The organism is Plastoroseomonas arctica (assembly GCF_018128965.1).
Classification (GTDB): domain Bacteria; phylum Pseudomonadota; class Alphaproteobacteria; order Acetobacterales; family Acetobacteraceae; genus Plastoroseomonas; species Plastoroseomonas arctica.
In genome coordinates, this window is the sequence record NZ_JAAEDH010000010.1 from 57214 (window position 1) to 114132 (window position 56919).

Consider the following 56919-nt stretch of genomic DNA (forward strand, 5'->3'; position numbering starts at 1 on the left):
GGTCGACCATGTTGCCGGCCTCGCGCGCCGCCTGCGTGCCGGTCTGCATCGCGAGCCCGACATCGGCCTGGGCCAGGGCGGGCGCGTCGTTGGTGCCGTCGCCGGCCATGGCGACCAGCCGGCCCTCATTCTGCTGCTTGCGGATGTAGTCGAGCTTATCCTGCGGCTTGGCCTCGGCGATGAAATCATCGACGCCCGCCTCTGCCGCGATTGCCGCGGCGGTCAGGCGATTATCGCCCGTCACCATGACGGTGCGGATGCCCATGCGGCGGAGTTCCACGAAGCGTTCGCGGATGCCCGGCTTGACGATGTCCTTCAGCTCGATCGCGCCCAGGATGCGGCCGTCCCTGGCCACCGCCAGCGGGGTCGCGCCGGTGCGCGCAATGCGGTCGATGCCGGCGGCGAGCTCGGTGGGGACCGGCTGGCCCAGGGAGGCTGCCAGGCTGTCCACGGCGCCCTTGCGGTAGGCGCCGTCGGGCATGTCCATGCCGGAGATTCGGGTCTGCGCGGTGAACGGCACCGGGCGCGCACCGGCGGGCATCACCGGCGCGTCGATGCCGTATTTCTCCTTGGCGAAGGAGAGGATTGAACGCCCCTCCGGCGTGGTGTCGGCGAGGCTCGCGATCACCGCGGCCTCGGCGATCTCCGCCTCGGTGACGCCGGGTGCGGCGATGAAGGCGGCCGCCTGGCGATTGCCGAAGGTGATGGTGCCGGTCTTGTCGAGCAGCAGCACGTCGACGTCGCCCGCGGCTTCGACCGCACGCCCGGACGTGGCCAGCACGTTGAACCGCACCAGCCGGTCCATGCCCGCGATTCCAATGGCCGAGAGCAGCCCGCCGATGGTGGTCGGGATCAGCGTCACCAGCAGGGCCGCCAGCACCACGACCGACGGCGCGGAGCCGCTGTAGCTGGCGAAGCCCACCAGCGTGACGACCGCGATCAGGAAGATGATCGTCATCCCCGCCAACAAGATATCCAGCGCGATCTCGTTGGGCGTCTTCTGGCGCGAAGCGCCCTCGACCATCGCGATCATGCGGTCGAGGAAGGTGCCGCCCGCTTCCGCGGTGATGCGGACCACAATGCGGTCGCTCACAACTAGCGTGCCGCCCGTGACGGCACTGCGGTCGCCGCCGGCCTCGCGGATCACCGGCGCGCTCTCACCCGTGACGGCACTTTCGTTCACCGATGCGATGCCCTGCACCACCTCGCCATCGGAGGGGATGATCTCGCCCGCCTCGACCAGCACGTGGTCGCCGCGCTTGAGCTCGGCCGCCGCGCGCGGTGCCACGATGGCGAGATCATCCGGGTTCGGCACCCAGCGCGCCATGGTATCCCCGCGCGAGGCGCGCAGCGAGGCGGCGCGCGCCTTGCCGCGCCCTTCCGCGACGGCTTCCGCGAAGGTCGCGAAGAGTACGGTCATCCACAGCCAGGCGGCGACACCCAGCTGGAAGCCGTAGGGCTCGCCCGCGCCGGCGGCGCGGATGGCGAGCAGGGTGACCAGGATGGAGACGATCTCGGTGGTGAAGATGACCGGGTTGCGGATCAGCCGCGCCGGGTTGAGCTTCTTCACCGCGTCGAGCGACGCCTGGCGGATGATGGCGCTGTCGAACAGCGCCGGGGCGGAGGTTTGCATCGTTCGGGCCTTCAGAAGGTCGTGCCGGCGATCATGGAGACGTGCTCCGCGATCGGGCCGAGGGCGAGGGAGGGCAGGTATTGCAGCCCGCCCAGGATGAGGATCACGCCGGCCAGCAGCCCGATGAACAGCGGGCCATGGGTTGGCAGGGTGCCCGGCCCTTCGGGCGTACGCGGCTTCGCTGCCAGGCTGCCGGCGATGGCGAGCACCGGAATGACGAAGGCGAAGCGGCCGAGAACCATCGCGATGGCCAGCGTCACGTTCAGCCAGGGCGTGTCCGCGGTGAGGCCACCGAAGGCCGAGCCGTTGTTCCCCGCGGCCGAGGTATAGGCGTAGAGCATCTCGCTCAGCCCATGCGGCCCGGCATCCTGGAGCGAGGCGATCGCCACCGGCAGCACCAGCGAGGTCGCGGTAAGACCCAGGATCACCGCCGGCAACACGAGCACCGCGAGCATCGCGAGCTTCACCTCGCGCGCCTGCACCTTCTTGCCCAGGTATTCCGGCGTGCGCCCGACCATCAACCCGGCGACGAACACCGCCAGCAGCGCGAAGATCAGGATGCCGTAGAGCCCCGACCCGACGCCGCCGGGCAGCACTTCGCCAAGCTGGATCAGGAACAGCGGCACCATGCCACCGAGCGGGGTAAAGCTGTCGATCATGGCGTTCACCGCACCGCAGCTCGCACCCGTCGTCGTGGCGGTGAACAAAGCAGCCAAAGCCTGGCCGAAGCGCAGATCCTTGCCCTCCATATTGCCCTGGAGCGGGGAAACGCCGGCGGCGATATGCAGCGGGTTGCCGCCGGCCTCGGCAGCGTAGATGCCCAGCGTGGCCACCAGGACGAAACCCACCATCACCGCGAGCAGCGCGACACCTTGCCGCCTGTCGCCCACGATGCGGCCGAAGGTGAGGCACAGGCCGAACGGGATCACGACCTGCAAGATGATTTGCAGGCTGGTGGCGAGCGCCGAAGGGCCCTCGAACGGGTGCAGCGAATTGACGCCGAAGAAGCCGCCGCCATTGGTGCCGAAATGCTTGATCGCGAGCTGGAAGGCGACCGGGCCGAACGGGATCACCTGCTCGGCGCCGCCCAGCGTCGTCGCTGTCGCACTCGCCTCCAGCGTCTGCGGCACGCCCATGGCGATGAACAGGAAGCCGGCGATGATGGCGCCCGGCAGCAGCAGCCACAGCGTCACGCGGGAGATGTCCGCCCAGAAATTGCCCAGCTGCTTCACGCCACCGGCGGCGAAGGCGCGGATGACCGCGAAGGCCAGCGCAATGCCCGAGGCGGCGGAGAGGAAGTTCTGCACCGCGAGGCCGGCCATCTGGCTGAAGTGCGACATCGCCGCCTCGCCCGAATAGGCCTGCCAGTTGGTGTTGGTGATGAAGGACACCGCCGTGTTGAACGCCAGGTAGGGCGGGATGCCGTCAAACCCCTGCGGGTTCAGCGGCAGCACGCCCTGCAGGCGCAGCATCGCGTAGAGCAGCACGAAGCCGGCCGCGTGGAAGGCCAGCATAGCCATGAGGTAGGCCTGCCAGCCCTGCCCGCGCGCGGGATCCACGCCGGCCGCGCGCAGGACGGCGTTGTCCACGCCCGCGAGTGCGCCGAGCCGCCCATTCGCCAGGGCCGCGAGCCATTGCCCGACCGGCACCGCCAACAGCAGCGCGCAGCCGAGCACGAGTGCGATCTGCACCCATCCGATGATCGTCATGTCAGAGGCTTTCAGGCCGCAGCAGGGCCCAGAGGAGGTAGCCGAGAAGGCCCGCCGCGACGGCGCCGCCGAGCCAAAGGTCGATGCCCATGGTCACACCTGCCCGCAGGCGCGCACGTAGAGGCCGAGCACGGCGAAGAGGCCGAGCCCGCCGAGCAGCAGAACGATATCCAGCATGTCCCAATTCCCATTGCATCCGGCCGGACAATGCCGCGCGCGGGCGTCGCGGCGCTGTGCGGATCCGGCCTGGCCCGCGTAAGGGATCCGCAAGGGGAGCTAGTCGCGCGCGGGCAATCCGGGGAAACTGACGCCCTCACATCCGAGTGGCACCATGAGCTCGAAAGTCGGCCTGCTGATCCTGGCGGCACTCCTCGTCCTGGTTCCCTGGGCGCTGTGGCGGATCGAGGCGCTGCGTCGCGTCGCACCGCTGGCGGTGATCCAGATCATGGCGGGCATCGCGCTCGGGCCCTCACTGTTCGGGCGGGTCGCGCCGGAGTGGCACGCGGCGGTGTTCACGGCGCCGGTGCTCGCCTCCATCCAGGGCCTTTCGGCGATCGGGGTGCTGCTGTTCGTGTTCGTCTCGGGGATGCATCTGGAGCTGGGGCAGCTGCGCGGACGGGTGCGGGGCTTCGCCGGCATGGCAATCGGCTCTTTCGCGCTGCCCGCAATACTGGGCGCTGCGCTCGCCGCCTGGGTCGCCCTCGTGGTGCCGGATGCGGTGGGGAATCGGGGTGGGCACGCCGGTTTCGTCGTGGCCTTCTCGGTCTGCATCGCGGTGACCGCGCTGCCGGTGCTGGCCGCCATCCTCAAGGAGCTCGGGCTGATCGGCACGCGGCTCGGCCAGACGGGGCTGGCGCTGGCGGCGATGAACGACGCCGCACTTTGGCTGGTGCTCGCGGTGCTGCTGACCCTGGTCGCCGAGGATGGCGCCGGGCTTCTCGAAATCGCGCTCGCTTGCGCGATCTGGGGCGCGGTCCTGGTCTTCATCATCCGCCCGGCGCTCGCGCATGTGGCGCGCGCCGAGGCGCGGCGGCACTGGCTGCTACCGCTCGGCATCGCGGTGATGCTCGGCGCGTCGGCGAGTGCCGAGGCCATCGGCATCGGCTACATCATCGGCGGATTCGCGGCCGGGCTGGTCATCCCGGCCGCCGCGCGCGACGCGCTCATCCGCGAGATCGAGCCACTGACCGTGACGCTGCTGCTGCCCTTCTTCTTCATGTCGTCGGGCCTCAAGGCGATGGTCGACCCGTCATCGGCGAGCTTCCTCGCGGTGACGCTGCTCGCCACCGCCGCGACCATCCTGGGCAAGGTCGTGGGCGTGGCGCTGCCGGCACGCCAGGCCGGCTGGTCGTGGCGCGACGCGGCGGCGCTCGGCACACTGATGCAGACCAAGGGGCTGATGGAGGTCGTGGTGCTCGCGGTGCTCTACGATGCCGGGCTGATGGGCACGCAGGTGTTCTCCGCGCTGGTGGTGATGGCGGTGATCTGCACGCTGGTCACCGCGCCGGTCACCCGTGCGCTGGTGCTGCGCGAGGAGACGCTGCCTTCGGCGGTGGAGCGGCAGGAGGTCTGAGGTCAGGCCCTCGTCGGTCGCGCTCGCCGCGCAGGGGCCGGCGGCTCGGCCCCGTTGCGGTGGTGCGGCGTCTCCGCCGCCTGCGCATCGGCGGTGACGATGACGAGGATCTCCGCCGGGTGCGGCGGCTGCGAGAGCACGACATGGGGCATGTGGCCGCTGAACAGCAGCGCGTCGCCCGGCCCCAGCCGCACCTCACGGTGCGGGAAATTCACCACGACGCGGCCCTTGAGGGCGAAGATCATCTCCTGGCCGCGATGTTCGGCGGGCTTGTAGCCGGGCGGCGCCTCGAATGGCGGGTGGTCCACGAATGCCTCGAACAGCCCGTGCGAGCGCGCCAGCGCGATGGCCTCGTAGCGATGGCCCGATGACTGCCCACGGCGATTGAACGGAGTCCGCTCCCCGCGCCGCACCAGCGTGATGTCGGGCGCCGCGTCATCCGCGCCGAACAGCGTGCCGATGCCGCAGCCGAACGCATCGGCGATCTTGAGGGCGGAGGCGATGGAGGGCACCGAGACGCCGCGCTCGACCTTCGAGAGGTAGGATTTCGTGAGGCCCGATCGGGTGGCGAGCGCCTCAAGCGTGATGCCGTTGGCCTCGCGCAGGCGCTTCATGCGCCAGAAGGCATGCGGGTGGCCCGGGGCCTGAGGCGCGGCTTGCATGGCGCGATAGATGGCGGCTTGCACGATCATTGGCAAGCGGCCCGCGGCCGCGGGCGCCCGTTTTCCTTGACACAAGCCGTATCGATAGGACACCGTGTGTCATCCAGGGATCGCATTGGAGACGCGCGGCATGATGCGTGACATGTCCATCTCGAGGCGGGCCTGCATTGGCCTCGCCACCCTGATCCCGGGGCTCGCCGCGCCACCGGTACGCGCCCAGGACTTCCCGGCGCGCGCCGTCCGCATCATCACGCCGCTCTCGGCAGGCAGCCAGGCCGACCTTCTCGCCCGCATGGTGGCGCAGAAGCTGGCGGAGACATGGGGCAGGCCCGTGGTGGTCGAGAACCACGCCGGCGGCGCCGGGCAGGTCGCCGGGCAGCTTCTGCTCCGCTCGCCGGCCGATGGGCACACGCTGATGCTGCATTCGGACGGGCACGTCGTCAGCGCTGCGGTCTATGGCGAGCAGCTGGCCTACGACACGCTGCGAGACTTCGCCCGCGTGTCCCAGGTCGCGAGCAGCCCGAGCGTGCTGGTCGTCGGGCCTGGCCTCGGCATACGCTCGGTGGCGGCCCTCGTGGCGCTCGGCCGCTCGCGCGCCGGCGGGCTCAGCTTCGGCTCGGCCGGTGTCGGTGGCGGGCTCCACTTCACCGGCGAGATGTTCAAGCAGAGCACCGGCATCGAGGCGACGCACATCCCGTTCCGCGGCACGCCCGAGGCGTTGACCGAGACCATGGCCGGGCGGATCGATTTCACCTTCTCGTCCCTGCAGCCCGCCCTGCCGCTGATGGCGGCCGGGAACCTGCTGGCACTCGCGGTCAGCTCGCCGCAACGCTCGCCGGTGCTGCCGCAGCTGCCGACCGTCGCGGAGAGCGGCTACCCCGGCTTCGGCTATGATCTTTGGTGGGGCCTGTTTGCGCCGTCGCCGACGCCGGCGCCGATCCAGGACGGGATCAGCCGCGACGTGGCCCGGGTGCTCGCGCAGCCGGAGCTCCGCCAACGCCTGCTCGACCAGGGCATCGTGCCGGTGGGCAGCACGCCCGCCGCGTTCGATGCCTTCGTTCGCGCCGAAGTGCCGCGGCTGCGCGATGTGGCGCGCGTGGCGGGGATCCGACCGGGCTGATCGACGGACGCGCAGCAGACGCGACAATTCAGGCGGCCGGGCGCGATCGTCCCGCGACCGGAGGCGCGCATAAAGCCTCCATCAGCGAGCCCACACCGCTCGCGCCATCCAAAGGACGCCGACCATGCGCACCATCACCCTCGCGGCCCTCGCCCTGACCCTGCTGGTTGCCGCGGTGCCGGCGCAGGCGGGCATCCGCACCGACAATGGCAGCCTGCAGAACCCCAACGCGATCACGGTGATCCAGGGTCAGGTCAGCCAGGTGGCCGCGGCGACCCCCGCCGGCTGAGCGCCGCGGTCTCGGGTCAGCGGATCCCGAGCAGCTTGTGCGTCTGCAGGCTGAGTTGCCACCTTGGCCGCCGCAGGCACGTTTCGAGCGCCGCCTGGAGGTTTTCGCCGGCCGCCGGACCGTCCATGGGCTGGAGCGAAAAGCGCTTGAAGCGGAGTTGCTCGAGCGCCTCCAGCTCCATGCCTGCCTGCGGCACGACAAGCTTCAATTCATCGCCGTGGAGCAGCCGAAGCGGCGCCCCCGCCTTCGGGCTCACACAGACCCAGTCGATCCCGTCGGGTGCCGGCGCGATCGTGCCGTTCGTCTCAACCGCGATCTCGAAGCCGCGTTCATGGAACGCGGCGACGAGGGCATCGTCCAGTTGCAGCAGCGGTTCGCCGCCCGTGCAGACCACGAAGGGCGTTCCTCCGCCTGGCCAATGAGCCGCGACGGCATCGGCGAGCGTGCGCGCATCGGGGTAGCGGCCACCCATCGTCCCATCGGTGCCCACGAAGTCGGTGTCGCAGAAGCTGCAGACCGCCCCCGCCCTGTCCTCTTCGCGGCCGGACCAGAGGTTGCAGCCTGCGAAGCGGCAGAAGACAGCGGGCCTGCCCGCCTGCGCGCCTTCCCCCTGCAACGTGTAGAAGATCTCCTTGACCGCATAGCTCATCGCAGCGCGTCGCCGTGGAGGTTCGCGGCGGCGGGAGCCAGCGCGTCGAGATCGCTGATGCTCATGTCGGCACGCGTCCACCACGGATTCTCCAGCAGCGGTCTGGGCAGCGCGGCCGCGGGGTCTCCGTCGAAGGTCACCCTGTTGGTTGGCGTCTCGTCCACGCTGATCGACGCACAGACCAGAAGCCCGCCATCGGCCGCGAGGAACGCGTTGAGCTTCGCCATCATGCACGCGGCCAGAACCTCCGTCGTAGGATCGCCCGGCGTCACGAGAATGCGCGCAAGGCGATGCGGCTCCCGCGCGGCGAACCAATCGAGCAGCGGGTCGTCGGCGGAGAGGTGGAGCGAGTGATCGACATGCTCATCGATCCAACGGTGCCACGTGCCCTTCGCGCGCTCGAACAACACGACCATGTTTGCGGCGCCGTCCAGATGCGTTGGGGAGACGGCGCGCAGCGTCACGGTGACGATTTCGTTGTGCCCGTGCGGGATCGCGCATTGTTCGGACAGGCCCGCGATCAGCCGGTGTGCCATCGCGTATCGACGACTGAAGACGAGGCTGAACATCTGCCGCTTTCCTGGTCTGGGACTGGCGTTCATCGGCCGCGACGTGTCCCGGGCTTGCCGTCGGCGAGGTGCCGAAGCCGCCTTCGATAGGCCCGCGCCGCGCCGAATGCCAGGAACAGAAGATTGCGGGGACGAGGCAGCAATGGGAACCGCGAACAATCCGGCTGGCATCGGAATGCTCAAAAGGTGCCGTTCGGTGCCTCGTCAAAGCACCTGGAATTCGGGTCATTTCCAAAGGCGAGTACGCGCCGAGGTTCTATAAGACCGTGCACGTCACTCACAACGAGGTAGCCGCCGACGCAATACTGAAATCACATTGATCCGCCTTACCTACCCTCGCGTGTTCAAACGCGTCTTCGACCCGCGTTCGCTGTGACCAAAAGGCAGCACACGAGCGTGAGACGGCAGCGATGCGGGGAACCTCGATTGAGCGCCATCAGCGAGCTACCTGCATCAAGCGTTGGCCCCTCCATTTTCAAGCATGGCGGGTCGGGAGGGCCAACGGCCTATCGTTCACCGCAGCACTGCAAGACCATCCGCCGCCCGAACGCCATGGCCGTCGGGCAGCACAAAGAGGGGATTGATCTCAGCCTCAAGCAGCCGCTCGCCCGCAGCACCTGCCATGGCGGCGAAGGACATGATCGCATCGACCAGCGCCGGGACATCGGCCGCCGGAGCACCGCGGTAGCCGCGCAGCAGCCGCGCTGCCTTCAACTCCCCCACCATCGCTTCGGCATCGGTACGGGCGATCGGCAGCAAGCGCAGCGTCGTGTCCTGGAACAGCTCCGCCGCGACGCCGCCCGAGCCCAGCAGGATCACGGGGCCGAGTTGCGGATCGCGGTGAAACCCCAGGATCATCTCCACCCCGCCACGGATGCGCTCCTGCACCAGGAACCCTTCGGGAGCGGGCGCCCCGGAAGCCTTCAGCCGCTCCAGCATCGTGGCGCAGGCCTGAGGGACCTGCTCGGCCGACAAGCCCACCTTCACGCCGCCAAGGTCGCTTTTGTGCGCGATGTCGCGGGAGAGGATCTTCAGCACCACCTCTCCGCCGAGCTGACGCGCCGCTGCTTCGGCAGCATTCGCATCCCCCGCCACATGCTCGCGTGTCACCGGCACGCCGAAGCGCGCGAAGAGCGCCTTGCTCTCGGCTTCGTTCAGGTTCCCCGATGGCAGCCCCGCCAGCACCGCGGGATCGAATTCCACCGGCGCCGCGACCTCGGGCAGAACGGCGCGGCGGAGCGCGCGCAGCACCGACGCACAGCTCTCCGGTGTCGCGAAGGCCGGGATCGACTTGCCGTTCAGGAGCCGCACGATGTGCGGCGCGTGTGGGCTGACATAGGCCAGCACCGGCTTGTCGCTGAGCGCCTGGCATTCCTCGATGGCGCCCGCGACGATGTCGGGCGTGGCGAGCGCGGAGGAGCCGATCACCACCACCACGGCATCGTAGCCCGGGCTGTCCAGCAGCGCGGCGATGGACCCGCGGAACAGGTCCGTGCGCAGCCCGGCCAGCGTCACGTCCACCGGGTTCCGCCCGATGGCCGACGGGTCCTCGTTCAGCAGCGTTGCCAGCCGGTCCGTCGTCACCGCGTCGGGTGCGGGCACCTCGATCCCGGCGAGCCCGCAATTATCGGCCAGCAGCGTCCCGGCCCCGCCCGTCGAGGTGAGGATCGCGACCCTGTTCCCGTGCATGCGCCGCCCGGCGACCAGTGCGGCGGGGATGTCGAGCAGGTCGTTGAAGGTCTCGGCGCGGATCACGCCGAACTGGCGGAACAGCGCGTCATAGACGCGGTCCGCGCCGGCCAGCGCGCCGGTGTGGGAGGTCGCGGCGCGCGCGCCGGATTCCGAACGCCCGACCTTGTAGACCACGATGGGCTTGCCCAGTTCCGCCGCACGGCGCGCGGCGCGCTTGAACGCCTCCGGCCGCCGCAGACCCTCCATGTAGACCGCGATCACGTCCGTCGCTTCGTCCTCGACCAGCTCCGCGATCAGGTCGCTACTGTCGAGATCGGCCTCATTGCCCGTCGAGACGAGTTTGGCGAAGCCGATGCCCCGGTCCGCGGCGCGCGAGAGCAGCGAGCCCAGGATGCCGCCGCTCTGCGATACGACAGAGATGCGGCCGGCCGGCAGGTCCGCCACCTCCAGCGCACCGGTTGCCGAGAGCATGATGCCGTCGGTCAGGTTCACGAGGCCAATGGTGTTCGGCCCCAGCAGGCGCATCGCACCGGCCGCTTCCTTCAATGCCTCCTGGCGCCGCGCGCCATCCTCGTTCGCCTCGCCGTAACCGCTGGCGAGCACGATGGCCGCCTGGCACCCCTTGGCCGCGAGGTCGCGCACCGCGGCTTCCGCGCGATCTGGCCCGAGCAGCACGATGGCGGCATCCGGCGCGCCAGGCAGCGACGCCACGTCGCGGTAGCAGGGCAGGCCGGCGATCATCTCCACGCGCGGATTGACCGGCCAGATCGCGCCGGAGAAGCCGTATTTCTGCAGGTAGCCGACCGGCCGCCCGGTCATCTTGCCGGCATCGGCGGAGGCGCCGATCACGGCGACGCTGCGCGGGCGCAGCAGGGCCCCAATCGCGCTCATGCGGTGACTCCCTTCGCGCCACGCCGTTGGGCAACGCCCTCGAGGAAGGACGCGACCGACTCCTGATGCTCGCGGGAGGAGTAGCAGATGGCCTGCGCCTGGCTGCCCAGGTCGAAGACCTGGTCCACCGTGAGCTCGAAGGTCTGGTCGAGGATCTTCTTGCTCAGAGCGATCGCTGCCGGCGCCGCCTTGCCGAGCTCCGCGGCCCAGGCGCAGGCATCGGCCAGCAGCGCGTCCGCGCTCGTCACGCGGTCGATCATGCCCAGGCGCAGCGCCTCCTCCGGCTCCACGGTGCGGCCGGAGAAGATCAGCTCCTTCGCGCGCGAGAGGCCGACGCGACGGGGCAGGAAATACATGCCCCCGCCATCGGGGATGAGGCCGCGCAGGATGTAGGTCATCGCGAAGCGCGCGGCGTCGGAGGCGACGATGAAGTCGCAGCAGAGTGCCACATCGCAACCCAGGCCCGTCGCCGCCCCGTTGACGGCGGCGATGGTGGGCTTGGGCAGGGCGTGCAGCAGGGAAATGGCGTGATGCGTGCGCTGCTGCCGGCGCCAGCCGTTCAGCGCGACCTCGCCGGGTGGCACCGACAGCCGCGCCTGCATGGATTTCACGTCGCCACCGGCGCAGAAGCCCTTGCCGGCACCGGTGACGACCAGAGCCTTGATGGAATCCGTGCGCGCCACGCGGTCCAGCGCGGCCATGAGGTCGGCGCGCATCTCGTCATCGATGGCATTGCGCGCGGCGGGTCGGTTGAGCGTCAACACGGCCACCGGACCGTCGGCCTGCAGCAGGATGGCGTCGGTCGGCTGGGAAGTCTCGGTCATGGCGTTTGTCCTCGATGAGTTGCGGTGCAGGTCATTCGGCGCGGATGTTCGTGCGGGTGACGACCTGCTGCCAGCGCGCGCGGTCCTCGGCGATGTAGCGGCCGAAGTCCGCCGGCTGCGGGCTGGGCTCGACCTCGGCACCTTCCTCCGCCAGGCGGCGCTGCACGGACCCATCCGCAAGCGTCGCGGCGAGTGCCGCGTGCAGCGTCGCGATGCGATCGGGCGGCGTGCCGGCAGGGGCGAGCAGGCCGTACCAGGTGGCCGAGAGGATGTCCGGGAAGCCCGCCTCTGCCGTGGTCGGCACGTCCGGCAGGATGGCCAGGCGCCGAGGCGAAGCGACGGCGAGCGCGCGCAGCGTGCCTGCGGCGATGTGCGGCAGGAAAGGAGCCGCGGCGTTGGTGATGACCTGCACGCGCCCGGCGATCACGTCCGTCATCGCGGGGCCGGTGCCGCGATAGGGAACATGGTCCATCTCCGCGCCGAAGACCTGGGCCATCAGCGCGCCGAGCAGGTGGCCCGTTGTGCCCACGCCGGGGCTTGCGTAGGACACGGGCGTGCCGCCGCTGCGTGCCAGGCCCCGCAGTTCGGCCAGCGTCGTCGCTGCCACGCGCGGGTTGACCGCGATCACCGCGGGGGCGGCGCCGATGAAGCCGATGGGGGCGAAGTCGCGGATGATGTCGTAGGGGACGCGCGGCTGCACCAGGGAGCTGATGAGGAAGCTGCCGCTGCCGCCGAGCAGGAAGGTGTAGCCATCCTTTGGGGCGCGAGCGACGGCTTCGCTGCCGATCACGCCGCCGGCGCCGCCGCGATTCTCCACGATCACGGACTGGCCGAGGCGGGTGCCCATGCCTTCGGCGATCATACGGCCGACGATGTCGTTGCTGCCGCCGGCGGTGAAGGGAATGACCATGCGCAGCGGACGATCGGGGAAGGTCGCCTGCGCCGCGGCCCGGCGGGCGGGCGGCACGCAAAGGGCCGGGATGAGAGCCAGGGCGGTGCGGCGGCGCATGTTCGCGTTCTCTCCAGATTTGCTTGTCGCGGCCGTTCGGCGGACCGCGTGATGGCGTCACCTGCCACCAGGCAGGGCGACCCGGTAAGCCCAAGAGTTTCTGGCCGCACCCCAACGCCGTGTTAGGGTAAACCCATGCCGCGCAGCGTCCTTCCGCTCGAGAGCCTCTGGGTCTTCCACCTCATCGCGGAGACCGGGAGCATCACGGGTGCGGCCGCGGCGATGAAGGTGACGCAGCCGGCCGTGAGTCGGCGTGTGCGGGAGCTGGAGGCGGAGCTCGGCTGCGCCCTGGTGCGGCGCAGTTCCAACGCTCTGCGCCTGACGGAGGCCGGCGAGCGCTTCGCGCGCGACCTGCGCGACGGCTTCGCCACGCTGGAGGCGGCGACACGGACCGTGCGTGCGCAGGACGCGCCGCTGCGCATCCGCGCCTACACGACATGGGCGCTGCGCTGGCTGATCCCGCGCCTGCCGGCCTTCGCGAAGGAGCACCCGGGCATTGAGGTGGAGGTCTCGACCTCGATTTCGCCGATCGACCTGGCGCGCGAAGGTCTGGACGCCGCGATCCGGACCGCGCCGATTAACAATCCGCCCGCGCCGGCTGCGCGCCGCCTGCAGCCGGTCCGCATCGCGCCCTTCGCAGCACCGGCACTGGCGAAGGGCTGGAAGCGGGGTGCGGCCCTGCCGGGGCGCCTTCTCGGCAGCACGGTGCGCGCCGATGACTGGCGCCTCTGGCACCAGCATGCGGGCATGGCTGCGGGAGCGGCGCCGCTGCTCTTCGAAAGCACGACCCTGGCCATCCAGGCCGCGCTTGAGGGGCTGGGCACGGTCATCTGCCCGCCGGTCTTCGTGCAGGAGGAGGTGCGGGCGGGACGGCTGAAGGCACTCGCCGGCGAAGGCGTGCTGGCGGGCGACTGCTACTGGTTGATCCTGCCGCAGGGCCGGATCGTGCCCGCCCTGCAGATCTTCGCCGAGTGGCTGTCACGTGAGGCCATCGTTGAACCCGGCGCGGCGTCCGCGCCGCTGCGCCAAAGGAAGACAGTGGGCTCCGGGCGCCGCCGCGCCGGCTGACCTATGCTCCGCGCGGTCGCGAGGGTGTTGGCACCACCCCGTCGCTGCAGCGGCCTCACGGCGAAGCCTGTACCGGCACTCCAAGGCGGCCGAGGCCTGGAAGCTTGATGGCCGGACGGCGGATATCCACGCCAATCACCGCGCCCAGGAGGTTGATTTCGAGCCCCTCCACCCAGGCCAGCGTCAGACCGACGTAGCCGCCGAGGCTCAACCGCAGTCCCGTTCCTGACGCTGTCGCCCGAAGCCAGCGTCCGTCATACGGGTAGTCCTTGCCGATCGCGTTGGGGGGCAACACCGCCCCGGCCTCGGGCACCGCGTCGAGGATGGCGGCGACGAAGGTGTTGGAGTTGGGGCCAGGCCAGGCGCGGTAGTCGCCAAGCTGGCGCCAGGCATAGGTGTCGATGGCATTCTGCATCCGCGGGATCATCGCCGCGGCTGCGGCGCCGTCCGTGGCGAAGACGATGTCCGGCGTGCCGCCAAACCAACGCCCATCGGATGTGAAGCCATTCATCCGAACCGGATCACCCCATGCGGTGTAATCGTAGCGTGTGTAGCTGGCGGCTCCCTCCGGCTTGAAGACGATCCAGCTATGGACCGCGACGATGCCTCGCCAGCGCACCGCGGGCGCTGCGAAGACGCGCACGACCGCGGCCGGGTGCCCTGCCGCCGGCGGGAGGTGGCCGATGCTCGACCGATCTGCCCGGCTCCAGTCTTCGCCCGTGGCCTTCGCCTGGTGCAGGACGGCTGCGATGGCAACCGGGAGGAGAATGAGGAGCCCCAAAAGGGCGAGAACGAAGCGGGGCGAGATCATCTGTCGAAAATGTCTGTCGCAAGTCGCACCCGGGCACAAGGCATGCGTATCGAAGCCCCTGGTCTCCGCCGATCGACGGTGGTCGGCCAGGCTTCGTCTGAAAAGCGCCTCCGGTCTTGACCGTCGCGCCACCGGGCGTGACCGTGGGTTCGGGCTCAAGGCTCAGACCGGCTTGCAGCGCCATCGGAGATACGCAGATGATCAGTCGTCGTTTGTTCGGGGCCGCTGCCCTCGCAGTTCCCGCCCTGTCCGCCGCCCACGGTCAGGCGCCAGGCTTCCCCACCCGTCCGATCCGCCTGGTTGTGCCCTTCGCGCCGGGCGGAGCCGTGGATCTGACGGGCCGCTTCCTCGGGGAGCGGCTGCAGGCCAGCCTCGGGCAGAACATCGTGGTGGAGAACCGCGGTGGGGCCGGCGGCAACCTCGGCGCGGATCTCGTCGCCAAGGCCGAGAAGGATGGCCATACATTGCTGCTCGGCTCGGCCTCCATCCTCTGCGCCAACAAGTTCCTCTACCGCCGGTCCATGCCGTTGGACCCGGTTCGGGATCTGGCGCCCGTGACGCGCGTGGCGACCGGGACGGTGTTGCTGATCGTAAACTCCGACCGTCCATGGCGGCGTTTTGACGAACTCGTCGCGGCCGCCAAGCGCGAACCCGGGCGGTTGACGATGGGGTCCTCGGGTACCGGAACCGTCAGTCACCTGGCGATCGAATCGCTCAAGCGCGCCGCCGGCATCGACATCACCCATGTGCCCTATCGCGGCGGCGGTCCAGCGTTCCAGGATCTCTACGCGGGCAACATCGACATGATGTTCGACGTCATCCCTGCGGCGATGCCCAATGTGCGCGAGGGCAAGTTCCGTCCTCTCGCCGTTGGGAGCGCCGAGCGCATCACCTATGTCCCGGAGCTGCGCGACGTGCCCGGGATGAAGGAGCTGCTGCCCGAGTCCAATATCGACATGCAAAGCTGGTATGGCATCAACGCACCGAGCGGCACGCCTGCCGATCGCATCCAGATTCTGCATCGCGGCATCACGCAGATCGTGCGCTCCGACGCCTTTCGGCAGCGCATGGAGCCCATCGGCTTCACCCCGATCGCCGACGATACGCCAGCGGCCTACGGCACATACATCATGGAGCAGGAGAGGGTGTGGCAGCGCCTGGTGGAAATCTCCGGAGCGACACTGGACTAGGCGTCGCTTGGTCACCGGCACCCAGCCTTCTAGGCGGCGCTGGTGCAGACGCCATAACCTTTTGCGTGCTAGGTCTGCTGGCGGGCAGGAACGACAAGGCTTGGAAAACCAACTGGAGCAGCGGTTGGAACCGGAATACAACCTTATCTGAAGGCGTATGTGGCGCATTTGCGCTCCAGTGCCTACCTGACGGCGCACACTCGATTCTGGGCTGGTTCAGCGCGGCGCCCGATCCCTCGCAGCACGGCGGACCAGGCTCACGAAGTGCCGTACAATTCCTGAAAGATCATCGCGACGCGCAGCGATGCTGAGGAAGGCCTTTGCCTGCGCAGCGCCCGCAAGGTCCCGGTAGGTCACGCCCTCCAGCTTCATGCGCCGCATGGACGCCGGAACCAGCGTGACGCCGAAGCCGGTGGCCACAAGGCTCAGCGCGGTGCTGATGCGCGGCGCCTCTAGGCCGATCTGCAGGCCGAAGCCGGCCCGAAGGCACGCTGCGGCCATTGCCTCGTAAAGGGCCGGCCCCTGGTCGCGCGCATAGGCGATGAAGGTCTCGCCGGCGAGCGCACGCAAGGGCAGCGCGGTATCCTGGCTGTCCCCGCTCCCGGCCAGGGGGTGTCCGCTCGGTAGCGCGGCCACCATGGGCTCCTCCAGTAGCGGATAGATCACGAGAGCCTCCGGCGCGGCGATGGACGCTCGGATGAAGGCCACGTCCATCTGCCCGCCTCGCAACTGCTCCAAGGTCTCCTTGCGGAGGCTCTCCTCCATCGTGAGGGAGACCATCGGGTAGGCCGCGCGGAAGGCCAGGATGACCTGCGGTACGAAGGGGTGGAACGGCGCCGTCGGCGGAACCGAAAGCCGGAGATGGCCCTGCTCGCCGCGGGCGGCCCGCTTTGCAGCCTGGACCCCCTGTTCAACGCGCGCCAGGGCGGCGCGCGCATCCTCGATGAAGCCGCGGCCGGCTTCGGTCAGTTGGACGCCGCGCGGCAGCCGGCGAAACAGCTGGACCCCGAGTTCGCGCTCGAGCGCCCGGATCTGATGGCTGAGCGGCGGCTGCTGGATGCCGAGCCGCTCGGCGGCGCGGGTGATGTGCCCCTCCTCGGCGACGGCGACGAAATAGCGGAGGTGACGGAGCTCCATGCCATATGTCCTGTGTATGGGTTTCGAGGTTTGCCCATTGTGGCCGATCTATCGAGCGCGATGGTAGAAACGCGTCACACCGGGTTCCCGTCGCCGCAGCATTGCCGCCGGTGAACCACTGACATGCGAGGAGCCACATCATGGATCTACTTCGCCGAACTCTCGTGCAGAGCACAGTCGCCAGCTTCACGCCGCCGCTCATCCTCCCGCGTGCAGCGCGTGCCGGAACCTACCCATCGCGCCCGGTTCGCCTGATCTCCGGCTTTGCCCCTGGCGGGCCGATGGATATCGTGGCGCGCCTCCTGAGCGGGTGGCTTGCCGCGCGGCTCGGCCAGCCCGTCATCGTCGAGAACCGTCCGGGCGCCGGCGGCAATCTCGGCACCGAAGCCGTCGTCCGCGCCCCGCCCGACGGGCACACGCTTCTCATCTGCGGCCCGGTGAACACGATCAACGGGGCACTCTACAGGCAGCTTCCCTTCGACTTCGCCCGCGACATCGCGCCCGTCGCCGGCCTCGTGCGGGTTCCCCTCGTGATGGTGGTGCATCCCTCGGTCCCGGTTGCAACGGTTCCGGACTTCATCGCGCACGCAAGGAGCAGGTCTCACCCGCTCGCCATGGCCTCCGCGGGCAACGGCACGCCGCAGCACGTCTCCGGCGAACTGTTCAAGATGATGGCCGGCATCGACCTGCTCCACGTACCGTATCGGGGATCAGCGCCGGCGCTGACCGATCTGCTTGGTGGCCAAGCCGTGCAGGTGATGTTCGACGCAGTGCCTTCGGTGGTCGCGCACATTCGCGGCGGCGCTCTGCGCGCATTGGCAGTCACGACCACCACCCGCTCGGACGCACTGGCGGGTACCCCTGTGCTGGCCGAGTTCTTGCCCGGCTACGAGGCGAGTACCTGGTATGGCGTCGGTGCCCCGCAGGGCACACCTGCCGCAGTCGTTGAACGGCTGAATCGCGAGACCAACACCGGCCTCGCCGATCCCGGGTTGGCGGCGCAGTTCGCCAACCTCGGAGCAACGCCCATGCCAGGCACGCCGGCCGACCTCGGCAGACTGATCGCCGAGGAGACCGAAAAGTGGGGCCGGGTGGTGCGTGCGGCTGGCGTCCGGGTGGATTGAGAGGGTGTGGGCGGTACCATGAAGAACAGCAGTGCTTTGCCAAAGACGGGTTCAGTGGCACGGATCGGGGTTCTTCTGACCGACGATGCAGCGCATCCGAACTACGCGGCGCTGCGCGATGGCCTTGAGGCACTCGGGCTTATCGACGGCAAGACCATCGCCATCGAGGCGCGCTTCGCCGAAGGCCGCCTAGATCGGTTGCCCCGGCTCGCGGCCGAGCTTGCCGCGCTGCCGGTCGACATCATCGCCGCCGTCGGTGCCGTGCACTGCCGCGTGGCCCAGCAGGTGGCATCCCACCTGCCCATCATCTTCGCGGTAGTCGTGGATCCGGTCGCTGTCGGCCTGGTCGCGAATGCCGAGCGTCCCGGAGGCAACGCGACGGGCGTCACCAATTTTGATCCGTCCCAGGCGCGGGAAGAGCTTCTGCTGCTCAGAAAAGTCATCCCGAATCTTCAACGCATCGCAATCCTGGGCGATGGAGGCGCACCTGACGCACTGCCTCGCGCGGCTTGCGCCGCAGCAAAAGCGCTGGGCATGCAGGCCCAACTGCATCTGCCGCGCAGCCCCGAAGACTTGGAGAGTGTCTTTTCTGCGATGCGGGATGCGGGTGCCGACGCGCTGGTGGCACTTGGGGTGCCGATCGTGAACACGCATGGGGCCTATATCGCCGCCTCGGCCCGGGCGGCTCGCTTGCCGACCATCATTGCGCGGGATGGGGCAAGGTTTGGGCCATTGCTGGCACACGGTACGAGTTTCGCCACTGCCGTGCGGCGGATGTCCGAGATGATTGACCGGGTGCTGAAGGGTGAGCGCCCGGGGGAGATACCGGTCGCGCGCGTCTTCGAACCGGAGCTGGTCGTGAATCTCGCGGTGGCAAGGGAAATCGGGGTCACGATCCCGCCTGAACTCGGCGCGCGAGCCGTACAGGGCATCACATGAAGCCCCGCATCACCCATCGTCGCGGAGACCGACGATCGTGGTTCGAAGATAGCGACCGTGGCAACTTGGTGAGGGCGGGCGTGCGCGGCTGCTTGAGCGGTCCGTACCAAAGTGTTCGCTCCAGAATTACCGATTCGGGCAAGTGGGGTTCGAACCACGGCAAGCGCTCGCCGCGCTGAAACCGGCCATTTACCTAGGTTTTTGAGTTTCACACTTAAACGGCCAAGTCAGAAGGTCTGGACATAATCGGCCTCCGGAGAGCGATTTTCGACCGGCTCTGCCTCTGGCCAGTCCCCAGGTCTGCCCAAAAACGCGAGGAAACCTGCCACTTAGCGCGGTGCCAGGTCAGGCGTAGAGCACGGCTCGTATGGGAACTGGCGGAGGAGGTGCGACCGGATACGAACGGTCTCTAGGCTGGAGCCTTGGAGAGCGGGGCGTTCACTTGGCACTTGCGCCGAAGTGGTCGCTCGCGCGAAGTCGGGACCGCGATGGAACTCCAATGCTTCCTTACCCAATTCGGGCAGCTGCGTTAGCCTTTCGCTGGGCGACCGGATGCCACGGCCTGCCCGGCACAGACAAAGCGAGCTAACCTATGTTCGACGAGTTCGGTTTTCCACGCGACGCTGACTCAGACTACGCCGCGCCCATTCTTGGTACTTTCGTATACTGCAGCCGTGCCGCCGAAGGCGTCGACGACGCCGAGGTCGGCCGCATTATCGAGTGGTCTCAGCGCCGCAATGTCGCCCGCGACATCACCGGGGTGCTGGTTTTCGGCAGCGGCGTCTTCTTCCAATGGATCGAGGGGCCGCCCGCCCAGCTTGAGAAACTGATCGCGAGCCTTCATGGCGATCTGCGCCATCACGACATCGTCACGCTAGACCGGAGTGTGGAGAAGCGCTCGCGTCTGTATCCGAATTGGGAGATGGAGCTCGTCGGGGCCGACGACATCCGCGCGGTCCTGCAGGAGGCGCTCGAGAGCGCCGAAGACGAAAACAACATCGCAGCACTGAGGCGTATTCTCGAGCACCTGGATTCGGGTCCGGTGGATACGCTCCACCCTTTTGCCACGAAGCGGTAGATTCTTGTGGTGGTAGCTAGACCGATTTCCTGAACGACTTCCAAGGGCTCGTCGGCCAGCATAACCTGATCGTGCGTCGGGGTTGTTCGTCGCACTAAGCCGATGCGCGAAGCGCGAAGGCTGCTGAAGCGCATTGGCGTTGTGGTGCGCCCCCGGCCCGATGACGGCCTGCCGAACGTTCCGCTTCAGCGGCCGGGCCTGGAGATGAAGGTTCCGTGGCGCGCCGGATTGGAAATGCCCTCTTTGCCGCGCTCGCCAGGGCAATCATCATCACCTCGTTGCGTTCCTTACTTCCCTAATCCGTGCGGTGTGCTCGCCGCACGCCAGCGGCGCCAGATCCGACATCGGATCGGACCAAAAGGTCGTCTCGCGAATTCACACATCATCGCCACATTGGGCAGGGCCGGCGTGCCCTGAAGCGCGGCGCGGCGGGCTGACGGGAAACAGAGGTTGATGCGGTGGATCCGCAGCAACGCATAGCCACGATAGCCTGGCCGAATTTCCGAGGCCCAAAGATCAGTCCGGCAGGCCCGCGATCCGCAACCGCTCGACGTACAGGTCGCGCATCGCGCCCTGCTGCGGCGTGCGCGCCAGCAAGCCGCCAAGGGTGAAGCCTGGCTCGCGCTCCAGCAGGCGCCTTGCAATTTCGTGCGCCTCGTGCGGCTTCTCCAATGCGACCAGGCTCGCGATCAGGGTGCGCAAGCTGTACGAAAACTGCGGATTGGCGCTTAACGATGCGCGCGCGCATGCTTCCGCGCGCTCGAATGCGCCATTCGTATAGTATGCCTGAGCAAGGATGTGCTCGTGCCAGAAAGTCAGGTCGTCCCTGGGCGCCAGGCGCACGGCGCGCTCCGCCCATCGGACCGCCTCGGGACCCTCATCAAGCCAGCAGCGCAGCGCGGCGCCCCAGGTCCACGCGATCGCGCAACTCGGGCTGATGGACACCGCCTGGCCGAGCATGAGTCGTGCCGGCTCGAACTTGTGTTCGGTGTAACCCTGCATGAAGCCGCTCAGCGCCATCGCGAATGCGTCACGACTGTTTCGCAGCAATGCGGCGCCCGACAGGCGCCGCGCGGCCTCGGAATCGGCAGCTATGTCCTCCGCCCAGCCCCGAGCGACGCGCAGCGTATGCCACCAGGCTGCATAGCTGTGCGGCAGCGCGCTGTGCGGATCCGCCCGCATCGCCAACTCCAAAAAGCCGTACGCGTCGTTGAATGAGGCTTTGTCCATTGGGCGCATCCGGTCCAGCGCGCGCAAAACCAGATCATAGGCCGTCAGACTGGCGGGCGGTTTGCGCAGGCTGCGGCCGATCTCGTGCTGGCGTAGTTGTGGCACAATCACCGCGACCACCTGCTCGGCAATGCGGTCCTGCAACGCGAACAGGTCGTCAATCTCGACCTCGTGGCGGTCGACGTGCAGGATGATGTTGCTCGCCGCTTCGGTCAGTTCGGTACTGACCCGCAGCCGCCCACCGGAGCGGCGTACGCCGCCATACAGCACATAGCGCACGCCTAGTTCTTTCCCGACCGCCCGCGCATCGAGGGAGACATCCGCGAAGGCCAAAGCCGAGTCGCGGCTGATCACCAACAGGCCGTCGACGCCAGACAAGACATGGACGATGCCTTCGATGATGCCGTCGGCAAAATAGGCATTGATCTTGGCGCCGCGGTCCTGGCGGAACGGCAGCACGGCTATTGAAGGGCGGTCATCACTGCGAGGCGACAGAATGCCGGGCGTCGGCGTGATCGGCTGCTCCGTGATCAGCTCTGCGTCCAGCAGGTAGCCACGGCGCGGCAGGGTTCGCAGAAGGTGCGGCCTGGCCTTGCGCAGCGCATGCCGGATTTCGGACACGCATTGCGTCAGGCTGTCATCAGAGACGGCGAGATTCGGCCAGACGGCATCCAGCAGCGCCGAGCGCGACACCACCTCACCGGCTCTCAGGAGCAGATGCGCCAGCACCGCGGCGGTCTTGGGGCGCAGCACCACCTCGCAGGCGCCGTCCGAGAGAGCGCCGCGGGTGGTGTCGAGTGTGAAGCTGCCGAAGCGCATCGATTTCGAACCGATCCCGCCTTGTCGCTCACCCTCATGCATGCCGTCGATTCCTTTGCTCGATCGCCACCCGCATTTCTCATGCCATCTGTACACATTGTCGGATGGAGATCCTCCCTGCCTAGCGATCTCACCAGTGATCCCAAATTTCAGCGGCGATCATTCCCCAAGCGAATAATCGCGATCGGAAGTTTCGGATATTCTTCGGACCATTCTAAGGACATGAACCGCAGACAAGTGGCTTGCTGTCGCAATGAGAGAGCTGGCGAAACAGCATTGCAGCCAACCACTTAGGGGGCAGGCTCCGCCGGAGGGCGCTTGCCGCCCGCACGCCACCAACGCCTTGGCGCGGCGGTGCGTCCAACTGCCTTCGCCCCCTGTGCCGCACTGCATGGCCCCTTCAAGGGGCGCCCCATGATGACAGCTCCCGAAGACTCAGCCCGCCATGCTGCCGCACAACGTTCGGCGATGACGGAGGTGAAGCCACGCCAGAAAACCAGATCGAGCGAGGACCAGCATGTCGACGAAGCACGCTCCAGATCCATCCACGACGATGCTCGAAACGGTGGCCGAGCCGCATTCCCGGGCCATGGCGCTCCAGGAGTGGCTAGACGGACACCCGGAGCTTTGGTGCGTCGGTCACGGCGTTCAGACGGAGATCTTCGAGCAGTATACGGGCCATATTCGCCTCGCTGGTGGCCATCGCCCCAACGTCCACGTCGTCGCGCGATCCGTCCCGGGAGCCACCGACTAAGCGCACCGAACAGTGCAGGGGTGCGTGAGCGCCCCGGAGCGCGATCGCATGGCAGCGCGATGGAATGCGTCTAGGATCGCCTGAAAAGCTCGCTCGCGCTCCGGTGGGTCTCGAAGCGTTGTCTTAAACCAGATCATGCTACGCTCCCAAGCATCTGACATGCCGTTTGCGCTCTGTATGTCCAGGTCTCTCACTCAGCCCGACATCACCATGATTGCATGACCCCGCAGCAAAATTGGGTTTTTGTTCGCCGCGGCCATCGCTCCTCGAGTGGCCTTCCAAGCGCATGCCGGCACTGTCACCGTTCTCGGCGATGAAATGGAAGGCGGCGGTATTCGAGCGCGGTGCGGATCGCTGAGAGATGGCCGGGCACAGGCATTGATCGGGCCGCCTCATAAGCCGGCACGGTGGATGCGCCTACGCTCGCGCCGCGGGCTAGGTCCCGAGGTCGGGGCGGTTCACCACAGGCGATGCCGCAAATTCTGACGGCACCTGAGGAGGTCGAGGCAAGGCTGACGGAGGACTGGTCCGCCCCGCGAGCCTTGCAGCGCCCCTGCCCGATGGCGCCCTGCAGTTCGCAGGGCGCGGTATGAAGCAGGTTCCACCGACGGTATTGGACATCGCGCTCCTCCTCAAGATCACGATGCGCGCGTCGATGCCGCGCCTCGCCCGATGGCGAGGTTCACGGGCTTCAACAGGGAAATTGTACCGCGTGTTCCATTTAGTTACCCCGCGTTGGTGCGATTGATGGCCAGGGGGAGGGAGCGACCGTGGCGTTTTCGCTCACGCCCGTGCTTCCCCGTTTGAAGCCCGTTGGCGACGGTCGGCCTCGGCCATTCGGCCTGGCCCCCTAGGATGTTGGCACCGGCGAGCCTGGAGGTCCTCCCTTCTTGCACGGCGGCGCGGAGGGAGCTGCAGGTTGTAGCCGACCACCTGTTGCTGCCGTTGGATTGGCGGCTGATCCTGACGATTTTCGGACGAAGTGGGCTGCCCGGGCGCTTGCGGGGGCGAGAGCATCGTCGTCGGTCCCCGCGTGTGGTGCGTCAGCTCCAGGCGATGCCGAGCTCCTCGCCGAGCCAGAGAATCCGCTCAGATTGCGATATGCCGAGGTGATGGATGGTCAACAGGGCGGTCGCATCCTCCAGTACAACTCCAGCACCCTTCAGCACGCGCGATCGCGCCGCTGGCACACCCTATGGTGCCCCTACACGGCTGCTGCCGTTGACCGGGGCCGCTACGGAGCGGAGCATCGCGCATGGATAGTCTGTTTGGTATCGCGTTGCTTATCGTCGGCGGGCTTTTCATCGGCTGGATGCTGGGCATATCCGGTTGGCGTCAGGCGCGCCGTGCCACGGCGGAGATCGCGCGCCTGCGGGCCGCCCTACACGCGGCGGGCATTCCGATCCCGGATTCCGCGTCCCTAGAGACGCAGCGCGCCTCGGAAATCGCACCGAAACTGGTCGTCGCAGAGCCAACCTCCGCGACACGTCCCGGTCCACCGGGCACGGCCATCGACTTGCCCGACGCGCCGCCGGGACCACCGCCCGGGCCGCCGCCCGCACCGCAGCCCAGCCGCCCGGGGCTGGAAGAATTGCTGACCCTCCGCTGGGGAACCTGGCTCGGCGCGGCGGTGCTGCTGCTCGCAGGCGTGTTCCTGCTGCGCACCGCGATCGAGGAAGGCTGGCTTGGCCCGGAGGCGCGCTGCGCCCTCGCGACGCTCCTCGCGCTGGCCTTGATCGGGGGCGCGGAGTGGCTGCGCCGCCGGCCGCTGCCGGACCGTCCCAACCTCCCGTGGCCGGACCAGGCCCCAGCGGCCCTGGCGGCGGGCGGCGTGGCGCTGCTGTTCGGCGCCGCCTATGCCACGGCCGTGCTCTACGCCCTGGTGCCGCCGCTGATCGGCTTTGTCCTGATGGCGGCGGCCGCCTTGATCGGCATCGCCCTGGCCCTCCTGCAGGGGCCGCTGGTGGCGGCGGTCGGCATCGCCAGCGCCTACGTGACCCCGGCCCTGTACCAATCGGACACGCCCTGGTTGCCGGGGCTCTTCGCCTATCTGCTGGTGGTGACGGCGGCGGCGCTGGCGGTGGTGCGCCAGGTCGGAGCCGCCTGGCTCGGCTGGGTGGCAACCCTGGCCGCCGCGGCCTGGATCGTCGTCGGAGGCGTCGTCGCGCAGGGGACCGCCGGGCTCTGGTCGCCGGCGCTGTTCGTGCCCGTGGCGGCGGCCCTGCACCTCGCGCTGCTGCCAGGTGCTGCGCTGGAGGGCGCCGTCGGCCGGCGGCTCGCCTGGATCCCCTTCGCCGTTCTGGCCTTCGCGGGCCTGCTGCTCGTCGGCAACGCGGCCATTCTGGCCCCAGCCACCGCACTGCTGCTGCTCACGCCCGTGGCCGTGGTTAAGGGCGCCTTCGAGCCGCGGCTGAACAGGCTGCCCTGGCTGGCCGCCCTGATCGGGCTGCTGCTGCTGCTGATCTGGCCGATCGGCGCCTGGGTCTCGGGTGCCGAGCCGGTGACGGTCGAAGGCGTGGTGCTCGCCATCCTGCCGGCGCAGGCGTGGGCGCCGGAGGCGCTTCACCCCTTCCTCATCGCGGGCGTGACCCTGGCCGCGATGCAGGCCGCTTCCGGGTTGTGGATGGAACGCCGCGCGCCCCATGCGACGCGCTGGGCGGCGCTGCCGGCCGCGGTGCCGGTGCTGGTGCTTCTGGTGGCCTATGCGCGCATCCGCGGCTTCGCCCTCGATGCGGGCTGGGCGGCAGTGGCGCTGGCACTTTCCGCGACACTGGTCGGGACCGCTGCCCTGGCCCGGCGGGAGGCCAGCGTGCAGCGCGCCGGCGTGCATGCGGCCGGTGCGGTCGCAGCACTCGCGCTGGGCGCGGCGATGCTGCTGTCGGACCAGTGGCTCACCCTGGCCGTGGCGCTGTTCCTGCCGCCGCTGGCCTGGATCGAGGCTCGGGCGGACCTGCCGGCCCTGCGCAAGGTGGCCATCGCCGTCGCCGCGGTGGTGCTGGCGCGGCTGCTGCTGAATCCCGAGGTGGCCAGCTACGCCTTCGGCACCATGCCGATCCTGAACGGCCTGTTGCCGGCTTATGGCGTCCCCGCCGCCGCCTTCACCATCGCCGGGGCAATGTTCCGCCGGCGTGGCGACGACCTGGCGGTGGCGCTGCTGGAGGCCGGCGCCATCGCCTTCTCCACCGCGTTGCTGATGCTGGAGATCCGCCACGCCGCCACCGGCGGTACGTTCAGCGACGCGTTGACCGACACGTCCTTCCGCGAGCAGGCCTGGCAGGTCGCCGGCCTGTCGGTCATGTCGACGCTGCTGCTGCTCGCCAACCGCCGGCTCGGCGATCGGCCCGTGCTGCGCTGGGGCTGGCGGCTGCATCTCTCGGCGGCCATCGCACTCGGCGTGCTGCTGCTGCTGGCCAACCCCGCCTTCGACGCGGAGGCGATGGTGCTGCGGATGCCGGTGCTGAACGAATTGCTGCTCGCCTACACGCTGCCCGCCTTGCTCGCGGGGCTCGCGATGCGTGCGCCGGAGGCCGGCTGGATGCCGGGCTTCCGCACCGCACTCGGCGCCTACGCGGTGGTGGCAGTCTTTGCCTGGGTCACGCTGGAGGTGCGCCACCTCTTCAACCCCAAAACCATGGCGCTGGCGCTCGCCGACCCCGGCGAGCCCGAGCTCTACGCCTATACCGGCGCGTGGCTGCTGCTGGCAGGTTGCCTGCTGGCGCTCGGCATCCGCCAGCGGATTCCGGCGCTGCGCCTGGCGGCGCTGACGGTGATGGCGGTGACGGTGGGCAAAGCCTTCGTGATCGACATGAGCTCGCTTGTCGGGTTGTGGCGGGCACTCAGCTTCTTTGGACTTGGCCTCGCCTTGATCGCGCTCGCATGGGTGTATCGGCGCTTCGTGGTGGTGGCGCCGAGGGTTTAGGAGCGAGCCTGCAATCTACGGCGTCGCCTGCTCGATCGAGATCGTGGTTAGCGGTTTACTGGCGGTCAGGGCGGGTAGCGGCGGACGACGCAGACGGCTTTTCCTCGGGTTTCGGTAACCAAGGGTCAAGCGCTATTGCAACGCCGCCGCGCGAAGTGCGCCGAGGGCGAGGCACAGCGCGAGGAGGACCGCCGCCTGCCCGCCCGCCACGCGCAGGGCTGGCCCTGCAAGCGGTCGCATGGACAGAGCGGCGAGGATGGCGGCGGGGATGGCCACGACCCATCCCGCCTCCTGGTATGCGAACCAGCCAAAGCCCATGACGGAGACAGCGACGGCCAGAGCCGTCCCGCCCAGGAGCAGCGCCCTGCCCAACGGCGGGCGGCGCGCGGCGGCCAGAGCCAGACCGACGGGGGCGAAGGCCATGACGTGCCACCCGGCCTGCTGCGGCCACTGGCTGGGATCGGACACTCCGGCATGGAGGGCGAAGAGGTCGGCCTCCATCGGCGGGAAGCGCCAGAAGTTCGGTCCCGCGCCGAGGATTGTGGCCAGCCCCGCAAGCGGCCACGCCCATTGCCACCATGCGGGGGGCACGGCCAGCATTAGCGCCACGCCCGGGCCCAGGAGCATGGCGCCGAACAGGTCGACCAGGTGCAGGTTCATTGGCCCGCCGCTTTCCCGCGGCACGGTCAACATCCCCGCGGCGAGGGAGAGCGTCGCGACGCCGCCAAGCAGCGCCAGCACGCTCTTCAGCGGCCCCAGCCACGGCACAATCCGGCGTATTCGGCTCATACGGGCCTGGCTCCTTTGTCACCACGCATGGACGGCCGTGCGCTTGCCGCCGGCAGGCGCAGGGCAGTGAGGAGTCACGGCGCGGGGTCAGCGTCACCGGACAGGATGGTGCCAGTGGCAGATTACGCAGCGCCGGCTAACCGCCAAAGCTGGGCGTATGGCAGGCCACGAAGATTCCGAACTCCCGCGACACCTCCGCCGCCATCACCGAAAAGATCGGCAGGAGCAATCTGCTTCGATCCCATGTAACGGTGGCGACCGACCGAGTACGCCGAACCGATCGTCCGCAACAGCGGCGATCGGCGCGAGCTGGCGACGGGACGCCTGCGAATGCCCTCGGCGGTGTTCGCGATCGCAGGCAAGAAAACCGACCCTGGCATATCGCCGGTAAAATCGCCTCGGCCCACTACCTTTCCCGAGAAGGCTTCGCAGCGCGTGAGGGAGCAAGTCGTTCCACTCCGATCATCACAAGCGTCGACACAAGGATAGGCACAGCGACAAGCAGGATATCCGCGAGTGCGTCCCCGTTCTGTCGCTGCCCAGTGGCGCGATCGTCGATTCTCGGCTTCTGCGGCGCTTCGCCCGGCTCCGCCGGGATTGGAGCCGCCTGCTTGCTGCCGTTGCGATTCGCCCAGGCGCGGGTGAATTCAGCACCGGTCAGGAAAATCACCGCCGAATAGTACAGCCAGACCAGCACCACGATCACCGTGCCGGCCGCTCCGAACCCGGCCGCGACATCGCTATGCCCGATATAGAGCCCGATGGCCGCCTTGCCCGCCGTGAACAGGACCGAGGTGGCGAACGCGCCCACCATGACATCGCCCCAGGCCAGCCTGCGGTCGGGCAAGACCTTGTAGATTGCCGCGAACAGCATGGTCAGGACGGCGATCGTCACCGTCAGGTTCAGCAGAAAGGCGAGCACCGCCCCGCCAGGCAGTCTGGCCTCGAACCAGGAACTCATCGAGGCGATGGAGGCGCTGACCGCGAGGGAGGTGATCAGGATAAAGCCCGTGGTCGCCACCAGCCCGAGTGCCGCCGCCTTCGCCTTCACCAGGCGGGACACCGCCTCGGTGATGGACCCGGCCTGCGGCGCATCGGTTTTCCAGATGGCGTTGAGCGCGGTCTGCAGGGCGCCGAAGGCACCGCCAGCGGTCAGCAGCAGGGTCCCGAGGCCAATCACGATGGCCCAGCCACCACGGGCTTCGCCGAGCGTGCCTTGCGCCATCGTACGGATCTCGGCGCCAGCCTGCTCGCCCAGCATGCCCGTCAACTGGTTCGCGATGGCCTCGTCGATCTCGTTCCGGCCAAACACGATGCCGGCGATGCCGGTGGCGATAAACAGGAGCGGGCCGATCGAGAAAAGGGTGAAGTAGGCGATCCCCGCCGCCCGGGTGAGGCAGTCATCGGCGATGAATCCTTCACCCGTGTCCTTCAGCATTGCCCAGATCCGACCCATGGCGCGTACCCCCTGTCTGTGGGGACTCAACGGCTCGGCTCAGACGAAGTTACGGGTCTAGGTTGAGCGCAGTTGCGCGGTGGAGACGCCTGGACCCACATCACGGTCGCCGGGGTGGTGGCACGGAGCGCGCCGGTCCGTGATACTGAACATCATGCCAGCAAGGACGAATCGGCGCTCCGCCGATCAGCGCGAGACCTCCCTGTACGCCGCGGTGAAGCGTCACCTCGAAGCGCTCGGCTTCGTGGCGAAGGGAGAGATTTGCGGCTGCGACATCGTGGCGATCCGCGTCGAGCACGCACCGTTCCTGGTCATCGTCGAGTTGAAACTGAGCTTCACCCTCGAACTTGTGCTCCAGGCTGTGGATCGGCTGCCGATGGCGGACGAGGTTTGGCTGGCAGTACGGGCCAGCACGCGCGGACGAGATCGCGATGGTCGGGTTCAAAAATTGTGCCGGCTGCTGGGCTTCGGCTTGCTGCGGGTCTCTGCGAATACGAGTAGGGTCGAGGTCATTGCCGAACCAGGCCCCTATCGGCCCAGGTCCAACGAGCGGCGCCGCAGCCGGCTTTTGGAGGAACACCGGCGCCGGGCGGGCGATCCCTCGCAGGGTGGCTCAACCCGGCAGCCTATCATGACTGCCTATCGACAGCGCGCCCTGGCCTGCGCGGCCCAGCTCCGCGATGGACCGCAACCGGTGAAGGCGCTTCGGTCGCAGACGGATGACGCCGCAGCCATCCTGCTGCGCAACGTGTATGGCTGGTTCGAGCGGGAGCGTCGCGGCATCTATCGCCTGACGGAGGCAGGGGAAGCGGCTCTCGAGCGGTGGACGCCAGAGACGTTAATGGCTGCCCATTCAGCGATCCCCCCGCCGGCCGCACCATCAGGTCACCTCTAAATCAGGCCGTAAGAATACCAACGGGAGCCAGGATGACGTCTCGCTTTGGTATGGAGGTTCGTGCTGCGAATGCTGGCGATGCCGCCGGTATGATGAGCCTCCTGGCCGAAGCGGGCATCGCGATCGAAGCCACCGAGATGGCGTCGAGATTGGCCGCCATTCGACGGGCGGCTGGGACCGTGCTCATCGCAACACAGTGGGGACCACCGAGCGGTATCGTCATCCTCCATTGGTATTCCACCCTCGGCGAGGCTGGCCCCATTGCTCTGATCACGACCCTGCTCGTTGCCCTAGACGACCGGCGCCGCGGCATCGGACGGCTTCTGCTGAAGGCCGCGGCTCAAGTCGCGCGGTCGGCTGGCTGTGTGAGGCTGGAGTTGATTGCGGCCAGCGGAGACGCGACGCTGCCGGAGTTCTGCTGTGCAACAGGCTTCGCCGAGGCTGGCAGTCGATTTGTGCGGTCACTTCGCAAGCAGGCGTAAGTGTCCATAGCGGCAACCGCGGGCGTGAACTATTGGGCGCGCTACAACGACGCGGAGGTGGATGCGCTGCATGAGCGGTTCGGCAATTCTACCGATGTGGATGGGCGGCGCGCGGCCTACCTGCACATTACCGGCGCGACATTCAGCCAGGACCACTTCGCGCGGTACGCCTGCCTCAAGCCGCGCGCCTGAGGCAGGCGCCTCACCCAACGTAGCGGTTGCGCGGTGGGGTCAGGCCTAGATTTTCCCGCAGCGTCAGCCCGGTATAGTCATGGCGGAACATCCCGCGCGCGCGCAGCTCCGGCAGCACCAGGGCGACGAAATCATCGAGCCCGAGCGGAAGGACGGGCGGGCACAGATTGAACCCGTCCGCGGCCTCGCCCGCGACCCATTCGTGCATGTCGTCGACGATGTCCTTCGGCGTGCCGATCAGCACGCGCCCGCCGAAGCCGGCCGCGATGCGGGTGTAGAGCTGGCGGATGGTCAGATCCTCCCGCCGCGCCAGCGCGAGCAGGTTTTTGGAGATGCTCTTGATCAGCGGGTTGGTTGGCTCCGGCACCGGCCCATCGACCGGATGCCCGGTCAGGTCACCGAACTGGCTGTAGAGGTAGGAGAGGCCGAGCGCGGGATCGACCAGAGCGTTGAGCAAATCATACTGCTCCTGCGCCTCGGCCCGTGCGGCCGATAAAGAGCGTGACGCCGGGCATGATCTTCAGGCTGTCGCGCGTGCGCCCATGCTTCTCGAGCCGCCCCTTAAGGTTAGCGTAATAGGCCTGCCCTGACGCCAGATCGAGCGGCGCGGCATAGACCACGTCAGCGCTGGCCGCGGCGATCTCGAGGCCCTGCTCCGCCGCACCCGCCTGCACCAGCAGCGGCCGGCCCTGCGGCGTGCGCTTGATGGTGAGCGGCCCCTTCACCTTGAAGTGCTTACCCACATGGTCGAGCGCATGCAGCTTGGACTGGTCGAAGAAGATGCCGGTCGCTTTGTCGAAGACCGGCGCATCCGGCTCCCAGCTGTCCCACAGCCCCTTCACCACCTCGACGAATTCGGCCGCACGTTCGTAGCGCAGGTCGTATTCCATGTGCTTGTCGCGGTTGAAGTTCTTCGCCTCCGCCTCGGACCAGGAGGTGACGATGTTCCAGCCCGCCCGCCCGCCGCTGAGATGATCCAGCGAGGCCCATTTGCGCGCGATGTGGAAGGGCTCGTTGTAGGTGGTGGACGCGGTGGCCACGAGCCCGATGTGCTCGGTCACGGCGGAGAGTGCGGAGAGCAGCGTCAGCGGCTCCAGTTCCAGCGTCTGGTGGGAGCGTTGCAGCGCGCCTGGCGGCTCATCCTTGGTGCGCAGGCCTATGCCGTCGGCGAGGAAGACCATGTCGAGCTTCGCCGCCTCGGCCGTCTGCGCGATGTATTTGTAGTGGCGGAACTGCGACGCCGCGTCGGGATCGGCGGTGGGATGGCGCCATGCCGCGGCGTGGTAGCCGAGGTAGCGCATCGACAGGCCGAGGGCGATCTGCTTCGGGGTGCTCATGGCGTCACTGGCTCGCTTGCATCCAGATTTTCCGCCGCGCGCCAGCAACGTGCCTCATGCCCATCCGCGAAGGCGAGCAGCGGCGGCATCTCGGCGCGGCAGCGGTCGATCGCCATCGGGCAGCGCGGGTGGAAGGCGCATCCCGTCGGCGGGTTTAGCGGCGAGGGCAGCTCGCCCTCCACCGCCACATAGGCCTCGCGCCGATCGGGGTTGATGGAGGGCGAGGCGGCGAGCAGCGCGCTCGTGTAGGGATGCAGCGGGTTTGCGAACAACGCCGCCGCCGGCGCCGTCTCGACGATGCGGCCGAGATACATCACGGCGACGCGGTCTGCGATGAACTCGACCAGGTGCAGGTCGTGCGAGATAAACAGGTAGGCGAGACCGAGGCGCTCCTGCAACTCCATCAGCAGATTCACGATCTGCGCCTGCACGGACACGTCGAGTGCCGAGACCGGCTCGTCGCAGACCACAAAGCTCGGGTGCAGCGCCAGCGCGCGGGCGATGCCCAGGCGCTGCCGCTGGCCGCCGGAAAACTCATGCGGGAAGCGCGTCGCGTGCTCGGGGCCAAGCCCCACCAGATCCAGCAATTCCGCCACGCCGGCCTCGCGCTCGGCGCGCGTGCAGCCATGGATGGTGAAGGCCTCGCCGACGATCTCCCCGGCGCGCAGGCGCGGATTGAGCGAGGCGTGCGGGTCCTGGAACACCATGCGCATGCGCTTCCGCGCCGCCTTCATCGCGGTATGGCCCAGGCGCAGTAGATCCTGCCCCTCGAAGCGCAGATTCCCGGCGGTGGCGGGCTGCAGGTTGAGCACGGCGCGGCCGAGGGTGGATTTCCCGCAGCCGGACTCACCCACCAGCGCGAGGGTTTCGCCCGGAAACACCTGCAGTGACACCCCATCCACCGCGCGCACTGTACCCGCGCGCCGCCGCAGCGGGCCGCGATGGACGGGGAAGTGGACGCACAGGTCATCGACATCGAGCAGGGGCGCGGTCATGCCGCGTGCAGCCAGCAACGGACCAGCCGGTCCGGATCACCGCCGACGGGCGGGGCAAGCGGCGGCTCGGCCTCGGCGCAACGCGCGAAGGCGCTTGGGCAGCGGTTGCGAAAGCGGCAGCCCACCGGCAGGCGCGCAAGGTTGGGCACCGTTCCCGCGATGGCCGGCAGCCGCCGCAGCGCACCGCGCGGCCGCGTCCCCGGCACCGAGGCCATCAGCCCTTTCGTATAGGGATGCAGCGGCTCACGCAGCAGCGCCCGCGTCGCCGCGCGCTCCACCACCACGCCCGCATACATGACGCAGACCTGCTGGGCGATCTGCGCCACCACGCGCAGGTCATGGGTGATGAAGACGATGCCCGACCCCAGCCGCTCCTTGAGCCCGTCGATGAGTGCGAGGATCTGCGCCTGGATGGTCACGTCCAGTGCGGTGGTCGGCTCGTCCGCCAGGATCAACGCCGGATCATACGCGATCGCCATGGCGATCATCACCCGCTGACGCATCCCGCCCGACAGCTGGTGCGGGAAATCCTGCGCGCGGCTCTGCGGGGATGGCACGCCCACCAGGCGCAACAGCTCCACCGCGCGGTCGCGCGCGGCGGAGCGGGCGACATCCTCGTGCCGTCGCATCACTTCGGCGATCTGCGCGCCGACGCGGAACACCGGGTTCAGCGCGGTCATCGGTTCCTGGAAGATCATGCCCATTGCACGGCCGCGGATATCCGCCATGGCGGCATCCGGCAGCCCCCGCAGCTCGCCATGGCCGGCGAGCAGGATGGACCCGCCCTCCACGATCCCGGCGCCGGACGGGATCAGCCCCATGATCGACAGGGCCGTCGCACTTTTCCCGGATCCGGATTCGCCCACGATGCACAGCGTCTCTCCTCGCGCCACCGCGAAGGACACGCCATCGACAGCGCGCACTGCGCCGAAACGGGTGCGCAATCCCTCCACAGCCAGCACCGGCGGCGCGGCCTCACTCATGACATCCACACGCGAAACACATCCTTTCCCATGGCGGCCGGAGCCACTGCCGTCCCCTCGCTCTCACCCTCGGGGACGGCAGCGCACCGGGCCTCGGCGCAGCGTTTCGGCTACGCCTTGGTCACCTGGTTGAGCAGCGGGATCTCGAAGGCGAAGGCGTCGAAATTGTCGATCCCCAGCTGCATCGCGATGATCTGCTGCTGGTTGTAGAGAAACAGGTTGGGCGGCGAATCCGTCCACAGGATGCGGTTCGCCTCGTGATAGGCGGCCATGCGCCGCTCAGGGTCCAGCTGGGTGCGCGCGCCGTTCAGCAGCGCATCGATGCGCGGGTCGGAATAGCCGCCGAGATTCGCACTCTGCCCGGTCATCAGCCGGCGGCTCAGCCGCCAATCCGCGGTCGGTATGGAGGTGCCGAGCACCCACATATGCGCGGCATGGCTGCCATAGCCGGTCCCCGTCGGCTGGCGGCGATACAGCGTCTGCTGGTAGCTGGCCCATTCCCAGGCGCGGAATTCGGTGCGCAGCCCGATGGCGTTCAGGTACCCCTGCACCGCCTCGGCCACCTGCTGGTCCTTCAGGTAGCGTCCGACGCAGGTCCACATCACCAAGGGCTCGGTGAATCCACCGGGGAAGACGGCAGCGAATTCGCGCCGGGCGAAGTCCGGATCGTAGCGATAGGGCTCCTGCGGCTGGTAGCTCTGCACGCCCGGCGCCATCGGCGCGTCGGGGACGGACCCGAACCCGCCCAGGATGCGTTCGACGATCGCGCGATGGTCGATCGCGTGGTTGATCGCGCGGCACAGGCGGGGATTGTCGAAGGGCGGCCGCTTGTGGTTCAGCTCGAAGAAGATCTGGAAGGAGCTGGGGATGACGGCCAGCTTCAGGCGCGGATTGGCGCGCACGCGCGGCACCGCCTCGGGCGCCATGCCGGTGGCGATGTCCGCCGTGCCGGCCTCGAGCTCGATCAGCCGCGCCTCGGGCTCCGGCACGGGGCGATAGACGATGCGGCGGAAGCGCGCCGAGGGGTTCGCACCCGTCAGCACGGCGCTCTCACCCGGCGTCCATTCCTCGAACTTGTAGGGGCCGCTGCCGACCGGGTTGCGGCCGTAATTGCGCCCTGCGCGCTGGATCGCCGCGGGGCTGTTGATGGAGGCCGCCGACTCGCACAGGATCTCCAGCATCCCGGCCAGGGGCTCGGTGGTGGAGAAGGTGATGACCAGCGGTCCTTCCACCTTGATGTCGCCGATGACGGAGAAGAGCGAGCGGTTGGGCGAACCCAGGCGTGGGTCGCGGATGCGGTCGAAATTGGCCTTCACCGCCTCGGCATCCACCGCCGTGCCGTCATGGAAGCGCACGCCGCCGCGCAGTTGGAAGGTCCAGGCGAGGCCGTCCGCGCTGGTGGTCCAGCGCTCGGCGAGGTCGCCCTCGATGCCCGAAAGTGCCGTGTCCTTCCAGCGCACCAGGCGCTGGAACATCAGCGTCAGCAGGATCTCCGCCGAACGGGTGCGGCTGATCGCGGGGTCGAGCGAGTCGAAATCCGATCCCTCGATGAAGGTCAGGATCTCACGCGGCGCCTGCGCCTTCGCACCGCGCGGCGCGATGGCGGAGAGCGCGGTCGCGACCATCAGGGCGCGCCGGTCGATCATGGGATTCATGGTGCGGCTCCAGGGCTGATGCGGGTGGATTTCGGGTCGGTGAAGTCGCGCAATCCGTCGCCCACCAGGTTGAGCGACAGCACCAGCAGGAACAGCGCGATCCCCGGTGCGAGCACGACATGCGGCGTGGACATCAGGTGCGAGCGCGACTGGGCGATCATCGCGCCCCATTCGGGCACCGGCGGCTGCGGGCCGAGCCCGAGGAAGGACAGGCCCGAGGCGATCAGCACCGCCTCCGCCAGCGATATGCTCCCCTGCACGATCACCAGCGAGGCGATGTTGGGCAGCACGTGGCGGAACAGCAGCCGCATGTCACCGGCCCCGAGCGAGCGGGAGGCGAGGACGAAGTCGCGCGACTTCAGCGACAGCACCGGGCCGCGGAACAGCCGCGCGAAGACGGGCACGGAGGAGATGGCGATGGCCAGCGTCAGGCTGGTCATCCCCGGCCCCAGGATGGTGATAAGCATGATCGCCAGCAGGATGCGCGGGAAGCTGATGATCGCATCCATCGCCCGCATGGTGATGAAGCTCGCGCGGTTGTCGTAATACCCGCACAGCCCGCCGATCAGCAGCCCAGCCAACAGCGCCGCACCCACGCTGACACCGGCTACCAGCAGCGAGGTCCGCGCGCCCCAGACCAGGCGCGCGATCATGTTGCGCCCCATCTCGTCCGCTCCGAGCGGCAAGTCGAGCGAGGGTGTGGCGAGCGCGTCGCCCAGATTGACCCGCGTCGCCGTGGTCCAGTCGAACAGCAGCGGGGCGGCCAGCGCGGCCACGGCGAAGATCACGATCACCGCCACGCCAAGCAGCGCCATGTAGCGCCGCGTGATGACCAGGAAGCGAAGGAAGGGAAGGATCGCGCTCATCCCCGCGCAATCCGCGGGTCGAGCACGGAATAGAGCAGGTCCACCACCAGGTTCACCGCGATGATGGCGGTGGCGAAGAACAGGATGCATCCCTGAACCACCTGGAGGTCGCGCTGGATGATCCCATCGACCATGTACCGCCCCAGCCCCGGCCAGGAGAAGATCGTCTCCACGATCACCGCGCCGCCGAGCAGCCGGCCGAAATAGATGCCCAGCAGCGTGACCAGCGGGATCGCCGCATTGATCAGCGCGTGGCGCCAGATCACCGCCCCGCCGCGCAGACCCTTGGCGCGGGCGGTGCGGATATAGTCCTCCGACAGCACCTCCAGCATGGTGGAGCGCGCGACGCGGGCGAAGGTCGCGATATAGGGCAGCCCCAGCGTGGTGACCGGCAGGATGAGGTTCGCCCATCCGCCCCGCCCACTGGGCGGCAGCCATTGCAGCTTGGCCGCGAACAGCAGCATCAGCAGCAGGCCCAGGAAGAAGACCGGCACGGATATCCCGAAGGCGGAGACGGCGCCGATCGCCTGGTCCACCCAGGAATTGGGCCGCATGCTGGCCGTCACGCCCAGCCCCACGCCCACGATCACCGCCAGCAGCATCGCGAAGCCGGCGAGCTCGATGGTGGCCGGCAGGCGGCGGACCAACTCGTCAAGGACTGGGCGGCGGCTGCGGTAGCTCTCGCCGAGATCGCCCTGCGCCACGCGCACCAGATAGGTGCCGTATTGGCGCCACAGCGGCTGGTCGAGCCCGTAATGCTCCCGGATGAGGGCGATATCCTCCTCCTCCGCATCCGGCCCCGCCGCGTTGCGGGCGGGATCACCGGGCACGAGGTGCAGCACGAGGAAGACCGCGAGCGACACCGCTAACAGCGTCGGCACCAGCACGGCGATGCGGTAGATCGCGTAGTCGAGCACGGCGCCCCCTCACTGGCTTGGGCCGCGGATGCTGGCATGCTCCCGGTGCGCCGCTTCAACGGCGGCTACACCACCGTAGGTAAGGGCCGTCCGCAGGGTCAAATGCGATATTGCCCCTGATGCATGCCGAAATGTTATGAATAGGCATGCGACGCCTGACCCTCCGCCAGATTGAAGCCTTCCGCGCGGTGATGCTGCGCGGCTCCATCTCCGGCGCTGGCGAGATGCTGGGCCTGACCCAGCCCGCCGTCAGCCGGCTGATGCGCGACATGCAGGAGGTGCTGAACCTCAAGCTCTTCCTCCGCCGCGGCAACTCCATCGCCGCCAGCGCCGAGGCGACGCTGCTGTTCGAGGAGGTGCAGCGCAGTTTCGTCAGCCTGCACCGCATCGAGCGCACCGCGCAGGAGATCAAGCGCGCCTGGCATGGCAGCCTGCGCATCGCGGCGATGGCGGGGCCGGCGTATGGCTTCCTCCCCGGCCTGGTCGCGCAATTCCTGCGCGAGCACCCGGATACCTTCGTCGCCCTCCACAACCACATCACCACGACGACGCTGGAGCGCGTGTCGCTGCGGCAGTTCGACATCGGCATGGCCTATGCGCCACCGGATTATCCGGGCCTGGAGATCGAGCGCCTGCCCCTGCTGGAAGCGGTCTGCGCCCTGCCCGCGGACCATCCGCTGGCGGCCAAAGGCGAGATCACGCTGGAGGATCTGCGTGGGCAGAATCTGCTGAGCCTGGGCACCGGCAGCCAGATCGCCATGCGCCTGGACGCCATGCTGCGCCTGGCCGGCATTCTCGCCCCGGTGCTTGCCGAATCCACCGCCTCGGAGGTGCTGTGCCGGCTCGTGGGCCAGGGCGTGGGGATCGCGCTGGTCGATCCCTTCACGGGTGCGGCTGTGCGTGACCCCGCCGTCGTCGTGCGCCGCTTCGCGCCCCGGGTGGAGTATGGCGTGGCGCTGGTCTTCCCCTCCGGCGTGCCGCGCTCGCCGGCGGTGACTTGGTTCGCTGAGGCCGTCCGCAACGGCTCGACCATGGCGCGGCTGCTCCCAGCATAGCACTTGCGCATACATGCCCAACTGGGCATCTTGCGCTCCTCACCCTCCGGCCGCCTTTCCAGGGCGTCCGTCGCTTCCATCGGCAATCGGACGGCGCCGGCGCGCCGGAAGGAAGGGTGTGAGCATGGCACGGCGCGACAAGATGAAGCTCGGCATGTCGATGCGCGGCCTGGGGTATCACCCGGCCGCCTGGCGGCACCCCGATGTCCCCGCAGACGGAACCCTGCGCTTCGAGCATTACGCCCACAACGCGGTCATGGCCGAGCGCGGGCTGTTCGACATGATCTTCTTCGCCGACGGCATCGGCCTGCGCGAACGCGACGAGCCACGCGGCTCCCTCGCGCGCTCCGGCTATGAGCTGGTCGAGATGGAGCCAATGACGCTGCTCCCCGCCCTCGCCGTGCTGACGAAGCACATCGGGTTGGTGACCACGGCGTCCACCACCTACAACGAGCCGTTTCACGTGGCGCGCAAATTCGCGACGCTCGATCTGATCAGCCATGGCCGCGCCGGGTGGAACATCGTCACCTCCTGGTCAGAGGCGGAGGCGAAAAACTTCAACCGCGAAGCCCATCTGGACTACGACACGCGCTATGAGCGCGCGGCCGAATTCGTCGAGGTGGTGAAGGGCCTGTGGGATTGCTGGGAGCCGGGTTCGTTGCTCTACGACAAGGCCGGCGGGCTCTTCTACGACGAGGCCCGGATGCATCTGCTCAACCATCGCGGCAAGCATTTCCAGGTGCGTGGGCCGCTCAACGTCGCCTCCATGCCGCAGGGGCGCCCGGTGCTGTTCCAGGCCGGCGCGTCGGAGCCGGGGCGCGAGATCGCCGCCGCCACCGCCGACGTGGTCTATGCCGCGGCCGATTCGCTCAAGGCGTCCAAGGCCTATTACGACGACGTCAAAGCCCGCATGGCGAAGCATGGCCGCGATGGCGATGCGCTGAAGATCATGCCCGGCGTGCGCACCATCGTCGCCGCGACGCGTGCGGAGGCCCAGGACAAGTTTGACCGCCTGCAGGACCTCACCGACCCTCTGGTGGGCCTCGGTCGCGTCTATGCCGCGCTCGGCGACCTCAGCAGCTTCGACCTGGACGGGCCGGTGCCCGAGCCGCAGCGCGCCGCCGAGGTGCGCAGCAGCACGGAGCGCATGATGGAACGCGCGCGGTCGCAGAACCTCACCATCCGCCAGCTCTACCAGCAGGTGGTGGGCGGCGGCTTCTACCTGATCGGCACAGCGTCGGACATCGTGGACGGCATGCAGGAATGGTTTGAGGCCGAGGCCTGTGACGGCTTCAACGTTCTGCCCCCCTACCTGCCCGGCTGCTGCGACGACTTCGTGGAATTCATCACGCCGGAATTGCAGCGGCGGGGGCTGTTCCGGACGGCCTATGAGGGCAAGACCTTGCGGGAAAACCTTGGCCTGGCGCCGCATGTGAACCGGCACGTCGCGGCGCGAGCCGCCAGCGAAGCGGCGGAGTGAGCACGATGGCACGGCAGATGAAGCTCGGCCTCAACCTGGTCGGCAATGGCGCGCATGGCGGCGGCTGGCGCATGCCCGATGCCCATGTCGGCGCGGGGATGGATATCCGGCTGTGGAAGCAGATCGCGCGCGGTGCCGAGGCCGCGAAGTTCCACTTCATGTTCATGGCTGACGGCATCGCCGTCCGCAGCTCCGCCAAGGACGAAGCGCAGCTCAGCTATGACAGCCGGATCGACGTGTTCGAACCACTCACCGTGATGGCCGCCCTGTCCGCCGTGACGGAGCGCATGGGCTACCTCGCGTCGATCTCCACCACCTACAACGAGCCCTATCACGTGGCGCGCAAGCTCGCCTCGCTCGATCATGTCAGCGAAGGGCGGATCGGCTGGAACGTCGTCACCTCCTGGTCCGAGCAAGAGGCGCTGAACTTCGGCCGCGACAGCCATCTGGAGCACGGGCTGCGCTACAAGCGCGCCGAGGAATTCGTCGATGTCGTCTTCGCGCTGTGGAACAGCTGGGAGGATGACGCCTTCATCCGCGACAAGGCGACCGGGCAGTATTTCGACCCCTCCAAACTGCACATCCCGCACCATCGCGGCGAGCACTTCACCGTCCGCGGCCCGCTGAACGCCGCGCGTCCCGTCCAAGGATTTCCGGTGATCGCGCAGGCTGGCTCCTCCGGCCCCGGCCAGGCGCTGGCCGGGCGGATCGCCGAGATCGTCTACACCATGCAGAAGTCACGCGCGGATGCGGCCGCCTTCTATGCGAGCGTGAAGAGCGGCTTCGCCAACCATGGCCGCCATGCCGAGCATTCCCTGGTGATGCCGGGCATCATGCCCATCATGGGCCGCACCATGCAGGAGGCGCGCGACCGGGCCGAGCAGTTGCAGGAGCTGATCCATCCACAGCTTGGTCTCGCCGCGCTGATTCCCTCCTTCGGCGACCTCACCGGCTATGACCTTGACGACCCGGTACCCCCGCCGTTGGCGGACACCAACAGCGTGAAGAGCGCGCATGAGCGGCTGGCCAAGCAGCTGGCCGGCAAGACCATCACCATCCGCGAGCTGATCCACCAGCGCTCCGCCTCCGGCCACCACGTGATGGTCGGTACGCCGCAGAGCATCGCGGACGAGATGGAGGACTGGTTCGTCCATCACGGCTGCGACGGATGGAACATCCTGCCGCCCTACTACCCCGTGCCGGTGCAGGAGGTGTTCGACTGGCTGGTGCCAGAGCTTCAGCGTCGCGGGCTATTCCATACCAGTTACGAGGGCACGACGTTGCGCGATAATCTGGGTCTTGCGCGACCGGTGCACCCGGCAGCGAGGTGAACGCACATGCTGCGTCTTGCGCGCAGGCTGCGCGAGCCCGGCGCATCTTAATCGAAGGGCAGGATGTGGAACCGACGCAGGATCTTCCAAAGGGTCTGGTCGTCGCTGGCACAGCCAGCCGCCGTGAGATGGGACCGAACCGCGCCACGAACGTTCGCATGTCCTCATTGCCAACGTTCTTGCGATTGATCCGTTTGATGAAGGTCGAGGCCGAGTGGACCTCGCGGGCCCTGCGGAGCACGTCCTGATAGGGGCCAGTGATCTTGAAGGTGGTTCGCTCGCTCGCGACGGCGAACTGATGCCGCTCGTTCGAGAGGTCGAGATTCTGGAACGCTTGCGCGAGTTGCCCGACGAAGTCCTTGAATAACGCTATCAGCCGGCGCGAAAGTAACGGTCCGTTTGGCCTGCACTTCGAGCATCGCCGGGTCGCCCGTTGTGGTGGTGCCGCGAACGATGACGTCATCCAGCGGGTGTCCTTCCCCCGCGCGCTGCAGTTCGATGGTTTCGATAGTTGCGCCAGGGAGACCTCGCGGGTCGGCCTCGACGAGCATCGTTAGCAGGTAGTGCGCCGCGACCTGCCCCTCAAAGAGGGCACCCGCCGGACCGCGCGCTGACGGGCTGGTTGCCGCTGCGGGCGGGATTTCGGGCGAGCTATGGCTCATACAAAGTTACTGAATAACGCGAATTGCTTCCAAGACCACGCTGTTGTTCCGGTTCCCGCGCAAAATCGTGAGTAGCCATGTGCCATAAGGTAGGGAGTTCAGGCAACACGTGTTGCGTTGCCGAAGTCATTCAGTTTGGGGCGCACCCCGAATGCGATGGGCCTCGTCTTGTCGCTTCGGAGGCGCCAAGTCTAATTACACGCCGCGCAAGTCGTCATGCCGCGCTTCTCCCGCCGGGGCTCGATCGCATAGCCGCATCGCATGCAGTTCGCCCGTCGTCGGCAGTATTGAAGGGGTCAGCGACGCGCCTGATCGGCGCGCTGGCCGGCTATTCGGGAGGCCGCCCTCGGGCCCCGGCGCGGCACCGCGGCATGCCCCACAGCAGCAGCTGCATCGGCATCCGTGGCGGCTGGCTCCCAGGCTGGCATGACGTGGGTGACCGGCTTTGCCGCTTGAGGAGCCGTCGGCCCGGTCGGCCGGGACGTACGAGGCGTCTGCTTCGTTGGGAAACCACTGTCCCAGATTGCCGAACGAACATACCGAGCCTGCCGCTGCGGCCTGCCTCTCACAACGCGCCCGATCGGATATGCACTACCTCAACGACCTGCTTCCCGGCGCGCCGGCGCGTCGGGGAATGGTCATCGTTTCGCGCCGGTCAGCCGTCGCCAGCTTATCGTCCTTAAACCGGGCGAAGACGTGTTCTTTGTTGTACATCAGCAATACAGGCTCTTGCATCTATTCAGACGTGGCAACGCGACGCCTCAGATGTTGGGGCCGAATGAAGGGTTTGCATCAATGAAGTACTGATCGGGCGATCGGCTTACTGAATTTCCTGAGCCGCGCCAGCAAAATACGGTTCACTCTCAATGGCTTAAGCTTGAGGGAAAAATCGACCTACCCTCAAGGTTCGGAAAATCTTTGCTCTCTCCGCCCCGAAACGGGCGGTAGTTGCGCCTGCGAACCATCAAGGTCTGCGGGCAAAACACGGCTAAACGTGCGCCTCAACGCGGTGCACCGTTTAGGATGGACGGTTTGTGAGAGACGACTGGAGCAGCGGTAGGAACCCGATTCCAACCTTCTCTGGAGCGCGCCGGCTAACCCTGCAATCTTTTGTCACAACCTTGCAGCCTGCCGACACGGAATCCGTGCGAACTCCCCAATAATCCAGGGGAAAGATCGCATGCGTAGTCTGTTGCTCGCACTACCGCTGATGTTGGGCATGCAGGCACCCAGCGCTGCCACCGACTTGCGTTCAGGCTTCGCCGCGGCCGTCGAACTGAATGCGGAAATCCGCTCGCTTACAGCGCAACGCGACGTCATTGCAGCTCGCCGCAGTGGTTCTGAGGCTTTACTGCCGGGTGCGCCCACCCTTTCCCCGTCCTGGCGAACCCAGGTCAATCCGCAACGCAGCGGTTATCAGGAATTCGAGGTCGGCGTAGACGCACCGATCTGGCTGCCGGGTGAATCGCGGGCGCTGCGCGGCAGCGTCACCGCGCAGGAGCAACAGTGGGAGGCGCGGCTACGCCAAGCGCGCATCACAGTTGCCGGTGAGGTCCGCGATGCCTACTGGGCCTGGGGCCTGGCTTTGGCGGAACGCGAGGCCGCGCGCGCCCGCCTTGCCGCCGCCCGCCTGCTGGAGCGAGACATGGGCCGGCAAGCGGCTGGCGGCAACGCGCCTCGCACGGACCTTCTGGTCGCGCAAGCCGACGCGCGGGACGCGGAGGGCACCTTGCGTATTGCCGACGGCCAAGTTCGCGATGCAGTGCTCGCCTTCCGTGCACTGACCGGGCGGGACCCGCGTTCGGGCCCGTCCGAATCGGTGGCCCGCGCCAGCATTCCCGGCGCGGCCTTGCGCGATTTGCCACAAGCCGCGGTGGCCGCCACCAGCCTCGTCCTGGCCCGCGCCGAAGAACGGCTGGCGCAGGTGCGCGATCGCGCCAGCCCAACCCTCTTCGCCGGCTACCGCCGCGAGCGAGAGGCCTTCGGCGAGCGCTGGGTGGACCGCCCGATGATCGGCATCCGCATCCCCTTCACCTATGGCCCCCAGGTGGAAGAGCGTGCCGCGATGGCGCGGGCCGAGGCGATGTCGGCGGAGGCGCAGCTCGCCACCATCGCCCGCACCTTCGAGAGCACCGAGCGGCGCGCCCGGGCCCAGCGCGAGGACGCCGAGGCACTGACCGGGCTCACCGAGCAGCGGTACCGCGCCCTCGCGGAGCAGACAGGATTGATCGAGACTGCGTTCCGCGCCGGCAACGTGACATTCATCGAAGTGGCGCGCGCCCGCGCCCAGCTGGCCCAGGCCGACGCCGCGCGCCGCCGCACCCGCGTCGAGCGCGACCGGGCGGCTTCGGTCATCAACCAGATCCTGGGGGTCGAACCTTGATGCTTCGCCGCTCGCTCTGCGCCGTGCTCATCGCCCTGGGGCTGGCCGGCACCGCCCGGTCCCATGAGGGTCATGGCGACGAGGCCCCCGTCGCCGCCTCTGCCCTGCCGCGCGTGGAAGCGGAGAGCGAGGCTTTCGAACTCGTCGGTGTGCTGCAGCCTGGCGGGGTCCTGCTCATCTACCTGGACCGCTGGGCCGACAACGCGCCGGTCGATGGCGCCGTCACAGTCACCATCGATAGGCAGGAGGTCGCCGCGGCGCGGCAGGGCATCGGCATCCTGGCATTGCGCCACCCGCGCCTTGCCCAGCCCGGTTGCATCGACCTGATCTTCAGCATCGCCGCCGGCGAGGAGATGGACCTGCTGACCGCCACGCTGCAAATCCCCGAACCACCCGCTTCTGCCGTCCCGGTCCATGGTTGGCTCGATGCGCTGCGCGAGGCGCCCATGCTCCTGGCGGCCGGGCTCGGCCTGCTCCTGGCCGGGCTGGTGCTCGGCCGCCTCTCCGTACCGCGGGCATTGCCGCCCATGGTCGAGGACGAACCCCTCGTCGCACCTTCGCCGGTCGCCGTGGTCAAGCCGGCCAAGCTGCCCGCCCGGGTCGCGGGGATACTTCTCCTGATCGCTGCGGCACCTTCCATGGCGCAGACCTCCGTCGCCGAACCGCCGCGCCGGATGGATGACGGCACGGTGTTCATGCCCAAGCCGTCGCAGCGCCTCCTCGTCATCCGCACCCAGGTCGCGGCACCCGGCGATGCGCTGGCCACCACCCAACTGGTCGGCAGCCTGACGCCGGACCCCAACGCGTCGGGCCGTGTGCAGCCATCGCAATCGGGCCGGCTGGAACCCGGCGAACGCGGCCTGCCCACGCTCGGCCAGCGTGTCGAGCGCGGCCAGGTCCTCGCCTATGTCACGCCCAGCTACACGGCGTCGGAGCGCGGCACGCTCGCGCAGAACGCCGCCGAGCTGGATGCCCAGATCACCATCCTGGCCGCGCGGGTCAGCCGTCTGACCACGCTGCGCGGCAGCGTCTCGGATCGCGAGATCTCCGAGGCGCAGGCCGAGCTGGCCGGCGCCCGGCAGCGCCGTGCCGCCATCCAGCCGGCGCTGTCCGGCCGCGAACCGCTCCTCGCACCCGTCAGCGGCACCGTCTCGCTGGTCCGCGCGGCCCTGGGCCAGATCGTCGACAACCAGCAGGCGGTATTCGAGATCGTCGATCCCGACCGGCTGTGGGTGGAGGCGCTGGCCTTCGACCGCATCAGCATCGACGCCATCGCCGGCGCGTCGGCCACGCTGGGCGATGGCCGCAGCGTGGAGCTGGAATTCGTCGGCCGCGGCCTGACCGTACGGCAGCAGGCGGTACCGCTGAATTTCCGCGTGGTGAACCCGCCGCCCGATGTCGCGGTCGGCGCGCCGGTGGTCGTGCTGCTGCGCAGCCGGCGCCAGGTCGAGGGCATCATCCTTCCGGCCGAGGCCGTGGTGCGCTCGGCCGAGGGCCCGCCCATCGTGTTCGAGCACACCAGCGGCGAGCGTTTCGCGCCCCGCCCGGTGCGGGTCCTGCCGCTCGATGGCGCGCGGGTGGTGATCACCGCCGGCGTGAACCCGGGTGCGCGCATCGTGACCCAGGGTGCGAACCTCATCGCCCAGGTCCGCTGAGCGATGTTCTTCAACACGCTTGTCACCTTCTCGCTGCGCAACCGGCTCTTCGTGCTGATCGGCGCGATGCTGATCACCATGTACGGCGCCTGGACGCTGACGCGGATGCCGGTGGACGTCTTCCCGGACCTCAACAAGCCCACCGTCACCCTGATGACCGAGGCCGAGGGCATGGCGCCGGAGGAGGCCGAGCAGTTGGTCTCCTTCCCCATCGAGACGGCGATGAACGGCCTGCCGGGTGTCACGCGCGTGCGGTCCATCTCCTCGGTTGGCCTGTCCATCGTCTATGTCGAATTCGACTGGGGCGCCGATATCTGGCGCGCACGGCAACAGGTGAATGAGCGGCTCGGCCAGGTCGCCGGGCAGTTGCCCGCGCGCGTGTTGCCGACGATGGCGCCGGTCTCCTCCATCATGGGCGAGATCATGCTGGTGGCGCTGACCGCGCCCACCGATGGCTCGATCTCGGCCATGCAGCTGCGCGAGCTGGCCGACTGGTCGATGCGACCCCGGCTGCTGACCATCCCCGGCATCTCCCAGATCATCCCCATCGGCGGTGAGGTGCGGCAGTTCCGCGTGCTGCCCGACCTGCAGCGGATGAACGCGCTGGACATCGGCATCGAGGAGATGACGACAGCGCTGCGGCAGTTCGGCACCAATGCCGGCGGCGGCTATGTCGACCAGGCGGGGCGCGAATACCTCATCCGCAACCTCGGCCGCACCACCTCGCTGGACGACCTGCGCAATGCGCCGGTGGGTTTCCGCAATGGCCAGACCATCCTGCTGCGCCAGGTGGCCGAGGTCGATTTCGGCGCCCGCTTCCGGCGCGGTGATGCCGGGGTGGATGGCGGCCCGGCCGTGATCCTGGGCATCCAGAAGCAGCCCGGCGCCGACACAATCCGCCTGACCCAGGCGGTCGAGGCGGCGCTGGCCGACCTGCAGGCCGCCATGCCGCCCGGCGTGCGCGCCGACCGGGTGAAGTTCCGCCAGGCCAACTTCATCGAGACCTCGATCAGCAATCTCAAGACCGTGCTGATCGAGGCGGCCATCGTCGTCACCTTCGTGCTTTTCGCCTTCCTGCTGAATGTGCGGACGACCTTCATCTCGTTGGTCGCGATCCCAATCTCGATTCTGCTGACCGTGATTGTATTCAGCACCTTCGGGCTGTCGATCAACACCATGACCCTGGGCGGCATCGCCATCGCGGTGGGCGAGCTAGTCGATGACGCGGTGGTCGATGTCGAAAACGTCTTCCGGCGCCTGGGCGAGAACCGACACCGCGCCTCTCCTTGGCCCGTGCTGCAGGTGATCGCGGCGGCCAGCATGGAGGTGCGTTCGGGCATCATCTACGCCACGCTGATCATTATCCTGGTCTTCCTGCCGCTGTTTGCGCTGACCGGCATCGAGGGGCGGCTCTTCGCACCGCTCGGCATCGCCTACATCGTGGCAATCCTGGCATCGCTGGTGGTGTCGATCACCGTCACGCCCGTGCTCTGCTACTACCTGCTGCCCGGCATGAAGAACCTTGGCGAGCATGACACCTGGCTGGTCAAGCGCCTCAAGCGGCTGAACGACCGGGTGTTGCGCTGGGCCTTCGCCCGCCGCGCCGCGGTGCTCGGCGTGGCCGGAATCGCGGTGCTGGCGGCCGGTGCCTCGGTGCCCTTTCTTCCGCGCGCCTTCCTGCCCGCCTTCAACGAGGGCACGGTGCTGATCTCACTCACCTTCCAGCCCGGCATCTCTCTGGACCAGTCAAGCGCGCTGGGCCGCGCCGCCGAAAACATCGTGCGCGAAGTGCCGGAAGTGCGGGGCGTCGGCCGCCGCACCGGTCGGGCCGAGCTGGACGAGCATGCCGAGGGCGTCCACCGCTCCGAGCTCGACGTCGATCTCGAACCCAGCGCGCGCTCGCGCGCCGTCGTTCTGGCCGATCTGCGGGACCGGCTGAGCGTGCTGCCCGGCGCGGTCAGCCTCGGCCAGCCGATCAGCCACCGGCTGGAACACATGCTTTCTGGCGTGCAGGCGCAGATTGCGCTCAAGGTCTTCGGCGATGATCTCGACACGCTGCGCACCCTGGCCGAGACGATACGCGGCCGCCTTGCTGCGAACGTGCCGGGGCTGGTCGACCTCCAGCTCGAACGCCAGGTGCGGGTGCCGCAGCTGCGCATCGCCATCGACCACGAACGCGCGGCGCTCTACGGCGTCTCGACCGCGGCACTGCTGCAGAACATGCAGGCGATGACCGGCGGCATCGTGGTCAGCCAGATCTTGGACGGGCCGCGGCGCTACGACCTGGTGATGCGCCTGTCGGACGCCAACCGCACCACCGCGAGCCTGAGTGACGCGATGATCGAGACGCCGGCAGGCCGGGTTCCCCTGCGCCTGCTCGCCCGCGTCGAGGATGCGGATGGCCCCAACCAGGTGCTGCGCGAGGGTGCGCGGCGCCGCATCGTGGTGCAGGCCAACACCGACGGCGTGGTGGACATGGCGCAGGTGGTCGCCGGCATCCGCGCCGAACTGGCCAATATACAGCTGCCGCCCGGCTACTCCACCGGCCTGGAGGGCACCTTCCAGGCGCAGGAGGAGGCAATGCAGACCATCGGCCTGCTCGCCCTGATCTCCCTCGCGATGATCTTCATGGTGCTTTACTCGCGCTACAAATCGGCGGTGCTGGCGCTGATCATCATGGGCAATGTGCCCCTTGCCCTGATCGGCGCCGTCGTCGCCATCTGGATCGCCGGGCAGTCGCTGTCCGTCGCCACCATGGTGGGCTTCGTGACGCTGACAGGCATCGCGGCGCGCAACGGCATCCTCAAGATCAGCCACTACATCAACCTGTCGCTGCATGAGGGCGAGCGTTGGGGCTTGGCGCTGGTGCTGCGCGGATCGGCGGAGCGCCTCACGCCGGTGCTGATGACCGCACTTTCGGCCGGGCTGGCGCTGATCCCGCTCACGATTGGGGCGGATGCGCCGGGCAAGGAGATCCTGCACCCGGTGGCTGTCACCATCCTGGGCGGGCTGGTCAGCTCGACCCTGCTGGATACTTTCGTCACGCCAATCCTGTTCCACCGTTTCGGCCGGCCTGCGCTGGAACGGCTGCGGAACGACGCCCGCGCCGCCCGCGACGCGGCGCCGGCGCACGCCCTTCCCGACACGTTCTGAACCGAGGAGGATAAACGATGCTTCGACGCTCTTTCCTGGCGACTGGTCTGTTCGCCATGCCGGTCGCCGCCCTGGCCCAGGGGCATTCGCACAACCACGCGCCCGGCCCGAATGGCGGCGTCATCGGCGAGATGGGCGCCAGCCACGTCGAACTGGTGGCCCGCGCCGGCGAGTTGCGTATCTACGTGTTGGACGCGCAGGACCGACCGGTTTCGGCCAGCGGCGCCGCGGGCAGCGTCATCGTCCAGGCGCAGGGTCGGCAACAGACCGTGCGGCTGGAAGCCGGCGAGGGGAACGGCTTCCTGGTCGGCCGTGGCGACTTTCCCGCGCGCGGTCTGCGCGTGGTGGCAACGCTGACGCTGCCGGGGCAGCCGCAGCGTTCCGTGCGCTTCGCCGCCATCCCATGACGCCATGAACGCGGGCCAGGAACGCGACCAGCGCTTGCTCGACCCGGAGGCCCATCTGCTCATCGTCGAAGACGATGGCGAGATGCGCACCCTGGTCGCGCGCCTGCTGCGCGAGGCCGGCTTTCGCGTCTCCACCGCCCGGGATGGGCGGGAGATGTTCGAGGTGATGGCCGAGGCGACCGCGCCGCCCGACCTCGTCGTGCTCGACGTGATGTTGCCGGGCGCCTCAGGCTTCGACCTTTGCCGGCGTCTTCGCGCGCAAAGCCAGGTGCCCATCATCATGCTGACCGCGCGAGCGGACGAGACCGACCGCGTGGTGGGCCTGGAGATCGGCGCCGATGACTACGTCTCGAAGCCTTTCGCGCCGCGCGAGTTCGTGGCCCGGGTGCGCGCCGTCCTGCGGCGCACGATGAATGACCCGGGCCACAGCGTGGCGGCCGCGCGGCGACTGCGCTTCGCCGGCTGGTCGCTGGATCTCAAGGCGCGCGAGCTGACCTCGCCTTGCGGTGTGATCGTCGATCTCTCCGGCGCCGAGCACGACCTGCTGCTGGCCTTTCTGGAGCACCCGCAGCGCGTGCTGAGCCGCGAGCAACTCATGGAAGTCGCCAAGCGCCGCATGAGCCTGGATACCTCCGACCGGGCGGTGGACGTGCAGGTCAGCCGTCTTCGCCGCAAGATCGAACCCGATGAGGCGAGCCCCGCCATCATCAAGACCGTCCGCGGCAGCGGCTATGTCTTCGTGCCGCCGGTGACGCGCGAGTGAGGCGCTTCTGGCCGATCAAGCTTTCAAGCCTCTGCTGGCCTGCCAGCCTCGCCGGCCGCACACTTCTTGTGATGCTGGGTGGCCTGACCATGCTGCATGTCGGCAGCGTGGTGATTCATGAGCGTGCGCTCCATGGCGTCGAAACGGCAGCCTTGGAGGCGCGGCATATCGACAGAATCCGGTCGGCCGCAGCACTCGCCGCGCGACGTGACGAGGCTGACCGCGACGCCGCGGTGCATGCCCTGTCATTGCCTGAACTTCAGCTGCATTGGGACCGGCAGTCCCTGCCGGCAATTGAGACGCCGCCCGCGGCCCTTGCGGAGCTAGTGAGCCGGCTGGGCGATGGTGCGCGGGTGGGTGGTGCCGGCGACGTGGCGCTGGGCGCCATGCCGGCGGGCGGCGGCTGGATCGTCTTCTCCCTGACGCCGGATCAACATTCGCGCCTGGCGCTCGACAGTGGCGGACTGCTCTCGATGGTAGCCATGGCGCTTGGCATCGGCCTGGTGACCGTGCCGCTGGTGCGCTGGATGACGGGGCCATTGCGACGCCTGGCCGAAGCCGCTGACCAGGTGGGCCGGGACCCCAGGCCGGTGATGCTGGCCACCGATGGCCCGCTGGAAGTGCAGCACGCCGCCGCCGCGTTCAACGCCATGCAGGCCCGCATCGCCCGGCTGATCGAGGACCGGACGGAGGCGGTGGCGGCCCTGAGCCATGACCTGCGCACGCCACTGGCCCGACTTAAGCTTCGGGCCGGCTTTCTGGCCGAGGGCGAGGAGCGCGGGCGCATCGAGGGCGACATCGCCGAGATGGAGGCCATGGTCAGCCGGACACTGGAGTATTTCCGCGAGGGCCGCGATGCGGAACCCGCGGTGCCGACAGACCTCGCCGCGATCCTGCAGACGCTGGCCGATGACGCCGCGGATGCCGGCCATGACGTGATGTATGACGGGCCGGCGCATGTGGTGCTGTCGCTGCGGCGCCTCGCGGCGAAGCGCGCCTTCTCCAACCTGCTGAACAACGCCCTGCAGCATGGGGCGGCGCCGGTGACGGTCGGGTTGCGCGCCGAGGATGGGGGATGGGTGGCGGAGGTGGCGGATGCCGGCCCCGGTATTCCGGTCGATCAGTTTGAGCGTGCGCTGTCGCCCTTCGCCCGGCTGGACCCCGCGCGGGGCGGCAGTGGCGTCGGATTGGGGCTGACTATCGCGCAGCGCTTCGCCGCCGCCGAGGGGGGGGCGTTGCAGCTGGCACGCGCTCCGGCCGGCGGCCTGCTGGTCAAGGTCCACCTGCCGGCGTGAGGCCGGCGGAATTGCGAAGCCGCGCGGCTGGAACGACAGGGGGGCGGGACCTTCCAGTCCCGCCCTCCCCCTGCGTGCAAACCAGCGGCCATTCTTCATGACAGCCGAGTTCAGTTGCCGTCGGCGGTGTTGTAGTCCCCCGACAGCAGGCGGCCACGGCTTTCCTCGCCTGCCCCATGGAGCAGATTCGACGTGCTGTGGGGCGGATGCGCACCGCCCTGGGGCTGCGTCTGTGGTGTCGGCGCGGCCGCATGGGCATGTGCGGCGTGCGCACGGCGTCGTCACGCTGCGCGAGGATCGTCGACGGGGGCGTCGTCAGTGACGGCGCCGTCTGCGCCACGGCGCCGCCGAGGGTGGCGATGGCGAGCGTCGCCGCGAGGAACATGGTCCTCATGGTTCGATCTCCTGGCATCCGGCGAATTGCCGTGCAGTCGTTATGCCCAGGAGCGGTCGTCACAAGGCGTCAGCAGCAAGACAAAGCATAGCGGAAAGATTTGTCACGGACGTCTCGTCGCAACGCGGACGAGCGAGCCTTTCATAGCCGAGGTAAACCTCCCTGATGAGGGTAGATACGGAGACACACTGTCGCCGAACCTGTCAGGCGGAGGTTGCCGGGACACTCACAGCCCCCGGCATGGCGGAGGTCGTGGCACGACTCGTCAGTGACGCACCGGCGCGATGGCGCCAGGCGGGTCCACCTGCACTGTCGCATGCTCGATGCCATGCACCTCACGCAGCCGCGCCGTCACCAGCGGGGGCAACGACAGCGGGTCGATTCCCGGCTCGGGCGTGACATGCAAGGTTGCGATCGCGCTGCGGTCGGTCAGCGTCCAGGCATGCAGATGGGCCGCTTCTGCAACGCCGGGCAAGGCGGCGATGTCGGCTTGCACCGCCACGGCATCGAACCCCTGCGGCGCCGCCTGCAGCAGCACCCGGATCGCGTCGGACACCAGCCCCCAGGCCGAACGCACCACAAGCACGGCCACCAGCACCGACAGGATGGGGTCGAGGATAGTCCAGCCGGTCAGCATGATGCCGATGGCCGCAACGATGGCGCCGACCGAGCCGAGCAGGTCGCCCAGCACATGCAGGGCGGCGCCGCGCAGGTTGGAATCGCCCTGGTCGCCGCCGCGCAGGATCAGCATGCCCGCGATGTTGAAGCAAAGACCGATCACCGCAACGGCGAGCATGGGTCCGGCCAGGATCTCGGACGGGGCCCGCAGCCGCGACACGGCCTCCCAGGTGATCCAGGCGACCAGCAGCAGCAGCGAGGCGCCATTGGCCAGTGCGGCCAGCACCCGCACCCGATGCCAGCCGTAGCTGCGGGTCGCATCGGCGGCGCGCGCCGCCACCTTGTAGGCAATGAGCGCCAACATCAAAGCGGCGGCGTCTGAGACCATGTGCCCGGCATCGGCGATGAGCGCGAGCGAGCCTGACAGCACGCCGCCCGCCGCCTGCACGAGTGCATAGCCGGCGGTCATCATGAAGACCAGGCGGATGCGGCGTTCGCTGGCGGCCGTCACGGAGACTTCGTGGCCCCCCTGGGCGTGGTCGTGCCCTTCGTGCGTCTCGTTGGCGGACATGATCAGACCGGCTTCCAGCGCAGCAGGCGCAATGCGTTGAGCGTGACGAGCACAGTGGCCCCTGTATCGGCCAGGATGGCTGTCCACAAGCAGGTGATCCCGTTCAGCCTGGTGACAAAGAACACCGCCTTGAGGCCCACCGCCACCGCGACATTCTGCTTCACATTCGTCATCGTCGCGCGCGACAGCTCAGCGAGCTCCGAGACGCCGGTAACACGAAGCTTTGTTGCCTGATGCCCCGTGGTGAAGCGCTACCTTGAAAGACAGGAGCGCGAGTGATGAAGGTACTGGTTGTAGAGGATGATGACGGTATTGCCGAACTGGTGGACATCGCGCTCCGAAACGCGGGGCACAAGGTCCTCGGTCCAGCGGTTTCCTACGATGAAGCTATGGCGATTGCGGAACGCGAAAAGCCCGACATGGGGCTATTGAACATCAATCTCGTCGGACTCGGGACCGGTATCGACCTTGCTCGTGAGCTTCACGCGAGAAGCATTCCGTCGGTCTTCATCAGCGGCAACACTCATGATGAAGGCGCCAGGGAGTTTGCTGTTGGATCTCTCGCTAAGCCGTATAGGCTGGCCTCGCTTATTGGCGCGGTCGAGCTTGTGAGATGCCTGATTGCAGGAGTTGATCCTCCAACCCTGCCGACCGGGTTCGTCCTCTTCCGGCGTGGCAGGTTTGTTAGAGCAGGCATCAGAGTTGCTGTCTAAGTTCCGGCATCTGCCACTCACCAGGGGATGCGATCACCGGAACCGGTAGAGTGCGCGCCACGCTCTCCTGCTTTGGCGCCAGCGCGATGTAGTCGCGCGCCATCATGCAGCGTACAAAGTTTGTCGCGACCAAAGCTGCATCCCCCTAAAATAACCTTCGCCGCGAAGCTCCCGACGTGCTCGTCGACTGGTGCGCCGTGTCGTGCGTGGAGAGCTTGATCGCTAGGGCGACAAAGACTGCGATGCAAAAGGCGATGAAGGACAAGGCGTTCGCTGATGTCGGCAAGGCGCTACGGTAGCTGCATCCAGCCGCGCTGATCGTGGATCGGCTCTGGCACCTGGTGGAGCAGCGGCGCAGGTCCGGCGATGCCGACGTAAACCATTCGTCACGCCTGATGGCGCGCGGTACGGCGAAGGTGGCACAGAAACTTGGCGAGGAAGCGGTGGAGTGCGTGATAGAGGCCGCGCTGGGCAATCGCGAGGCGACGGTGCTGGAGTCTGCGGACCTGCTCTATCACCTAGTCATCGTCTGGGTGGAAGCCGGCATCCAGCCGGAGGAGGTCTGGGCCGAACTGGTCCGCAGCGAGGGCGTGATCGGCGTGGCTGAGAAGGCCGCCAATCCGCGAGGGCTTTTCCGCGCCGCCGGAACCACAAAGCTATTCTAAGCGAGGATTTTGCGGCGTCGAAAGCCTGGCGAACGAATACGCCGGACGCCATGCTTCAAGCTGTAGGCGTGCGGTGTTGCCCCAAGCATGTCTGCGACAACGGCCGCGAGCAATTCCACCTCCAACCTCCGCCCCCCCGTGGAATGCCGCCGTCCGCGCCGCGCTCAGGCCAGCGCGGCGCCGAGGCAGGCGAGGAGCTGGCCCAGCAGCACCGCGGCCTGCCTGCGCAGCAGCCGCGCGGCGCCGGCAAGCCGCGCCTCGAGCGTGCGGCCGGCCTTGGCCTCCGGCATCAGGCGAAGCCGGACCAGCGCGGCGTCTAGACGCGCGAGCGTGGCCGGAGGGCGGTCGCTGCCGAGTGCCGCGAACAGACCGGCGTCGAACCCCGCGCGCACCGCGTAGAAGGCCTGCCCGAGCCCCAGGACGACCACCAGCGCGAGCGGTATCAGGGCCCCGCGCATCGGTGCGACCGGCAGCAACGGCGCGAGCAGCAGCGCGGCCGCGGCCAGCAGCGTGAGCGGGCGCGACAGGCGATCGATGCGGCGGCCCTGGGCGAGCAGCAGCGCGCCGGTGGCGGCAAGGTCGCGCTCGGCCGGCGTCACAGCGGCGCCACCGCGGCGGCGATCGCGGCGCCGGCCGCGGCGTCGAGCTTGATATGCGGTCGCGCGGCGCGGATCGCCGCGATCGCAGCCTCGACGCTGTCGGCATGCCCGCTCGCGACGAGCCAGCTGGCCGCGGCGGCGGCGCTGCGTGAATAACCCAGCGCGCAATTCACCAGCACCGGGCCGCATGTCCGCGCGGCCTCGATGGCGGCGACCGCCGCGCTCAACCGCGCCGGCTCAGGTGTCGCGAGGTCGAGCATCGGGATGGAGACGTAGCCCTCGCGGCCGGGGATGCCGGGCAGCTCGGCGCTGAGATCGATGATGGTGTCGAATTGCGCGGCCGTTTCGCGCAACGGATAGCGGCCGAGCGAGACATCCTGCGTCAGCGGCGCGACGACGCGGCCATCCCCTTTCCAGAAACGGGTATTGATCCGCGCGCCGAACAGGTAGGGGCCAAGCAGCCAGCGCACCGCCAGCGACAGCCGTCCCGCCGCGTTCTTCTGGAAAGCATCCGGCCCCAGCGCGCCATAGATCAGCGCCACCAGCAGCAGAGACCCGACCGGCCACAGCAGCCAAAGCGCGACCCCGCCCCGCCATAAGGCAACCGCCGCCAGCAGCGCGCCCGCGCCGCCGTAGCGCAGCGCCAGGCGACGCCGACGCGGATCGCGCGTCAGCCCCGCCCCCGCCAAGGGGCCAGGCCCACAGACCGGGAACAGCCACAGCGCCAGGAAGCCAAGCCAGGCTCCGGTCGGGACATCGATGAAGTGGTGCTGCCAGGTCGTCAGCACCGAGGCCCCGATCAGCGCGAACCAGGCGTGCAGTGCCCATACCCACGGCGCGCGCACATGCGCGGCGAAGCGCACCCATAGGATCACCAGCAGCGCGATATGCAGCGACGGCGCCTGGTTGAACGGCTTGTCGAACTCGCCCAGCAAGGCAAAAAGCTGGCCAGGGATGCCTTCCAGCGCCGGACGTTCGAAAGTGAAGCGCAGCGGCGCCGCGATGAAGCACGCGACGGCCAGCACCTGCGCAGTCAGCAGCCGCTTCGCATGGGCGTCGAGCTCCGCACGCGTCGCGCAGAGGAACAGCGAGATGCCGTAGAGAATGTCGATCGACCAGTAGGGGATGATGGTCCAGGGGATGAGCGGGATCGCGCTCTCCCAGGTGAAGACAATGGCCGGCACCTGGGTGCGCTGGGTCGCGAGGTAGGTGGCAAGGCCGTAGCTGACAAAGAAGAATGGGCCGAGCAGCACGAGCCAGAGCGTGGCGCGGCCCCATGGGCGGCGCGCGCGGGTCATGCTGGACGAAGGCCGGGGGAAACTCCTTCCCCAATGCTGTCGTCAGTGCCGGTCACAGCCGCTCGGCACGGCTGACCGTGAAAATCCCCGCGTGGTCGATGCGCTGTTCGATCTTCCGAAACCCCGCATCGGCAACGAGCTCGTCCATCTCTGCCTGCACGCGCCGGCGCATGACCCAGGCCTGGCCTTGGCGGTGGCTGGTGAGCGCGCGGGCGATGAGTTCGAGCTGCGGGTGCCAGGGCTGGCCGGTGTAGACCAGTGCGCCGCCGGGAGGGATGACGTCGGCCAGGCCGGCGAGCGAGCGGCGGATCATGGCGTTGTCGGGGAAGAGCTCATACAGGCCGGAGACGATGCCGAGCGTGGGTGCGGGCGTGGTGGCGGCGATGGAGTCCCGGTCGAAGGCGTCGGCCTGGATGAAGCTGGCGATGTCGCCGAGGCCCTTCTCTGCGATCATGCGTGTGCCGGCGACGACGTTGATGTCGGAGTAGTCGCGCAGCAGGACCGAGTCCGGGCGGTGTGGGGCGCCTTGCAGCGCTTCGAGCACGTAGCGGCCATGGCCGGCGGCGATATCAATGACGCGGATCGGCATGCCTTGTTCGGCCAGGCGCCCCATGGCGGCGC

General features: G+C 68.3%; 51 protein-coding genes (2 of these 51 cut by a window edge). 23 read left to right on the forward strand and 28 right to left on the reverse strand.

Annotated features, from left to right (window positions below; all coding sequences use genetic code 11):
- The 4 genes in view from kdpB to GXW79_RS10325 are tightly spaced (at most 11 nt apart) and all read right to left on the reverse strand, a layout consistent with a single transcriptional unit that may run on beyond the window.
- Positions 1-1633, reverse strand: partial view of a potassium-transporting ATPase subunit KdpB gene (kdpB, locus tag GXW79_RS10310; RefSeq protein WP_211874306.1) — the 5' portion only. 398 nt of this gene lie to the left of the window's left edge; the window shows 1633 of its 2031 coding nt (coding positions 1-1633); the start codon lies at positions 1631-1633; its stop codon lies beyond the left edge, outside the window.
- 11 nt (positions 1634-1644) lie between these two features.
- Positions 1645-3342 carry a potassium-transporting ATPase subunit KdpA gene (gene kdpA, locus GXW79_RS10315; RefSeq protein WP_211874307.1) on the reverse strand — a complete coding sequence of 566 codons (1698 nt, stop codon included), beginning with the start codon at positions 3340-3342 and terminating at the stop codon, positions 1645-1647.
- 1 nt (position 3343) lies between these two features.
- Positions 3344-3433 carry a K(+)-transporting ATPase subunit F gene (gene kdpF / locus GXW79_RS10320; RefSeq protein ID WP_211874308.1) on the reverse strand — a complete coding sequence of 30 codons (90 nt, stop codon included), beginning with the start codon at positions 3431-3433 and terminating at the stop codon, positions 3344-3346.
- 2 nt (positions 3434-3435) lie between these two features.
- Positions 3436-3612 carry a hypothetical protein gene (locus GXW79_RS10325; protein WP_211874309.1) on the reverse strand — a complete coding sequence of 59 codons (177 nt, stop codon included), beginning with the start codon at positions 3610-3612 and terminating at the stop codon, positions 3436-3438.
- Positions 3613-3673: 61 nt separating this feature from the next.
- Between GXW79_RS10325 and GXW79_RS10330 the strand changes: the two genes are divergently transcribed.
- Positions 3674-4915: a cation:proton antiporter gene (locus tag GXW79_RS10330; RefSeq protein WP_211874310.1), complete on the forward strand. Its 1242-nt coding sequence runs from the start codon at positions 3674-3676 to the stop codon at positions 4913-4915.
- Between the two features lie 2 nt (positions 4916-4917).
- Here GXW79_RS10330 and GXW79_RS10335 read toward each other — a convergent pair whose 3' ends face one another.
- Positions 4918-5607: a helix-turn-helix domain-containing protein gene (locus GXW79_RS10335; RefSeq protein ID WP_211874311.1), complete on the reverse strand. Its 690-nt coding sequence runs from the start codon at positions 5605-5607 to the stop codon at positions 4918-4920.
- Positions 5608-5719: 112 nt separating this feature from the next.
- Here GXW79_RS10335 and GXW79_RS10340 point away from each other — a divergent pair, with 112 nt between their 5' ends.
- Together GXW79_RS10340 and GXW79_RS10345 are read left to right on the forward strand one after the other, a co-directional pair.
- Positions 5720-6697 carry a Bug family tripartite tricarboxylate transporter substrate binding protein gene (locus GXW79_RS10340; protein ID WP_211874312.1) on the forward strand — a complete coding sequence of 326 codons (978 nt, stop codon included), beginning with the start codon at positions 5720-5722 and terminating at the stop codon, positions 6695-6697.
- A gap of 124 nt (positions 6698-6821) precedes the next feature.
- On the forward strand, positions 6822-6986 hold the full coding sequence (locus tag GXW79_RS10345) for a hypothetical protein (RefSeq protein ID WP_211874313.1): 165 nt from the start codon (positions 6822-6824) through the stop codon (positions 6984-6986).
- A 16-nt stretch (positions 6987-7002) separates the two neighbouring features.
- Here GXW79_RS10345 and queE read toward each other — a convergent pair whose 3' ends face one another.
- From queE to GXW79_RS10370, 5 genes are all read right to left on the reverse strand, one after another.
- On the reverse strand, positions 7003-7635 hold the full coding sequence (queE, locus tag GXW79_RS10350; RefSeq protein ID WP_211874314.1) for a 7-carboxy-7-deazaguanine synthase: 633 nt from the start codon (positions 7633-7635) through the stop codon (positions 7003-7005).
- Positions 7632-8204, reverse strand: coding sequence for a 6-pyruvoyl trahydropterin synthase family protein (locus GXW79_RS10355; protein ID WP_211874315.1), 573 nt, complete (start codon positions 8202-8204; stop codon positions 7632-7634). The genes queE and GXW79_RS10355 overlap by 4 nt, the downstream gene beginning before the upstream one ends.
- A 513-nt stretch (positions 8205-8717) precedes the next feature.
- Positions 8718-10787, reverse strand: coding sequence for an acetate--CoA ligase family protein (locus GXW79_RS10360; protein ID WP_211874316.1), 2070 nt, complete (start codon positions 10785-10787; stop codon positions 8718-8720).
- Positions 10784-11611, reverse strand: a complete 828-nt coding sequence (locus GXW79_RS10365; RefSeq protein ID WP_211874317.1) for an enoyl-CoA hydratase/isomerase family protein — start codon at positions 11609-11611, stop codon at positions 10784-10786. The genes GXW79_RS10360 and GXW79_RS10365 overlap by 4 nt, the downstream gene beginning before the upstream one ends.
- A 31-nt stretch (positions 11612-11642) precedes the next feature.
- On the reverse strand, positions 11643-12620 hold the full coding sequence (locus tag GXW79_RS10370; RefSeq protein WP_211874318.1) for a Bug family tripartite tricarboxylate transporter substrate binding protein: 978 nt from the start codon (positions 12618-12620) through the stop codon (positions 11643-11645).
- Between the two features lie 135 nt (positions 12621-12755).
- On the opposite strand from GXW79_RS10370, the gene GXW79_RS10375 reads away from it, so the two are divergent.
- Positions 12756-13688: a LysR substrate-binding domain-containing protein gene (locus GXW79_RS10375; protein ID WP_211874319.1), complete on the forward strand. Its 933-nt coding sequence runs from the start codon at positions 12756-12758 to the stop codon at positions 13686-13688.
- 55 nt (positions 13689-13743) lie between these two features.
- Here the strand turns inward: GXW79_RS10375 and GXW79_RS10380 are convergent, their stop codons facing one another.
- On the reverse strand, positions 13744-14499 hold the full coding sequence (locus GXW79_RS10380; protein ID WP_211874320.1) for a DUF3750 domain-containing protein: 756 nt from the start codon (positions 14497-14499) through the stop codon (positions 13744-13746).
- Positions 14500-14615: 116 nt separating this feature from the next.
- Between GXW79_RS10380 and GXW79_RS10385 the strand changes: the two genes are divergently transcribed.
- Positions 14616-15689 (forward strand): Bug family tripartite tricarboxylate transporter substrate binding protein, encoded by a 1074-nt coding sequence (locus GXW79_RS10385; RefSeq protein WP_246503895.1) that lies wholly within the window; start codon positions 14616-14618, stop codon positions 15687-15689.
- Positions 15690-15905: 216 nt separating this feature from the next.
- Here GXW79_RS10385 and GXW79_RS10390 read toward each other — a convergent pair whose 3' ends face one another.
- A complete protein-coding gene (locus GXW79_RS10390; protein ID WP_211874321.1) occupies positions 15906-16826 on the reverse strand; it encodes a LysR family transcriptional regulator in 921 nt (306 codons plus the stop codon).
- A 140-nt stretch (positions 16827-16966) separates the two neighbouring features.
- Between GXW79_RS10390 and GXW79_RS10395 the strand changes: the two genes are divergently transcribed.
- The 3 genes from GXW79_RS10395 to GXW79_RS10405 all read left to right on the forward strand — a co-directional run bounded on the left by GXW79_RS10395 (position 16967) and on the right by GXW79_RS10405 (position 19967).
- Positions 16967-17950, forward strand: a complete 984-nt coding sequence (locus tag GXW79_RS10395) for a Bug family tripartite tricarboxylate transporter substrate binding protein (RefSeq protein WP_211874322.1) — start codon at positions 16967-16969, stop codon at positions 17948-17950.
- A gap of 18 nt (positions 17951-17968) precedes the next feature.
- Entirely contained in the window at positions 17969-18889 is a 921-nt protein-coding gene (locus GXW79_RS10400; RefSeq protein WP_211874323.1) for an ABC transporter substrate-binding protein, read from the forward strand.
- Positions 18890-19481: 592 nt separating this feature from the next.
- On the forward strand, positions 19482-19967 hold the full coding sequence (locus GXW79_RS10405) for a BLUF domain-containing protein (RefSeq protein ID WP_211874324.1): 486 nt from the start codon (positions 19482-19484) through the stop codon (positions 19965-19967).
- Positions 19968-20483: 516 nt separating this feature from the next.
- On the opposite strand, the gene GXW79_RS10410 is transcribed toward GXW79_RS10405, so the two are convergent.
- The gene (locus tag GXW79_RS10410; protein WP_211874325.1) at positions 20484-22058 is read right to left on the reverse strand and encodes a winged helix-turn-helix domain-containing protein; all 1575 of its coding nucleotides are present in this window, start codon (positions 22056-22058) and stop codon (positions 20484-20486) included.
- A gap of 1755 nt (positions 22059-23813) precedes the next feature.
- Complete coding sequence (locus GXW79_RS21630; protein WP_281414709.1) at positions 23814-23939, reverse strand: thioredoxin domain-containing protein; 126 nt, start codon at positions 23937-23939, stop codon at positions 23814-23816.
- A gap of 86 nt (positions 23940-24025) precedes the next feature.
- On the opposite strand from GXW79_RS21630, the gene GXW79_RS10415 reads away from it, so the two are divergent.
- Positions 24026-26689 (forward strand): DUF2339 domain-containing protein, encoded by a 2664-nt coding sequence (locus GXW79_RS10415; protein ID WP_211874326.1) that lies wholly within the window; start codon positions 24026-24028, stop codon positions 26687-26689.
- 132 nt (positions 26690-26821) lie between these two features.
- Here GXW79_RS10415 and GXW79_RS10420 read toward each other — a convergent pair whose 3' ends face one another.
- Positions 26822-27478, reverse strand: a complete 657-nt coding sequence (locus GXW79_RS10420) for a hypothetical protein (RefSeq protein WP_211874327.1) — start codon at positions 27476-27478, stop codon at positions 26822-26824.
- A 406-nt stretch (positions 27479-27884) separates the two neighbouring features.
- On the reverse strand, positions 27885-28916 hold the full coding sequence (locus GXW79_RS10425) for a YihY/virulence factor BrkB family protein (protein WP_211874328.1): 1032 nt from the start codon (positions 28914-28916) through the stop codon (positions 27885-27887).
- Between the two features lie 157 nt (positions 28917-29073).
- On the opposite strand from GXW79_RS10425, the gene GXW79_RS10430 reads away from it, so the two are divergent.
- The 3 genes from GXW79_RS10430 (at position 29074) to GXW79_RS10440 (ending at position 30503) form a co-directional block, all read left to right on the forward strand.
- A complete protein-coding gene (locus GXW79_RS10430) occupies positions 29074-29829 on the forward strand; it encodes a DUF2161 domain-containing phosphodiesterase (protein ID WP_367614876.1) in 756 nt (251 codons plus the stop codon).
- A gap of 89 nt (positions 29830-29918) precedes the next feature.
- A complete protein-coding gene (locus tag GXW79_RS10435) occupies positions 29919-30311 on the forward strand; it encodes a GNAT family N-acetyltransferase (protein ID WP_211874329.1) in 393 nt (130 codons plus the stop codon).
- On the forward strand, positions 30312-30503 hold the full coding sequence (locus GXW79_RS10440; protein WP_211874330.1) for a hypothetical protein: 192 nt from the start codon (positions 30312-30314) through the stop codon (positions 30501-30503).
- 10 nt (positions 30504-30513) lie between these two features.
- Here GXW79_RS10440 and GXW79_RS21425 read toward each other — a convergent pair whose 3' ends face one another.
- The 7 genes from GXW79_RS21425 to GXW79_RS10470 all read right to left on the reverse strand — a co-directional run bounded on the left by GXW79_RS21425 (position 30514) and on the right by GXW79_RS10470 (position 37256).
- Positions 30514-30960 carry an LLM class oxidoreductase gene (locus tag GXW79_RS21425; protein ID WP_246503896.1) on the reverse strand — a complete coding sequence of 149 codons (447 nt, stop codon included), beginning with the start codon at positions 30958-30960 and terminating at the stop codon, positions 30514-30516.
- 1 nt (position 30961) lies between these two features.
- Complete coding sequence (locus GXW79_RS10445; protein WP_246503897.1) at positions 30962-31840, reverse strand: NtaA/DmoA family FMN-dependent monooxygenase; 879 nt, start codon at positions 31838-31840, stop codon at positions 30962-30964.
- A complete protein-coding gene (locus GXW79_RS10450; RefSeq protein ID WP_211874331.1) occupies positions 31837-32835 on the reverse strand; it encodes an ABC transporter ATP-binding protein in 999 nt (332 codons plus the stop codon). The genes GXW79_RS10445 and GXW79_RS10450 overlap by 4 nt, the downstream gene beginning before the upstream one ends.
- Positions 32832-33818 (reverse strand): ABC transporter ATP-binding protein, encoded by a 987-nt coding sequence (locus GXW79_RS10455; protein WP_211874332.1) that lies wholly within the window; start codon positions 33816-33818, stop codon positions 32832-32834. Before GXW79_RS10455 ends, GXW79_RS10450 begins: the two co-directional genes overlap by 4 nt.
- 110 nt (positions 33819-33928) lie before the next feature.
- Positions 33929-35473: an ABC transporter substrate-binding protein gene (locus GXW79_RS10460; protein ID WP_211874333.1), complete on the reverse strand. Its 1545-nt coding sequence runs from the start codon at positions 35471-35473 to the stop codon at positions 33929-33931.
- Positions 35470-36339: an ABC transporter permease gene (locus GXW79_RS10465; protein WP_211874334.1), complete on the reverse strand. Its 870-nt coding sequence runs from the start codon at positions 36337-36339 to the stop codon at positions 35470-35472. Before GXW79_RS10465 ends, GXW79_RS10460 begins: the two co-directional genes overlap by 4 nt.
- A complete protein-coding gene (locus GXW79_RS10470) occupies positions 36336-37256 on the reverse strand; it encodes an ABC transporter permease (protein WP_211874335.1) in 921 nt (306 codons plus the stop codon). Before GXW79_RS10470 ends, GXW79_RS10465 begins: the two co-directional genes overlap by 4 nt.
- A gap of 146 nt (positions 37257-37402) precedes the next feature.
- Between GXW79_RS10470 and GXW79_RS10475 the strand changes: the two genes are divergently transcribed.
- From GXW79_RS10475 to GXW79_RS21790, 9 genes are all read left to right on the forward strand, one after another.
- The gene (locus tag GXW79_RS10475; RefSeq protein WP_211874336.1) at positions 37403-38311 is read left to right on the forward strand and encodes a LysR substrate-binding domain-containing protein; all 909 of its coding nucleotides are present in this window, start codon (positions 37403-37405) and stop codon (positions 38309-38311) included.
- 124 nt (positions 38312-38435) lie between these two features.
- Positions 38436-39791 (forward strand): LLM class flavin-dependent oxidoreductase, encoded by a 1356-nt coding sequence (locus GXW79_RS10480; RefSeq protein WP_211874337.1) that lies wholly within the window; start codon positions 38436-38438, stop codon positions 39789-39791.
- Positions 39792-39796: 5 nt separating this feature from the next.
- Positions 39797-41122 carry an LLM class flavin-dependent oxidoreductase gene (locus tag GXW79_RS10485; protein ID WP_246503898.1) on the forward strand — a complete coding sequence of 442 codons (1326 nt, stop codon included), beginning with the start codon at positions 39797-39799 and terminating at the stop codon, positions 41120-41122.
- Between the two features lie 1842 nt (positions 41123-42964).
- Positions 42965-44167, forward strand: coding sequence for a TolC family protein (locus GXW79_RS10490; RefSeq protein ID WP_211874338.1), 1203 nt, complete (start codon positions 42965-42967; stop codon positions 44165-44167).
- Positions 44167-45822: an efflux RND transporter periplasmic adaptor subunit gene (locus GXW79_RS10495; protein WP_211874339.1), complete on the forward strand. Its 1656-nt coding sequence runs from the start codon at positions 44167-44169 to the stop codon at positions 45820-45822. The genes GXW79_RS10490 and GXW79_RS10495 overlap by 1 nt, the downstream gene beginning before the upstream one ends.
- Positions 45823-45825: 3 nt before the next feature.
- On the forward strand, positions 45826-48975 hold the full coding sequence (locus GXW79_RS10500) for an efflux RND transporter permease subunit (protein ID WP_211874340.1): 3150 nt from the start codon (positions 45826-45828) through the stop codon (positions 48973-48975).
- Between the two features lie 17 nt (positions 48976-48992).
- The gene (locus tag GXW79_RS10505) at positions 48993-49382 is read left to right on the forward strand and encodes a hypothetical protein (protein WP_211874341.1); all 390 of its coding nucleotides are present in this window, start codon (positions 48993-48995) and stop codon (positions 49380-49382) included.
- A gap of 4 nt (positions 49383-49386) precedes the next feature.
- Positions 49387-50145: a response regulator gene (locus GXW79_RS10510; protein ID WP_211874342.1), complete on the forward strand. Its 759-nt coding sequence runs from the start codon at positions 49387-49389 to the stop codon at positions 50143-50145.
- Positions 50142-51440 carry an ATP-binding protein gene (locus GXW79_RS21790; RefSeq protein WP_211874343.1) on the forward strand — a complete coding sequence of 433 codons (1299 nt, stop codon included), beginning with the start codon at positions 50142-50144 and terminating at the stop codon, positions 51438-51440. Before GXW79_RS10510 ends, GXW79_RS21790 begins: the two co-directional genes overlap by 4 nt.
- A gap of 659 nt (positions 51441-52099) precedes the next feature.
- Here the strand turns inward: GXW79_RS21790 and GXW79_RS10520 are convergent.
- Positions 52100-53023: a cation diffusion facilitator family transporter gene (locus GXW79_RS10520; RefSeq protein ID WP_211874344.1), complete on the reverse strand. Its 924-nt coding sequence runs from the start codon at positions 53021-53023 to the stop codon at positions 52100-52102.
- Positions 53024-53025: 2 nt separating this feature from the next.
- Complete coding sequence (locus GXW79_RS10525; RefSeq protein ID WP_456315831.1) at positions 53026-53187, reverse strand: hypothetical protein; 162 nt, start codon at positions 53185-53187, stop codon at positions 53026-53028.
- A gap of 114 nt (positions 53188-53301) precedes the next feature.
- Here GXW79_RS10525 and GXW79_RS10530 point away from each other — a divergent pair, with 114 nt between their 5' ends.
- Positions 53302-53736, forward strand: coding sequence for a response regulator (locus GXW79_RS10530; RefSeq protein ID WP_211874345.1), 435 nt, complete (start codon positions 53302-53304; stop codon positions 53734-53736).
- Between the two features lie 320 nt (positions 53737-54056).
- Positions 54057-54401: a phosphoribosyl-ATP diphosphatase gene (hisE, locus tag GXW79_RS10535; RefSeq protein WP_367614877.1), complete on the forward strand. Its 345-nt coding sequence runs from the start codon at positions 54057-54059 to the stop codon at positions 54399-54401.
- A 164-nt stretch (positions 54402-54565) separates the two neighbouring features.
- On the opposite strand, the gene GXW79_RS10540 is transcribed toward hisE, so the two are convergent.
- The 3 genes in view from GXW79_RS10540 to GXW79_RS10550 are tightly spaced (at most 52 nt apart) and all read right to left on the reverse strand, a layout consistent with a single transcriptional unit that may run on beyond the window.
- The gene (locus GXW79_RS10540; RefSeq protein ID WP_211874346.1) at positions 54566-55000 is read right to left on the reverse strand and encodes a hypothetical protein; all 435 of its coding nucleotides are present in this window, start codon (positions 54998-55000) and stop codon (positions 54566-54568) included.
- Positions 54997-56298 (reverse strand): phosphatase PAP2/dual specificity phosphatase family protein, encoded by a 1302-nt coding sequence (locus GXW79_RS10545; protein WP_211874347.1) that lies wholly within the window; start codon positions 56296-56298, stop codon positions 54997-54999. Before GXW79_RS10545 ends, GXW79_RS10540 begins: the two co-directional genes overlap by 4 nt.
- Positions 56299-56350: 52 nt before the next feature.
- Positions 56351-56919, reverse strand: partial view of an alpha/beta fold hydrolase gene (locus GXW79_RS10550; RefSeq protein ID WP_211874348.1) — the 3' end only. Its footprint extends 1801 nt past the window's final position; 569 of the gene's 2370 nt are visible here — the last part of the coding sequence; its start codon lies beyond the right edge, outside the window; it ends in the stop codon at positions 56351-56353.

What these genes read in the sequence shown, in the direction of transcription:
- GXW79_RS10460 (WP_211874333.1), bottom strand. Translation starts at nt 35,473, where the DNA reads ATGAATCCCATGATCGACCGGCGCGCCCTGATGGTCGCGACCGCGCTC.
- GXW79_RS10505 (WP_211874341.1), top strand. Translation starts at nt 48,993, where the DNA reads ATGCTTCGACGCTCTTTCCTGGCGACTGGTCTGTTCGCCATGCCGGTC.
- GXW79_RS10510 (WP_211874342.1), top strand. Translation starts at nt 49,387, where the DNA reads ATGAACGCGGGCCAGGAACGCGACCAGCGCTTGCTCGACCCGGAGGCC.
- GXW79_RS10465 (WP_211874334.1), bottom strand. Translation starts at nt 36,339, where the DNA reads ATGAGCGCGATCCTTCCCTTCCTTCGCTTCCTGGTCATCACGCGGCGC.
- GXW79_RS10410 (WP_211874325.1), bottom strand. Translation starts at nt 22,058, where the DNA reads ATGCATGAGGGTGAGCGACAAGGCGGGATCGGTTCGAAATCGATGCGC.
- GXW79_RS10365 (WP_211874317.1), bottom strand. Translation starts at nt 11,611, where the DNA reads ATGACCGAGACTTCCCAGCCGACCGACGCCATCCTGCTGCAGGCCGAC.
- GXW79_RS10360 (WP_211874316.1), bottom strand. Translation starts at nt 10,787, where the DNA reads ATGAGCGCGATTGGGGCCCTGCTGCGCCCGCGCAGCGTCGCCGTGATC.
- GXW79_RS10530 (WP_211874345.1), top strand. Translation starts at nt 53,302, where the DNA reads ATGAAGGTACTGGTTGTAGAGGATGATGACGGTATTGCCGAACTGGTG.
- GXW79_RS10520 (WP_211874344.1), bottom strand. Translation starts at nt 53,023, where the DNA reads ATGTCCGCCAACGAGACGCACGAAGGGCACGACCACGCCCAGGGGGGC.
- GXW79_RS10480 (WP_211874337.1), top strand. Translation starts at nt 38,436, where the DNA reads ATGGCACGGCGCGACAAGATGAAGCTCGGCATGTCGATGCGCGGCCTG.
- GXW79_RS10420 (WP_211874327.1), bottom strand. Translation starts at nt 27,478, where the DNA reads ATGAGCCGAATACGCCGGATTGTGCCGTGGCTGGGGCCGCTGAAGAGC.
- GXW79_RS10330 (WP_211874310.1), top strand. Translation starts at nt 3,674, where the DNA reads ATGAGCTCGAAAGTCGGCCTGCTGATCCTGGCGGCACTCCTCGTCCTG.
- GXW79_RS10405 (WP_211874324.1), top strand. Translation starts at nt 19,482, where the DNA reads ATGTTCGACGAGTTCGGTTTTCCACGCGACGCTGACTCAGACTACGCC.
- GXW79_RS10445 (WP_246503897.1), bottom strand. Translation starts at nt 31,840, where the DNA reads ATGAGCACCCCGAAGCAGATCGCCCTCGGCCTGTCGATGCGCTACCTC.
- GXW79_RS10450 (WP_211874331.1), bottom strand. Translation starts at nt 32,835, where the DNA reads ATGACCGCGCCCCTGCTCGATGTCGATGACCTGTGCGTCCACTTCCCC.
- kdpF (WP_211874308.1), bottom strand. Translation starts at nt 3,433, where the DNA reads ATGGGCATCGACCTTTGGCTCGGCGGCGCCGTCGCGGCGGGCCTTCTC.
- GXW79_RS10395 (WP_211874322.1), top strand. Translation starts at nt 16,967, where the DNA reads ATGGATCTACTTCGCCGAACTCTCGTGCAGAGCACAGTCGCCAGCTTC.
- GXW79_RS10425 (WP_211874328.1), bottom strand. Translation starts at nt 28,916, where the DNA reads ATGCTGAAGGACACGGGTGAAGGATTCATCGCCGATGACTGCCTCACC.
- GXW79_RS10435 (WP_211874329.1), top strand. Translation starts at nt 29,919, where the DNA reads ATGATGAGCCTCCTGGCCGAAGCGGGCATCGCGATCGAAGCCACCGAG.
- GXW79_RS10485 (WP_246503898.1), top strand. Translation starts at nt 39,797, where the DNA reads ATGGCACGGCAGATGAAGCTCGGCCTCAACCTGGTCGGCAATGGCGCG.
- GXW79_RS10490 (WP_211874338.1), top strand. Translation starts at nt 42,965, where the DNA reads ATGCGTAGTCTGTTGCTCGCACTACCGCTGATGTTGGGCATGCAGGCA.
- GXW79_RS10380 (WP_211874320.1), bottom strand. Translation starts at nt 14,499, where the DNA reads ATGATCTCGCCCCGCTTCGTTCTCGCCCTTTTGGGGCTCCTCATTCTC.
- GXW79_RS10340 (WP_211874312.1), top strand. Translation starts at nt 5,720, where the DNA reads ATGTCCATCTCGAGGCGGGCCTGCATTGGCCTCGCCACCCTGATCCCG.
- kdpA (WP_211874307.1), bottom strand. Translation starts at nt 3,342, where the DNA reads ATGACGATCATCGGATGGGTGCAGATCGCACTCGTGCTCGGCTGCGCG.
- queE (WP_211874314.1), bottom strand. Translation starts at nt 7,635, where the DNA reads ATGAGCTATGCGGTCAAGGAGATCTTCTACACGTTGCAGGGGGAAGGC.
- GXW79_RS10415 (WP_211874326.1), top strand. Translation starts at nt 24,026, where the DNA reads ATGGATAGTCTGTTTGGTATCGCGTTGCTTATCGTCGGCGGGCTTTTC.
- GXW79_RS10475 (WP_211874336.1), top strand. Translation starts at nt 37,403, where the DNA reads ATGCGACGCCTGACCCTCCGCCAGATTGAAGCCTTCCGCGCGGTGATG.
- GXW79_RS10375 (WP_211874319.1), top strand. Translation starts at nt 12,756, where the DNA reads ATGCCGCGCAGCGTCCTTCCGCTCGAGAGCCTCTGGGTCTTCCACCTC.
- GXW79_RS10390 (WP_211874321.1), bottom strand. Translation starts at nt 16,826, where the DNA reads ATGGAGCTCCGTCACCTCCGCTATTTCGTCGCCGTCGCCGAGGAGGGG.
- GXW79_RS10400 (WP_211874323.1), top strand. Translation starts at nt 17,969, where the DNA reads ATGAAGAACAGCAGTGCTTTGCCAAAGACGGGTTCAGTGGCACGGATC.
- GXW79_RS10495 (WP_211874339.1), top strand. Translation starts at nt 44,167, where the DNA reads ATGCTTCGCCGCTCGCTCTGCGCCGTGCTCATCGCCCTGGGGCTGGCC.
- GXW79_RS10500 (WP_211874340.1), top strand. Translation starts at nt 45,826, where the DNA reads ATGTTCTTCAACACGCTTGTCACCTTCTCGCTGCGCAACCGGCTCTTC.
- GXW79_RS10355 (WP_211874315.1), bottom strand. Translation starts at nt 8,204, where the DNA reads ATGTTCAGCCTCGTCTTCAGTCGTCGATACGCGATGGCACACCGGCTG.
- GXW79_RS10370 (WP_211874318.1), bottom strand. Translation starts at nt 12,620, where the DNA reads ATGCGCCGCCGCACCGCCCTGGCTCTCATCCCGGCCCTTTGCGTGCCG.
- GXW79_RS10455 (WP_211874332.1), bottom strand. Translation starts at nt 33,818, where the DNA reads ATGAGTGAGGCCGCGCCGCCGGTGCTGGCTGTGGAGGGATTGCGCACC.
- GXW79_RS10345 (WP_211874313.1), top strand. Translation starts at nt 6,822, where the DNA reads ATGCGCACCATCACCCTCGCGGCCCTCGCCCTGACCCTGCTGGTTGCC.
- GXW79_RS10545 (WP_211874347.1), bottom strand. Translation starts at nt 56,298, where the DNA reads ATGACCCGCGCGCGCCGCCCATGGGGCCGCGCCACGCTCTGGCTCGTG.
- GXW79_RS10335 (WP_211874311.1), bottom strand. Translation starts at nt 5,607, where the DNA reads ATGATCGTGCAAGCCGCCATCTATCGCGCCATGCAAGCCGCGCCTCAG.